The organism is Pseudomonas sp. MYb327 (genome assembly GCF_040438925.1).
Taxonomy (GTDB): Bacteria; Pseudomonadota; Gammaproteobacteria; order Pseudomonadales; family Pseudomonadaceae; genus Aquipseudomonas.
Window position 1 is genome coordinate 3826922 of the sequence record NZ_CP159258.1, and the last position, 57671, is coordinate 3884592.

Consider the following 57671-nt stretch of genomic DNA (forward strand, 5'->3'; position numbering starts at 1 on the left):
ATCGCGCCGAAGCGACCAATCCCGAGCATCCACGACACACCGGTAGCGCGTCCTTGGGTTGGATAGAACCGCGCCGCCAGCGACGGCATCGCCGATTGCGCACCGTTGACGCACATACCGGCCACCAGCACCAGGGTTGCCAGGAGGGTGATGTTGCCCAAACTCTGCCCTACCGCGTAGGCAAACACCCCGGCCAGCAGGTAAAAAATGCCGATGACCTTGTGCGGATTAAACCGGTCCATCGCCCAACCCACACCCACCGCGCTCAGCACACCGCCGAACTGGAACAGCGCACCGATGAACGCCGCTTGCTCCATGCTTGCGCCACTGTCACGCATCAGGGTCGGCAGCCAACTGGTCAGCAGGTAAACAATCACCAGGCCCATGAAGTAGGTCAGCCACAACAGCAACGTGCCGACGCTGTAGGTGCCGGAGAAGATCACCGCAAATACGTTGCGCGCCTTGACGGATTTCTGTTCCGGCACGCTGAAGCTCGATGCCTGGGCCACCACCGTCGGCTCGATCGGCGCCAGCGTCTTGCGTACTTTGTCAGTACCGCGATTACGGACTACAAGGAAACGCGCCGATTCCGGCAGCCAAAACAGCAAGACGACGGCGAGGATCAACGGCAGAATCCCACCGATCAGTAACAGACTGTGCCAGCCGAAGGCTGGGATCAGTTTCGCCGAAATGAATCCGCCACCGGCCATGCCCAGGTTGAAGCCGCAGAACATACTGGTCACCAGCAGCGACTTTTTGCGCTCCGGGGTGTATTCCGACAGCAGAGTCGTCGCGTTCGGCATGCCCGCGCCAAGCCCCAGGCCCGTCAGGAATCGCAGCACCAGCAATTGATCGACGTTGGTGCTGTAAGCGGAGGCCAGGCTGAAGGCGCCGAAAAGAAACACCGCCCCCACCAGTACGACTTTTCGCCCAAAGCGGTCAGCCAACGGACCAGAGCCCAGCGCGCCGAAGACCATGCCGATCAATGCCGCACTCATCACCGGGCCAAGACTGGCGCGATCGATGCCCCAGTCCTGGGACAGCGCAGGCGCGATAAAACCCATGGCCGCGGTGTCGAGGCCATCGAGGAAAACAATCAAGAAACACAAGATCACCACTCGCCATTGGTAGCGCGAAATGGGTTGGGCGTTGATGAAGGACTGCACGTCGAGGCAGTTTCCTACAGCAGACTGGGGCTGATTCATTATTTTTATTCCACGCAAAACGCAGTCGAACAGATGCCAGCCGTGGACCGAGGCTGTCACAAGAAAGGGGATGTCGGGATCAGGCGATCCGGTTCCGGCAGGACAATCGGGGAGAACAGCGACAGTCAGGGAATGTGCGCATGGGGGTGCCTCTTTTCATTGTTATGGGGTCGTCGTCCGGTGCCGGATCGAAATCGACAGCGCCGGATGACGCTGCCGCGACATTAATGAGCCAAGGGAAAGAGCGTCAATTCAGCAAACGCGACTCTGTGCGATTATCGAACACCTTAGGTAAACAGCTGCGTACTCAGATCGCGGCTGGCACTCAAAAGACCGGGCAGGAAGCGCTGCTCCAGTTCATTGCGACTGACCCGTCCGGCGTGGGTGCTGACATTGAGAGCCGCAACAACCTGACCGGAAGCGTCGTACACCGGAACGGCAATCGAGCGTAGTCCTTGCTCCAGCTCCTGATCGACGATGCACCAACCTTGCTGCCGTACTTCTTGCAGGCATTCGAGTAATGCTTGCGGGGTATGAATGGTTCGACTGGTCTTGGCTTGCAGGTCAGCGTGATCCAGATACTCGTGCAATGAAGTGTCATCCAGGGCGGCAAGCAGAATCCTGCCCATCGAGGTGCAGTAGGCGGGCAAGCGTCCTCCCACCGAAAGATCGACCGAAATCAAACGCTGGGTGGTCGCGGAGCGGGCAATGTACAGGATGTCATCCCCTTCCAGCGTGGCCATGTTGCAGGCTTCATGCAGTTGCTCGCTCATGCGGTCCAGATAGGGCTGAGCAGAAACCGCCAGTGGCGTCGAGGACACATACGCATGGCCGAGGGTCAGCACTTTGGGCAGCAATGAATACGTTCGGCCGTCGGTGGTGGCGTAGCCGAGTTTGATCAGCGTGTGCAGGCAACGTCTTACAGCGGCGCGGGGAATTTCCGTGCGGTGGCTGATCTGCGCAATGGTCAGGTGCCGTTTGCGCTCCTGAAACGCTTGCACCACGGCCAGCCCACGCGCCAGCGAGGTCATGAAATCGGGGTCGCCGGTCAGGGCCTGGATCCGCTTGGCTGGCGATGCAACGATCGGCGGTGCGACTGAAGCGAAGGAGTTGCGCAGTTGATCGTTCATATAAGGTCCTTTTCCGACACGGAACAGCGACTATTACAAGCGGCTACCGGTCCGGTACACAAGCCCGAGCCACCGAGATCGGGCGATTATCGAACCGCCGACCGATAATCGCAATCGGTTCCCTCTTGATCCGGGGCGATTCCGACCGATAGCGCTGACTGCCTTATATAGATGCCCAGATTCCGATGTCGGACTTAGAAGGATCGATAGTTATTTCAAGTTATGCGACTTAAGAGCGTCAGAAAAGCATCACGGCGATGTGGCATCATCCCGCCAACCTAGTTAACGGCGAAAAGTTACAGGCAACAAAACAATCTCAACATCAAAATCCACTTTTAATTCTTTGGCGATAGTGTTCTGTCAATCGCTCGCTATAATGCAAATTAGTAGCCACCCGGTTCCTTACTTACCGAATGCGCTACGCGGCGGCGCGATATTCCATCGCGACTGCCTCCAGCAAGCGCCTGAGACTGCCTGCATTGGCATGTCACCGCGCTCGCTGAACAGGAAACTGATGCTGCGTCAGCTGTTTATCTCTGGTGTCGTGGCCGCCCTGCAACATGGAAGTGTCGATCGCACTGCCGAAAAATGAGGCCGTCACCGGTCACGTCCTTTCGACGAGCGTGGTCGATACATGCAGCGCGTTTCACCAGAGTTTATCTCAACTCAATCAGGTAGCACTGTGACGAAAGACGAACTGCGCGTGGAACTTGAGCGCCAGGAACAACGTTACAAGGAAGTTTACGGCGGGGAAGTCACCACCTACGCCGCCCAGCCCGAACCGGAACGCAAACCCTGGCGTAAACGCGCCACCGTTCAGGATCAGGTTTTCAAACAAGAACTGGAAAAAATGGAAAAGGAACTCAAAGCCGAAGAGCCATGACTGCCTCGGCTTGAACCTTCCTGGGGTCTGCGCTGACACCCGTTAAAAACGGGATGTCTGGATGATGCCTTTTGCGCCCGTTACAAGCGGGCAGCGGCCGCCTTGCTCATCTGACAGGGTAAAAGGCTCATATCTGACCTTCCTCTCAGAAATTTCACACAAGTGTTCAAGTCTCTCCTTCGGGCGTGGGAAAAGCTTGTGTAATCTGGCTTTGCAAAGAAATTCAATGACTTGCAAGCCTAGGAAAAACGCAGGGATTGGTGGTATGGCTACAAAATAATTCGTTGAAGAATGTTACCGATGAGCAGCTAGTGCATCGATTGACAGTCTTTTCTGGCATAATCGCGCCCCCTTATGACCGGGTCAGAAAACCTTCATGATCGATTTATTCAGCGGACTGGATGCTTGGGTGCTTGTGAGCCTCTTGCTCGCCCTGGCTTTTGTCCTCGCCTTCGAGTTCATCAATGGATTTCATGACACCGCTAACGCGGTAGCCACTGTTATCTACACCAAAGCGATGCCGCCTCATCTGGCGGTGTTCTTTTCAGGTGTGTTCAATTTCCTCGGCGTGTTGCTGGGCGGCGTTGGCGTGGCGTATGCCATCGTTCACCTGCTGCCGGTGGAACTGTTGATCAATGTGAATACCGGCCATGGTCTGGCAATGGTTTTCTCTTTGCTCGCCGCCGCTATTACCTGGAACCTGGGCACCTGGTACTTCGGTATCCCCGCCTCCAGCTCCCATACACTGATCGGTTCGATCCTCGGTGTAGGTCTGGCCAACGCCCTGATCAACGATATCCCGTTGGCCGACGGGGTGAACTGGCAGAAGGCGATCGATATCGCGGCATCGCTGGTGTTTTCGCCAATGGCCGGTTTCCTGATCGCCGCGCTGATTCTGATCGGCCTTAAATGGTGGCGTCCGCTGTCGAAGATGCACAAGACGCCGGAACAGCGCCGCAAGATCGACGACAAGAAACACCCGCCGTTCTGGAACCGCCTGGTGCTGGTGATCTCGGCGATGGCCGTGAGCTTCGTGCACGGCTCCAACGACGGCCAGAAAGGTATAGGCCTGATCATGCTGGTTTTGATCGGTATCGTGCCGGCGCAGTTCGTTCTGGACCTGAACAGCACGACCTACCAGATCGAGCGGACACGTGACGCGACGCTGCACTTGAGCCAGTTCTACCAGCGCAATTCCGAAACCCTGGGTGAGTTCCTGGCCCTGGGCAAAAGCGTGGAAGGCGACCTGCCGGAGAAATTCCGTTGCAACCCGCAACAGACCGAACCGACCATCACCGCCCTGCTCGGCACCCTCAAGGGTGTAGCCGACTACCACTCGCTGCCGTCGGAAAGCCGCATCGAAGTGCGTCGCTACCTACTCTGCCTGGACGACACGGCGAAGAAAGTCAGCAAGTTGCCAACCCTCGGGGCACGGGAAAAGGCTGACCTGGACAAGCTGCGCAAAGATCTGACCACCACGACCGAATACGCCCCGTTCTGGGTGATTCTGGCCGTTGCACTGGCCCTCGGCCTGGGCACCATGGTTGGCTGGAAACGTGTAGTACTGACTATCGGCGAGAAGATTGGCAAGCAAGGCATGACCTATTCCCAGGGCATGTCGGCACAGATCACCACCGCCAGCCTGATTGGTATGGCCAACATCTTCAGCCTGCCGGTGTCCACCACCCACGTGCTGTCCTCGGGTGTGGCCGGCACCATGGTCGCCAACAAAAGCGGCCTGCAAGGCGGCACGGTCAAAACCATCCTGCTGGCCTGGGTTCTGACCCTGCCAGCGACGGTGGCGCTGTCGGCCGGCCTGTTCTGGCTGGCTTCGAAGGCACTCGGTAGCTGATAGGCAGCCGAACGAAAAAAGGCGCGTTCCGCAAGGACCGCGCCTTTTTTATTGCTGCCAATTCCTGTAATTGTAAAATCATCGGGCAAAAAAAGGGGCAACCGAAGTTGCCCAAAATGCCTTGCGTGCTCATTGCATCCAGAATGACCTGCGGTTATTTCCGCTTGTGCGAATCCTTCCAGATAAAAAATCCGAACCCTGCAAAAAATACAAACATGAGGCTGACAGTCAGCACTCCGGCGATCACCACGTTGTCGAAAAACATGACGCGTCTCCTGTACTTGCCCTGTTGCGATGAAGCTAAGTTAATCAAATGGGCAGGAGAAAATATTGACCGGGATCAATGTCGCCGCAGGATGGGCGAAAGGAAGGGAAATAACTGACCTGCATCAATGGATGCAGGGGGTTTCAACGCTTCTTGGGTTTGTTTTTCGGCTTTTTCTTGGCCTTGCCCAACGGCATGGCTTGTTCAAACGCCTGGCGCACTTCATTCAGGCGCTTGTCGTTAAGGTCGTGGACACGCTTGGCGCGTTCGGCGTTGAGGTCGATCAGCTTGTCGTCTTGGCTCATGGCAGTCAGTGCATCGCTTGAATGGAGATTTCGCTGCCGCTTCGGTCGACAGGATTGCGTCAATAATGCGGTCTGACGACGGCGCTGACCAGTCGCGAACTCAAATCTCGATATCGACCCACAAGCCCTGACGGGGCTGATCTTCCATCAACGGCGCCACCGGCACGGTATTGTCGGCGTTCAGTTCGTCACCGGGAATCGCCAGGTGCGCTTCAGGATCATCATCGGCTTCACGACGGCGACGCTCGCGTTCCTGCTGTTTGCGCTGCTCCTCGCGCAACAGCAAGGTGGCCTCTTCAGGGTCACGATTTTTCAGGTCGATGGTGCTGTCGCTTGAGCTCTCCTGCATCGGCACCACGGGCGCAATGTCCGGCCGTGGGCGGATCGGGTCATGCTGTGAAGTGATCGGCACGGCACTCAGTGGGAGCATCGGTGGCAGCATATTGATTGGTCTCCTGTCAGCAAGCTGTCGGCTGCGCGGATGGCGACTTGAGCCATCGGTCGCAAACTGTGACCCAATTGGCACTTGTTGGTGCCTTCAACCGCGCAACTTGCGTGGCTGAACTAACGTAAAGAAAGAGTTTTTATGAGAGTCTTTTGGCCCTCAAGCCCTCATTCCGTTAAGATAGCCCGCTTTTTCAAGGTGGGAGTCAGGCAGCATGGCGCAGCAGTATCAACCGGGGCAACGCTGGATTAGTGACAGCGAAGCCGAGCTGGGTTTGGGCACCGTTCTGGCACAGGACGGCCGCTTGTTGACCGTGCTCTACCCGGCCACTGGCGAGACTCGCCAGTACTCGCTACGGAATGCGCCCCTGACCCGCGTGCGATTTTCGCCGGGTGACTCCATCACTCACTTCGAGGGCTGGAAACTGACCGTACGGGAAGTCGACGACGTCGACGGCCTGCTGGTCTACCACGGCCTCAACGCGCAGAACGAAGTGGTCACCCTGCCGGAAACCCAACTGTCGAACTTCATCCAGTTCCGCCTCGCCAGCGACCGTCTGTTCGCCGGGCAAATCGACCCGCTGGCCTGGTTCTCCCTGCGTTACCACACCCTCGAACACACCAGCCGCCAATTGCAGTCGTCGCTGTGGGGCCTGGGCGGCGTTCGGGCACAACCGATCGCGCACCAACTGCACATTGCCCGCGAAGTTGCCGATCGAATCGCGCCACGGGTTCTGCTGGCCGACGAAGTGGGTCTGGGTAAAACCATCGAAGCCGGCCTGGTGATCCATCGCCAACTGCTGTCGGGGCGCGCCAATCGCGTGCTGATCCTGGTGCCGGAAAACCTGCAGCACCAATGGCTGGTGGAAATGCGCCGCCGTTTCAACTTGCAAGTCGCGCTGTTCGACGAAGAACGCTTCATCGAGAGCGATGCCTCCAACCCGTTCGAAGACACTCAGCTCGCACTGATGGCACTGGAATGGCTGGTGGACGACGAGAAGGCTCAGGACGCGCTGTTCGCTGCCGGTTGGGACTTGCTGGTGGTCGACGAAGCGCACCATCTGGTGTGGCACGAAGACCAGGTCAGCCCTGAATATTCGCTGGTCGAACAACTCGCCGAAACCATCCCGGGCGTGCTGCTGTTGACTGCAACCCCGGAACAACTGGGCCAGGATAGCCACTTCGCCCGTCTGCGCCTGCTTGACCCTAACCGTTTCCATGACCTGCACGCCTTCCGCGCCGAGAGCGAGAACTATCGCCCTGTGGCGGAGGCCGTTCAGGAGTTGCTGGATCAGGGTCGTCTGTCGCCTGAAGCGCACAAGACCATCCATGGTTTCCTCGGCAACGAAGGCGAAGCCCTGCTGACCGCCGTCAATGATGGCGACACCGAAGCCAGTGCCCGCCTCGTGCGCGAACTGCTGGACCGCCATGGCACCGGCCGCGTGCTGTTCCGAAACACCCGCGCCGCCGTGCAGGGTTTCCCGGAACGCAAACTGCACCCGTACCCGCTGCCATGCCCGGACGAATACCTCGAACTGCCGCTGGGCGATCACGCCGAGCTGTACCCGGAAGTCAGCTTCCAGGCCCAGCCGGACGCCAATGAAGAAGAACGCTGGTGGAAATTCGACCCGCGCGTCGAGTGGCTGATCGATACGCTGAAGATGCTCAAGCGCACCAAAGTACTGGTGATCTGCGCCCACGCCGAAACCGCCATGGACCTGGAAGACGCCCTGCGCGTGCGTTCCGGTATTCCCGCCACGGTGTTCCACGAAGGCATGAACATCCTTGAGCGTGACCGCGCCGCCGCTTACTTCGCCGACGAAGAATTTGGCGCGCAAGTGCTGATCTGCTCGGAAATCGGCAGTGAAGGTCGCAACTTCCAGTTCTCCCACCACCTGGTGCTGTTCGACCTGCCGTCCCACCCGGACCTGCTGGAACAACGTATCGGTCGTCTGGACCGGATCGGCCAGAAACACATCATCGAACTGCACGTGCCGTACCTGGAAACCAGCCCGCAAGAGCGCTTGTTCCAGTGGTACCACGAAGCGCTGAACGCGTTCCTCAACACTTGCCCGACCGGCAACGCCTTGCAACACAAGTTCGGCCCGCGTCTGCTGCCGTTGCTGGAAGAGGCCGATGATGGTGAGTGGCAAGCGCTGATCGACGAAGCCCGCACCGAGCGCGAGCGTCTGGAAGCCGAGTTACACACCGGTCGCGACCGCTTGCTTGAGCTCAACTCCGGTGGTGCTGGCGAAGGTGATGCACTGGTCGAGGACATCCTTGAGCAAGACGATCAATTCACCCTGCCGATCTACATGGAAACCCTGTTCGACGCGTTCGGCATCGACAGTGAAGACCATTCGGAAAATGCCCTGATCCTCAAGCCGAGCGAGAAGATGCTCGACGCCAGTTTCCCGCTGGGCGACGACGAAGGCGTGACCATCACCTACGACCGTAACCAGGCGCTGTCTCGCGAAGACATGCAGTTCATCACCTGGGAACACCCGATGGTTCAGGGCGGCATGGACCTGGTGTTGTCCGGCTCCATGGGCAACACCGCCGTGGCGCTGATCAAGAACAAGGCGCTGAAACCTGGCACCGTGCTGCTGGAACTGCTCTACGTCAGCGAAGTGGTTGCTCCGCGCTCGCTGCAATTGGGCCGTTACCTGCCGCCGGCCGCCCTGCGCTGCCTGCTCGACCCAAACGGGAATGACTTGGCGGCCCGGGTGTCGTTCGAGACCTTGAACGATCAGCTGGAAAGCGTGCCGCGCGCCAGCGCCAACAAGTTCATCCAGGCCCAGCGCGATCAACTGACGCCGCGGATCAACGCTGGCGAAGAGAAAATCGCCCCGCGTCACGTCGAACGCGTGGCCGAAGCGCAACGTCGCCTGGCGGCTGACACCGACGAAGAACTGGCGCGCCTGACCGCCCTGCAAGCGGTCAATCCGACCGTACGCGACAGCGAACTGGTTGCCCTGCGCAAACAACGCGAACAAGGCCTGGCCATGCTCGACAAAGCGGCGCTACGACTGGAAGCGATTCGGGTGTTGGTGGCGGGTTAAGTCCCCCTGCTCCATCGGTAATAAAAAGGCCCGCAGCGATGCGGGCCTTTTTTTGGGGTCGGTCGCGCGCCCCCGTAGGAGCCGGCTTGCTGGCGATGGACGTTAACGATGACGCGTATGGTCTGGTTAAACGCGCCGCATCCAATCGCCAGCAAGCCGGCTCCTACAGGTTTTGCGTGATTGCTACAAAGCCGCTGCCGTTGCAACCTCAGGCCCAACCACTGCCACCAACCCCTCCTTCATCCGCTTGGCATCCCGAACAAAACACCGTGACGCCAATACCAGAAACACCATGGTGAAAAACAGCGCCACCGGGATCAGGTACATCGCGTCATGCAGGCCGACAGCCTTGAATGCCTCAGTCATCTGCTCGGCACCGGCCGAAAGCATGGCCGTGTGAGCAAAGTGATCGGACAAGGCTCCGACCACCACCGGCCCCAATCCACCGCCTAACAAATACAACCCGGCGAAAAACAGCGCCATGGCCGTTGCCCGCAGGCGCGGCTCGACCACGTCCTGAATCGCCGTGTAAACGCAGGTATAAAAGTTATAGGCAAACAACCAGCCCAAGCTGAACACGGCCACGAACACGCCGATTTCTATGCGCCCCGAATGCAACGCCCAGGCAGTGCACAAGGTTGAGATGATCAGGCTGAACGCGGCAAACAGCAGACGACCGTTGGCAACCCGCTGGTGGATCTTGTCCGCCACCCAGCCGCCCAGTGTCAGGCCGAACAAACCGGTCACGCCGACGATCACCCCCGTCGCCACGGCGGCTTCCTGCAACGGCATCAGGAAGTAACGCTGCAGCATCGGCACCAGAAACGAGTTACAGGCATAGGTGGCGAAGTTGAAACACAACCCGGCCATCACCAGCCACAGGAAGGTCGGCACAGCCAGCACGCGGCGGATCGGCCGATCAATTTTCTCCTGCGACACCTGCACGCTTTCCGCCGCACCGCGTTTCGGTTCCTTGATGAAAAACATGAAGATCGCCAGGATCAACCCCGGCACAGCAGCGATGAAGAACGGTGCTCGCCAGCTGTCGAACGCCTTGACCATCGCGCCGATGGTGAAGAATGCCAGCAACAGCCCAAGCGGCAGGCCGAGCATGAAAATACCCATGGCCCGCGCCCGCCGGTGAGCCGGAAACAGGTCGCCGATCAGCGAGTTGGCGGCCGGTGCATAACTGGCTTCACCGATACCCACGCCCATGCGCACGATCAGGAAACTCCAGAAACTGCCCACCATTCCGTTGACCGCCGTCAAACCGCTCCAAACCGCCAGGCCCCAGCCCATCAGCTTGCTGCGCGAGCCGGTATCGGCCATGCGCCCCAGCGGCAGCCCGGCGATTGCGTAGACGATGGTGAACGCCGTGCCGATGATCCCCAGTTGAAAGTCGCTGAGGTGCCATTCCATGCGAATCGGTTCGATGATGATGGCCGGGATGGTGCGGTCAAAAAAGTTGAACAGGTTGGCCAGGAACAGCAGGAACAGAATGCGCCAGGCATTCGCCGCTTGGGTCGAGTTCTGCATGGGTCCGTCTCTTTTATTGTTATGGGGGGCTTCACTGCCACCGGGAACTTGCAATCTAGTCAGGCCCGCCCGGGCTGTCTGTAATTATTCGTAAAGCTGATACCCCACCATGGAAGCCAGCGCTGCCCATGCAACATGTTATTTCCAAACGCTCTAATGGCCATTCCAAAAAGACCAGGGATCAATTAGCCATCACGGCTTGCGTTCAGTGCATGGCTTCTATACTCCAAGGCATTCGCCAGCGCTCATTGCGCCGGCCAGGCAAATTAAGACGGGGCATGCGATGGAGTGGCTTGGTCTGCATTTCATTACCGAGCTGCCAGAGAGTGGGCAGGTCATACTCAATTGCTTACATGACCCTTTTCTGGTGTTGCTGGCTTATCTGGTCGCCTGTGCGGGCAGCTTCGCCACCCTGGATATGGCCGATCGGCTTGTGCACGCTGAGAAACCCGCCTCCCAGCGACTCTGGCGTTGGGTCGGTGCCGGTTGTCTGTCGGGCGGGATCTGGGCCATGCATTTTATCGGCATGCTGGCGTTCGAGGCGCCGATCACTGTCCACTATCAACTTCCCGTCACGCTTGTCTCCCTGGTGATCGCCTTGATTACCGCGTGGTGGGCAATGCGCACCCTCAGCCTGCCTGCCCTTAATTTCATGCACTGCCTCAAGGCCTCGATCTGGATCGGCCTGGGCATTGCCACCATGCATTACGTGGGCATGTCCGCCATGCGCTCGCAAGCGATCATCTATTACCAGCCCGCGTTGTTTGCCCTCTCTGTCGTGATCGCGATGGTTGCCAGCCTGGCGGCGCTGCTGCTGGCGAGCTATTTACGCAAGGGCGCCGGCATGCTCCATCAGCTACTCAAGTACAGTGCCAGCCTGGTGCTTGGGGCAGGCATCGTCAGCATGCATTTCACCGGTATGGCCGCCTTCAACCTGGTGTTGCCCACCGGCAGCCTCCTGACGCTACCGGGGGAAAACAATCACCTGCAACTGGGTCTGACGGTCGCGGTCATGACTCTACTGATTATCGGGAGCAGCATCAGTGCCGCATTGGCGGACAAAAAACTGCAAAAAAAGGAACGCGACCTACAGCGGGTGAACTCGTTGCTCAGTCAGCTGGACCAGGCGCGTCTGTCGCTGCAGCAGGTTGCGCACTACGACGCCTTGACCAACCTGATCAACCGCCGCGGCTTCAATCAAATCTTCGCCGAAAAGCTCGTCGAGAAGTCCCGCGAGGGTGGCATGCTCGCCGTGCTTTTCCTCGACATCGACCATTTCAAACGGATCAACGACAGCCTCGGCCATGACGCCGGCGACGAACTGCTCAAGGTGCTCGCCGACCACATCAAAGACTCCGTACGCAGCGACGAAGACGTGGTGGCGCGTTTCGGTGGCGACGAGTTCTGCCTGCTCATCAACCTGCAAGATCGGGAAGAAGCTCGCCAGTTGGCCCAGCGCATCATGCTGAAAATGAAGGCGCCGATCGAGCTGGCCGGACGGCGCATGGTAATGACCACCAGCATTGGCATCAGCCTGTTTCCGCAAGATGGCAGGACTTGCGAAGAGCTGCTGAAAAACGCCGACCTGGCGCTGTACCAGTCCAAGGGCAACGGCCGTAACGGCCTGAATTTCTTCAGTGCCAATCTCAAGGTCCGAGCCACGCTGGAGCTGCAACTGGAAGAAGAACTGCGCCATGCGTTGCACGAAGACACCGGCCTGATGCTCTTTTACCAACCGATCTACGACCTTAAAACCGGTCAGGTCAGCAAACTTGAGGCATTGATTCGTTGGCAGCACCCGATCCATGGATTTCTGACACCCGACCGTTTCATTGCCATCGCCGAGGCCAACGGCTTGATCGCCGAGTTGGACAACTGGGTGCTGCGAAAAGCTTGTGAAGATCTGGGCGAGCTGTCACGCCAGGGTTGCGAGGAGCTGAAGATTGCCGTGAACTGCTCGCCCCTGAACCTGGCGCGCGAAGATCTGGCCGATGAAATCGAACAAGCGCTGCGCAACGCCGGGGTAGCGCCCGATCGGCTGGAGCTGGAGGTCACCGAAAATGCCCTGATGGGCAATATCGCCGATACGCTGGTGCTGCTGCGGCAGATTCGTGACCTCGGCGTCTCGCTGTCGATCGATGACTTCGGCACCGGCTATTCATCCCTCGCCTACCTCAAGCGCCTGCCGCTCAACACGCTGAAGATCGACCGCTCGTTTATCCAGGAAATCCCCAAATCCACCCAGGACATGGAAATCGTCCAGGCCATTATCGCCATGGCCCACACCCTGCATTTGCAGGTGGTGACCGAAGGTGTCGAAACGTTCGAGCAGTACCAGTTTCTGGAACGCCAGGGTTGCGACTTCGTTCAGGGTTACCTGCTCAGTCGCCCGGTGCCGCTGACTGATTTACATCCGGTCCTGAACGAAATTAACCAGCGCAAGCAGTCGTACACTGTCATGCCGTTGAGTCTGGTCCACGGTACATCTGCACTAATGTAGAAGGGTCTTTTTCCAGGAAACCCTGGCCCCCGTGCAGTCGCATCAGTTGTGCGGCCAGGCCGCTGATCGGTGTTGCCGAACCTTGTTCGCGGGAAAACTTCACCGCGGTGTCCAAGTCCTTGAGCAAGGTTCGCACGTGCCATTTGACCGGTTCGAAACGGCTCTCGGCCATTTGCGGAGCAAGGATCTGCAAGGGTTTTGAATCGGCAAAACCGCCGGCCAGCGCCTCGGCGATCAGGCTTGCATCAACGCCGGAGCGCTCCGCCAGCGCAACCACTTCGGCGATCACCAGTGCATTGCAGGCGACGATCATCTGATTGCACGCCTTGGTCACCTGGCCGGCCCCGACAGGACCCATGTGCGTCACGCGTTGGCCAAGACTGAGCAAAACGGCTTTGACTCGCTCAAGGTCCGACGCAATACCACCGACCATGATTGCCAGGCTTCCCGCCTCGGCGCCGACAACGCCGCCGGAAACCGGCGCATCCAGCCAGCCCATACCGGTTTTGCTGACAAGCGCTGTCGCCATTTCCCGCGTGGCGGTGGGCTCAAGACTGGAAAAGTCCACGAGCAATTGAGCTTTTTTGGCCCCCTCGACAATGCCCGCCTTGCCGAAAACCACCTCGCGTACCACCGCCGTGTCCGCCAGACACAACATCACCACATCAGCGTGTTGGCACAGCTCGGCTGGAGTAGCGACCTGACGCGCACCCGCCTCCACCAGTGGCGCACATTTGTCCGGGTTACGGTTCCACACCGTCAGCGGATAGCCCGCCGCGAGCAAACGCCGGCACATCGGCAACCCCATGAGCCCTATTCCGGCGAACCCCAACGAAGGTAGCGTTGACATCATTTGGCCTCCTTTTGATTAAAGATCGCTGAATATTGGCCGATTCATCATGACTTAGGAAAGGATTCCCCCGAGCGACGTTCAGGCCAAGGCGCTGACGCCCGGGACAAATACGCGCTGCTAAAAGACGCGATTTCTCATTCCGTGACGGTTCGACGACTGCATGTCGGCCAACCAACCAGCCCAGGTACATGGCGAACAATGACTTCCAAAAACAACCCGGCCACAGCAGTATCCGACCTGGCTTTGAGCCCTGCGGCGAACAGCCCTGCCCTGACACCGTCGAAGCCATTGCCGCCGTCACGCCCGCTGGCGACCCAGCAATACCTGTACTTCACCGAAACCAACACCGACCGCATCCTCGATAACCTCGACGGCCTGCGTGACATGGTGTTCCCGCGCCCACCGCACCTCGATGGCGACAACGAACAGCACAACGATCAGGAATTCCCGTCGGTGTGCCTGATCGGTCTGGGCCGATGCGGGTCGAACATTGCGCTGGATGTCGCGGAACTGGTGTACAACGCCCGCAAGTTCTACCTCAACGAATTCAACAACGAAGATCGCCTGTCGCCGGACAAACGCTACGCTGAAAAGGGCTACAGCCCGGCCCAGTGGATACGCAACAACCTGCGGCTGGGGCAGAACAAAGCCACCAAACCGGTGTTTCTGGTCGAGCCTCTGGTGATGCTGGGCGACCTGGACAAAGACATCGCCGGTCGCATCCGCTTTTCACGCAAGGGCGAAAAAAGCGGCTTCCTGCGCGACTACAGCAAAATGAAAATCATGGACTTGTCGGAAGTCCACGCCGGTGGCGCCGGTAACGCGCCGATCCTCGGTCAGTACCTGGCGAAGATCATCCTGAACAAGGACACCCAGCGTTTCTCCAGCCCTGACTGGAAGATGATCCACTCGTACCTGATCGACAGCTGCGGCATCAAGGCCAACCAGTCGCGCCTGTATTTCTCGATCTTCAGTGCTGGCGGCGGTACCGGTTCGGGCATGGCTTCCGAGTTCGGCCTGGCCCAGCAGCACTCGTACATGAACAAAACGTTCGACACCAAGCCAGTGGACGAGCACGACAGCAAAAGCGGTCACTCCTTTGTTTTCGAGCCGATCTTCACCAGCGGAATCTGCGTGCTACCGAACATTTCCGATCACCGCAGTGAAATGTCCGAGGCGCTGCACATCAACGCCGGTCGCCTTCTGTGCAAATACCTGTCGGAGGAATGGGATTTCTCCTACAACTTCGCCAATGAAGACAGCAGCGAAGCCAGCGTCATGGGCCGTATCCGCCCATGGAACGCGATGATGCTGATCTCCAACGACATCATGCGCTACGCCGAAGAGAGCGATGACGGCAACATCCAGAACATTGATGTCAATGCGATGGAGAAGCACGCCAACCAATACATCTCGCAGCAGATCTTCAACATTCTGACGGCGCAAGCGGTCACGACTGACTACGACCAGAACTATTTCCGTCGTGCCGGCATCGACATCGGCGAAACCATTCGCCTGGACGCCAACGACCTGTTCATGAGTCTGGCCGGCCCGGTGGCGATTGCCTACGCCGAGTCCGTCGTACCGGAAACCCCGCCGCCGAGCAGCGACAAATTCAAGGTCTTCGAGAAAGAACCACAGCGCCTGAACATCGACGACCTGTTCTTCCGCTCCATCGACCTGCCGCACTTCAACAAAGTCACCCAGGCCATCGAAGGCATCAGCCTGCTGCCGATCGAGTCCAAGCGCTATCGGGCATCGCTGGAGCAGTACAAGAATTCGGGCTATGACGCGGCCGCCCTGCACGACCTGCACTTCTTCAAAAACTGCTCGTCGGTGGTGTCGATCGTTTCGCTGCCGAAAGACTACAAGCTGTCCTACATGGACCTGAACCGGTTGAAAACGCACCTCAACAACTTGTTCCCCAACACCACGCTCAAACGCTACGCCCTGGTAATCGGCGCCTCGGCCAACCTGTCGCTGACCACCCTGATCGCCAAGAGCCCGTGCCTGTCGGACGACTTCCTGACGCTGATCGTGGCTTTCATCAAGCGTTGCTTCGCGCGCAGTCCGTACCGTTTCGACGAGACGCTGGACAACTCGATGCTGGACTTCATCATCAATGAAGAATTCGACGAAGATCGCATCGATGACTTGCTCAATGAATTCGAGAACCCGGCGAAGATCCTCGATACCAACTGGTACGCGATCAAACCGATGTACGAGAAGAAGTACCGCGAGCTGATCAACGACAAGGACAAATTCGTCTCGATCAACGACATCCGCCTGTCCCGGGATTGCGTGAAGAAAGCAATCAAATACCTGCGCGAGATTTACCGTCATCGCATTGGCAAGACCAAGGTCATTTCGCTGAATAACCATACCGGCAAGACTTTCTCGGTCTGATCCAGTACCGAGTCGCCCCAATCGCTGGCAAGCCAGCTCCTACACGAACTGTGTAATCTCTGTAGGAGCTGGCTTGCCAGCAATGGCGTTATTGCTGCACCGCACCAGTTCCTTACCAACATCCAGAAACAATTAAGCAGCCCTCAAGTTGCTCTCTTAACTGTTCCCGTTACGTTTACGTCACCGTGAGGCTGTAGCCTTTCTCTACGGCAAGGTGCCATCACGCTACTCGGCTACACACTTTCAGTCGGCAAGCACGCGCACCAAAAAGGTGCTCACCATCAAACCTGCGCTCTTTCCTGGATCATAATCCACGGCGAAACGACCACAGCCCACAGTTCCGGATCGCGTTCGAAGAGATCCAGCGCCCGCGTTTCAGACAGCTTGGCGACTTTGTCAGCGGCCAACCAGGCAGCCACTTTCTCGCCGTCATCCGTCGCCATGGCCTCCGCTGCTGCGATCAAATCCAGACCTGGGTCGACCCACAATAGGGCACCCTTGGCGAAGAACGGCTCCAACTCTTTCCAGGTAATAGATGCGGTTTCTCCAAGCAGCTTGGCATAGAGGGTGCTAGGTTCTTGATTCATGGGTTCTGTCCGAAAAGAAATCGACGCAATAATAAACGTTGGTGGTCTGGCAGAAAAACCCGGATGCAATTTGAGTTACCGAATGAAAAGAGCAGGAAAGCCAAGGAATGCACGGAATCTGGCTATAAGCCCGTCAAAGCCCCGCCGCAATTCTGTCTTTTTCTTTCAAAAACGCGACAACCCCAAGTTTTGCCCCCCGGCGTCAGCTTCCCAGGCTGACAATCGGCGCTCTACACTGTACCGGTACAGTTGCCGAGGGGCTTTTCCGGGGATGTCGTCGATATCTGACCCGGTTCTGCTGCCCTGAGGCGCCAGGACTATAAAAACTACAACAGTAAGAGTGGAGCACTATGACTAAGGCTACTAAGCAGATTTCCAAACTGTTTGCCGCTATGGTTCTGGCCGGGGTTGCCAGCCATTCGTTCGCAGCTGACACCATCAAGATCGGCATCGCCGGCCCTAAAACCGGTCCTGTAGCCCAATACGGCGACATGCAGTTCAGCGGCGCCAAAATGGCCATTGAACAGATCAACGCCAAAGGCGGCGTAGACGGCAAGAAACTCGAAGCCGTTGAATACGATGACGCCTGTGATCCAAAACAAGCGGTAGCGGTCGCGAACAAAGTCGTCAACGACGGCGTCAAGTTCGTAGTTGGCCACCTGTGCTCCAGCTCCACTCAACCGGCTTCGGACATCTACGAAGACGAAGGCGTGATCATGATCACCCCGGCTGCCACCAGCCCGGACATCACCGCCCGTGGTTACAAAATGGTGTTCCGCACCATCGGTCTGGACAGCGCCCAGGGCCCTGCCGCCGGTAACTACATTGCCGATCACGTAAAACCGAAAATCGTTGCTGTCCTGCACGACAAACAGCAATACGGTGAAGGCATCGCCACCGCCGTGAAGAAAACCCTGGAAGGCAAAGGCGTGAAAGTCGCCGTGTTCGAAGGCATCAACGCCGGCGACAAAGACTTCTCGTCGATGATTTCCAAGCTCAAGCAAGCCAACGTCGACTTCGTTTACTACGGCGGCTACCACCCGGAGCTGGGTTTGATCCTGCGTCAATCCCAGGAAAAAGGCCTGAAAGCCAAGTTCATGGGTCCGGAAGGCGTGGGTAACGACTCCATTTCGCAGATCGCCAAAGACGCTTCCGAAGGCCTGCTGGTGACCCTGCCGAAATCTTTCGACCAGGATCCGGCTAACGTTGCCCTGGCTGATGCGTTCAAAGCCAAGAAAGAAGATCCAAGTGGTCCGTTCGTGTTCCCGGCCTACTCGGCTGTGACCGTGATCGCCGACGCAATCACCGCTGCCAAGTCCGAAGACACTGCCAAAGTGGCTGCAGAAATCCACAAAGGCACCTTCAAGACCCCAACCGGCGACCTGAGCTTCGACGACAAGGGCGACCTGAAAGACTTCAAATTTGTGGTTTACGAGTGGCACTTCGGCAAACCAAAAACTGAAGCCAAGCCTCAGTAAGGCTTTGCCTGACTGACTGCCAATAAAGCCCACGGCGTGCCGTGGGCTTTGTTTTACGAACGTATTGGGCCGCGCTGGCGTGATCCGCTAGTCTCCCCACCTGAAAATCTCAAAACCGTCATCAGCGGTTCGCTGGCAAACCTCGGATTCGAAGTGGATGCAGATCCACGGGGCTCGAGCGGGAAAATGACTCCACCAGTGAAATGCGTATCAGGTTTTTAGGAGCGCTGTAATGCCTGACATCTATCACTTCTTCCAACAGCTGGTTAATGGTCTGACCATTGGCAGCACGTATGCCCTGATCGCCATCGGCTATACGATGGTTTACGGCATCATTGGAATGATCAACTTCGCCCACGGCGAGGTGTACATGATTGGCTCCTACGTGGCGTTCATCGCCATCGCCGGGCTGGCCATGCTGGGACTCGACAGTGTTCCGCTGTTGATGACTGCCGCTTTCCTCGCGACCATCGTCGTGACCAGTGCCTACGGCTACAGCATCGAACGGATCGCCTACCGCCCCCTGCGCGGCAGCAACCGTCTGATCCCGCTGATCTCCGCCATCGGCATGTCGATCTTCCTGCAGAACACGGTTCTGCTGGCGCAAGACTCCAAGGACAAATCCATCCCCAACCTGATTCCGGGCAACTTTGCATTCGGGCCAGGTGGCGCACAAGAAGTGCTGATTTCCTACATGCAAATCGTGGTGTTCGTGGTGACTCTGGTCGCCATGCTCGGCCTGACGCTGTTCATCTCCCGCTCTCGCTTGGGTCGCGCCTGCCGCGCCTGCGCCGAAGACATCAAGATGGCCAACCTGCTGGGTATCAACACCAACAACATCATCGCCCTGACCTTCGTCATCGGTGCTGCCCTGGCGGCCATCGCGGCCGTGCTGCTGAGCATGCAATACGGCGTGATCAACCCGAACGCCGGTTTCCTTGTCGGCCTCAAGGCCTTCACTGCTGCGGTTCTGGGCGGTATCGGCAGTATTCCGGGCGCCATGCTCGGCGGTCTGGTCCTGGGCGTGGCGGAAGCCTTCGGTGCCGATATCTTCGGCGACCAGTACAAGGACGTCGTGGCCTTCGGTCTCTTGGTTTTGGTGTTGTTGTTCCGGCCAACCGGCCTGCTGGGCCGTCCGGAGGTTGAGAAAGTATGACTAGGAATCTTAAACAGGCGCTGTTCAGTGCCTTGCTGGTGTGGGCGGTTGCCTACCCGGTACTCGGCCTGAAGCTGACCATCGTCGGCATCAACCTCGAAGTCCACGGCACCAGCACCGCCACGTTGATCACCATCGCCGTCTGCTCGGTACTGATGTTCCTGCGCGTGCTGTTCGACCAGCAAATCAGCTCGGCCTGGCGCTCGTCGCCAAGCATGCCGCTGATCCCGGCCAAGGCCAGTAACTTCCTGACCCTGCCGACCACCCAGCGCTGGATCATCATTGCACTGATCGCCGGTGCACTGATCTGGCCGTTCTTCGGTTCTCGCGGCGCGGTCGATATCGCGACGCTGGTGCTGATCTACGTGATGCTCGGCCTCGGCCTGAACATCGTGGTCGGCCTGGCCGGCCTGCTCGACCTCGGTTACGTCGGTTTCTACGCCGTCGGCGCCTACAGCTATGCGCTGTTGTCGCACTACTTCGGTCTGAGCTTCTGGATCTGCCTGCCGATCGCCGGCCTGATGGCGGCCACTTTCGGCTTCCTGCTCGGTTTCCCGGTGTTGCGTCTGCGGGGCGACTACCTGGCGATCGTGACCTTGGGCTTCGGTGAAATCATCCGTCTGTTCCTGCGCAACCTGACCGGCCTCACTGGCGGCCCGAACGGTATCAGCAACATCGAGAAGCCAACGTTCTTCGGCCTGACGTTCGAACGCAAGGCTGCGGAAGGGATGCAAACCTTCCACGAGTATTTCGGCCTGGAATACAACTCGATCAACAAGGTGATTTTCCTCTACCTGGTGGCATTGCTCCTGGCACTGGCGGCGCTGTTTGTCATCAACCGCCTGCTGCGCATGCCGTTGGGCCGCGCCTGGGAAGCCTTGCGTGAAGACGAGATCGCCTGCCGCGCCTTGGGCCTGAATCCGACCATCATCAAACTGTCGGCTTTCACCCTGGGTGCCAGCTTCGCCGGTTTCGCCGGTAGCTTCTTCGCCGCCCGGCAAGGCCTGATCACGCCGGAGTCCTTCACCTTCATCGAGTCGGCGATCATCCTCGCCATCGTCGTGCTGGGTGGCATGGGCTCGCAACTGGGCGTGATCCTCGCTGCCGTGGTGATGATCCTGCTGCCGGAAATGATGCGTGAGTTCAGTGAGTACCGCATGTTGATGTTCGGTGCCTTGATGGTACTGATGATGATCTGGCGCCCTCAGGGTCTGCTGCCCATGCAACGTCCTCACATGGAGCTGCGCAAATGAGCCGCGAAATCCTGAAAGTAGAAAACCTGAGCATGCGCTTCGGCGGCTTGCTGGCGGTCAATGGCGTTGCCTTGAGCGTGAAAGAAAAACAAGTGGTAGCCCTGATCGGTCCCAACGGCGCCGGCAAGACCACCGTGTTCAACTGCCTGACCGGTTTCTACAAGCCGAGCGGCGGTAGCATCCTGCTGGACGGCGAGCCGATCGAAGGCCTGCCGGGCCACAAGATCGCCCTCAAAGGCGTGGTGCGTACCTTCCAGAACGTGCGGTTGTTCAAGGACATGACCGCGGTCGAGAACCTCTTGATCGCCCAGCATCGTCACCTGAACACCAATTTCCTGTCCGGCCTGTTCAAGACTCCGGGGTTTCGCAAGAGCGAACGCGAGGCCATGGAATTCGCCGAATACTGGCTGGAAAAGGTCAACCTGAAAGAGTTCGCCAACCGTCCGGCCGGCACCCTGGCCTACGGTCAGCAACGTCGCCTGGAAATCGCCCGCTGCATGATGACCCGCCCGCGGATCCTCATGCTCGACGAACCGGCCGCCGGCCTGAACCCGAAGGAAACCGAGGACCTGAAAGCGCTGATCAGCGTGTTGCGTGAAGAGCACAACGTCACCGTGCTGCTGATCGAGCACGACATGAAACTGGTCATGAGCATTTCCGACCACATCGTTGTGATCAACCAGGGCACGCCTCTGGCTGACGGTACGCCGGAACAGATCCGCGACAATCCTGAAGTGATCAAAGCCTACCTGGGGGAAGCGTAAATGCTGCAGTTCGAAAACGTTTCCACCTTCTACGGCAAGATCCAGGCGCTGCACAGCGTCAACGTCGAAGTCCGCCAGGGCGAGATCGTGACCCTGATCGGCGCCAACGGTGCCGGCAAGTCCACGCTGCTGATGACCTTGTGCGGTTCACCGCGCGCCCACAGCGGCAGCATTCGCTACATGGGTGAGGAGCTGGTTGGCCAGGACTCCTCGCAGATCATGCGCAAGAGCATCGCCGTGGTGCCGGAAGGTCGTCGGGTGTTTTCCCGCCTGACCGTGGAAGAGAACCTGTCCATGGGCGGATTCTTCACCGCGAAAGGCGATTATCAGGAGCAGATGGACAAGGTTCTCGGACTTTTCCCACGCCTGAAAGAGCGCTTTAGTCAGCGCGGCGGCACCATGTCTGGCGGCGAACAGCAAATGCTTGCGATCGGCCGCGCGCTGATGAGCAAACCCAAGCTGCTGCTGCTCGACGAGCCATCGCTGGGCCTTGCACCGATCATTATCCAGCAGATCTTCGACATCATCGAACAGCTGCGCAAGGACGGTGTGACGGTGTTCCTGGTGGAGCAGAACGCCAATCAGGCGTTGAAAATCGCCGACCGTGCCTACGTGCTGGAAAACGGCCGGGTGGTGATGCAAGGCACCGGTGAATCGCTGCTGACCGACCCGAAAGTGCGCGAAGCGTACCTGGGCGGCTAAGCCTTTGCGGTAGCCAAAAAAAACGGCCTTCGCGGGCCGTTTTTTTATGCCTGCCAGAAACAACGAAACCTCCCTTGTAGGAGCCGGCTTGCTGGCGATGGCGGCGTATCAGTCAACATTTCATTTGAAATTTAAACCGCCATCGCCAGCAAGCCGGCTCCTACAAGGGTCTATAGCCTGTCCAGCACCTCGCCACTGCGCTTGAACCAGCCAATCAAGTAATCCGCCAACACCTGCGTGCGCTTGGGCAATCCGCCTTGATACGGATGCACCAGGTACATCGGCATGCTCCGAGTCTGATAGTCACGCAGGAGCCAGCGCAAACGGCCGTCAGCCAATTCCGTCGGCAACAAGTAAGACGGCAGACGGGCAATGCCGGCACCGGCGAGCGCGGCTTTTTTCAACAGGCTGTAATGGTTGCTGGCAAACGGACCCGAGACCCTCACCCGCAACAGTTCGTGCTGCTGGTGATACAACCACTCTTCGCGACCGCTGTAATGGCTGTTAAGCAAACAGCGATGTTCGGCCAACGCCTGGGGTGTCGAAGGCTCGCCGTACTGGTCCAGATAGGCCGGGCTGGCGCAGGTCATTTCGTGCCACGCCAGCAACGGCCGCGCGACCAGGCGTTCGTCATTGGCCACATCGGAGCGGACCGCCAGATCAAAACCGTCACGGGACAGATCGCGATAGTTGTTGCTGAGGTCCAATTCGATCTGCACCTCGGGGTATTGGCTCGAGAACTCCAGCAACAAGCCATCGAAGAAGGTTTCCCCCAGCGAAACCGGAACGGTCATACGCACCGGACCAGCCATGTCATCCTTCAATCGCGCCAATGCCTGACGCGCCCTTTCGACCTGAACGACCAACGCTTGCGCCTGTGGCAACAACGCAGCGCCCGCAGCCGTCAGGCTCAAGCGCCGCGTGGTGCGTTGCAGAAGGACTACGGAAAACTGTGCTTCGAGAAGGCTGATGCGCTTGGACAATTGCCCCTTGCTGCAACCCAGTTGTTGCGCCGCCAAGGTAAAACTCCCCGCCTCGACCAACACCGCGAACGCCGCCAGATCATCCATTTCACTCATGGATTGTTTCCATTTGAAAACCAAAGGTTGCCTATTAGCTCGCTTATCGGTGGAAAAAACCACTCTAAACTGAAGCTACTTTCAACCCAATGGAGTAACGGCAGCATGAAAATTCTTTTGATTGGCGCAGGCGGCACCATCGGTTCGGCGGTCGACAAGGAACTGTCCCTGCGCCACGAAATCATCCGCATCGGCCGCAACAGCGGTGATTTTCAGGTGGACATCAGCGACAGCGCCTCGATTCGCAAACTGTTCGAGCAGACCGGCAAATTCGATGCGCTGATCTGCGCCGCTGGCAACGTAACCTTCGCGCCGCTGGGGGAAATGACTGACGAGAGTTTTGCCTTGGGTCTGAAGGACAAGCTGATGGGCCAGGTCAATCTACTGTTGATCGGACGCGAGTTCGCCAACGACGGCGCATCGTTCACCTTCACCACTGGCGTGCTCAGCCACGACCCGATTCGCAGCGGCGCCTCGGCGGCGCTGGTCAACGGTGCGCTGGACAGCTTCGTCCGTGCTGCCGCCATCGAACTGCCGCGCGGCCTGCGGGTTAATTCGATCAGCCCGAACGTGCTGGTCGAAGCCATGGGCAAATACGCGCCGTACTTCCGCGGCTTCAAACCGGTTCCGGCGGCGGATGTGGCATTGGCCTACGCCAAAAGTGTCGAAGGCTTGCAGACCGGCCAGACATTTCACGTAGGCTGAACCTGACGCGATCCGTAGGAGCCCGGCTTGCCGGCGATGGCGCCCTCCAGATCGCTATCGCCGGCAAGCCGGGCTCCTACAGATAACAACAATACGACACCGAAACTCACTGGGGTTGTGATGAACGGTCAGGCTGAGTAACGTGGCGGCACTTGTCAGGAGACCCCAAGATGCGTGTTGCCCGTTCCCTAGTCCTCGTTGCCCTGCTTCCGCTGTTCGCCGCTTGCCAGTTATTCGATGGCTCGCGTGAAAGTGCCTCTCATGTGGGCCAGACCCGCATGCAGGGCCAATTGAGTGCAGCCGACGGCAAGCTCTTGTTCCAACCGTGCGGCGACACGCGTCGTTATGTGGTCGACGACACCGGTGGCACCAGCGTCCTGCAACAGGCAGCCACCCTGGCCGATGCCCAGGGCAAGTTGTTTGCCGATGTGCGCGGGCGGATCGTTGGTGACGGCCAACTTGACCTGGAAACGCTCTACCGCGTCGAACGTTCGGGCACCGCATGTGACGATCCCAATTTCAAACTGCTGATCCTGCGCGCTGCCGGCCACGCCCCCGAGTGGAGCGTGAAAGTCAGCGGCAAAGGCATGGTTGTCGAACGCGCCGGCCAACCAGCATTGGCGCTGCCCTACGTTGAAGAACAACTGGGCGATGGCCGTTTCAACCTCAGCACCGAAGCCAACAATCAGCACATCGAACTGTGGGTCGCGCCGCAACGTTGCGTCGACAGCAGCACCGGCAGCATTGCGCACATGAGTGCCGAACTGCGCATCAACGGTCAGGTCCAGCGTGGCTGCGGGTATTTCGGCGGTTCCCGCGACGACTGATCGTTTTTGCCTCACTGGACCGGACTTTGCGGCTTATAATTGCCGGCTTCAAACGCCCTGGCGCAGTTGTGCGCCCCGCGAACCCGGATCCCGTCATGTTACGAATCACTGAACTCAAGCTGCCGATCGACCATCCCGATGAAGACCTGCGCCCTGCCATCGTGCAGCGCCTGGGCATTGCCAGCGATGACTTGCTCGACTTCACCTTGTTCAAGCGCAGCTACGATGCGCGCAAAAAGTCCTCCGAACTGTGCTTCATCTACACCATCGACCTCAATGTTCGCGATGAGGCCTCGGTTCTGCACAAGTTCGCCGATGACCGTAACGTCAAAGTGGCACCGGATGTCAGCTACAAGATGGTCGGCCAGGCGCCCGCCGAACTGAGTGCACGCCCGATCGTCGTCGGCTTCGGCCCGTGCGGGATTTTCGCCGGGCTGTTACTCGCGCGAATGGGCTTCAAGCCGATCATCCTCGAACGCGGTACCGAAGTGCGCCAGCGCACCAAAGACACCTGGGGCCTGTGGCGCAAAAGCGTGCTCAACCCCGAGTCCAACGTGCAATTCGGCGAAGGCGGCGCGGGGACATTCTCCGACGGCAAGCTCTACAGTCAGATCAAGGATCCGAAATTCATCGGTCGCAAAGTCCTCAATGAGTTCGTCAAGGCCGGCGCTCCGGAAGAAATCCTCTACGTCAGCAAGCCGCACATCGGCACGTTCCGTCTAACCGGTGTCGTGGAAAACATGCGTGAGCAGATTCGCGCCATGGGTGGTGAAGTGCGCTTCCAGCAGCGTGTCACCGACGTGTTGATCGAGGACGGCCAACTGGTCGGCGTCGAACTTGATGGCGGCGAGCAGATCCACTCGAAACACGTGATCCTGGCCCTCGGCCACAGTGCCCGGGACACCTTCCGCATGCTTCACGGCCGCGGCGTGTACATGGAAGCCAAGCCGTTCTCGGTGGGCTTCCGCATCGAACACCCGCAGTCGCTGATCGACCGAGCGCGTCTGGGCAAATACGCCGGCCACCCGAAACTCGGCGCCGCCGACTACAAACTGGTGCACCACGCCAAGAACGGCCGTTCGGTCTACAGCTTCTGCATGTGCCCAGGCGGTACGGTGGTTGCCGCCACCTCCGAACCGAATCGCGTCGTCACCAACGGCATGAGCCAATACTCGCGTAACGAACGCAACGCCAACTCCGGGATCGTCGTCGGCATCACTCCGGAAGTCGATTATCCGGGCGGTCCACTGGCCGGTATCGAGTTGCAGGAACGCCTGGAATCCCACGCTTTTGTGCTGGGCGGCAGCAACTACGAAGCACCGGCGCAACTGGTCGGCGACTTTATCGCCGGCAAGCCGTCCACCGAACTGGGCAGCGTTGAACCGTCCTACAAACCGGGGGTTGCCCTGGGTGATTTGGCGCTGGCCTTGCCGGCCTTCGCCATCGAGGCGATTCGCGAGGCTTTGCCAGCCTTCGAGAAGCAGATTCGCGGTTACTCGCTGCACGACGCGGTGTTGACCGGGATCGAGACTCGCACCTCGTCTCCGCTGCGCATTACCCGTAACGAGTCGATGCAGAGCCTGAACGTGAAGGGCCTGTTCCCGGCCGGCGAAGGCGCGGGTTATGCGGGCGGGATTCTGTCGGCAGGTGTCGATGGAATTCGGATTGCCGAGGCAGTCGCCCGGGATATCCTCGGCCTCGAGGCCTGACCGGAACCCTGTAGGAGCTGGCGTGCCAGCGATAGCGGTGGATCAGCCAACATTCATGCTGAATCCGAATCCGTCTCGCCGGCAAGCCAGCTCCTACAGGTAATGGGTGTCAGATGTTGGCGCGCAACACGCTAGCCGGCAGCGGCTCGCCGCGCTCGACCGTCGCCGCAACCGCATCCATCAATCCGCTCAACTCATAACCCTCGGCCTTGAGCCAAGCCTGATCGTAATAAGTCGTGGCATAACGCTCGCCGCCATCGCACAAGATCGCCACAATCGATCCCGTTTCCCCCGCCGCCGCCATCTGTTGCGCGGCCATCAACGCGCCGATCAGGTTGGTGCCGCTCGATCCCCCCACATGTCGCCCCAAGCGTTCGGCCAGGTAATGCATGGCTGCCAGTGACAATGCGTCCGGCACCTTGACCATCGCGTCGATCACCTTGGGCAGGAATGACGCTTCCACCCGAGGCCGGCCAATGCCTTCGATCCGCGAGCCGTGATCCAGGCGCAGGCTGGCATCCCCGCTCTGGTAGAAATCGAAAAACACCGAGCGTTCAGCATCGGCACACAACACGCGGGTGCAGTGCTGGCGATAACGCACGTATCGTCCCAGCGTCGCCGTGGTGCCACCGGTGCCAGGGCTGGAAATCAGCCAGCTCGGCTCCGGATGTTGCTCGAAACGCATCTGCTGGAAAATCGATTCGGCGATGTTGTTGTTCGCCCGCCAGTCGGTGGCGCGCTCGGCGTAGGTGAACTGGTCGATAAAGTGCCCGTCGTGCTCACGGGCCAGACGCTCGGACTCGGCGTAGATCTGCGTCGGATCCTCCACCAAATGACTCTGGCCACCGTAGAACGCGATCTGTGCGATTTTTTCCCGTGAGGTGGTCGCCGGCATCACAGCAATAAAAGGCAAGCCCAACATGCGTGCGAAGTACGCCTCGGAAATCGCTGTCGAGCCGCTGGACGCCTCAATCACCGGCGCGCCGGGCTTGAGCCAGCCGTTACACAACGCATAGAGGAACAACGAACGCGCCAACCGGTGCTTGAGGCTGCCGGTGGGATGGCTCGACTCATCCTTGAAGTACAACTCGATGCCCGGAAAACCCGGTAGCGGCAAGGGGATCAGGTGGGTGTCGGCGCTGCGCTGGAAGTCGGCTTCGATGATCCGGATGGCTTCGCGGGCCCACTGTCGGTTGTCGCTCATGGTGATTTTCTCGTTGGATCGGCCAGGAAACTGCCTCAATCATCAAGCTTAGGAAAAAACCTACATCCAGCACAGGTACAGCTGAGCCTCAATACGCTTGGCAACTGCTAGGCTCAGGTCCGTAGGGGACAATCACGTTGTAACGACATATAACAAAAAAGAATATAACTTTTGTTTTAACAACTAACGGTACGGGTTAGGGTGTCCCACCTTTTGAATTCATCGATGGAGAGCGACCTTGCCTCTGCGTAGCACTTTCACGCGCTTCTTTCAGTTGGAAGCTGCCAGCGGTCTGTTACTGATTGCTGCGGCTGTCCTCGCTTTGGTCATCAACAATTCCTCGCTGTCATGGCTCTACAACGGCTTGCTGGACACCCCGGTGGTCGCCCAGGTCGGCGCCCTGAAAATCGCCAAGCCGTTGCTTCTGTGGATCAACGACGGCCTGATGGCGCTGTTTTTCCTGCTGATAGGCCTGGAGGTGAAGCGCGAAGTCCTCGACGGCCAGTTGTCCAAACCGTCGCAGATCGTGCTGCCGGGTGCGGCCGCCATTGGCGGCATGGTCGTGCCGGCGCTGATCTACTGGTTCCTCAACCGTGACAACCCGGCGGCCCTGAGCGGCTGGGCGATTCCGACCGCTACCGACATCGCCTTTGCGCTGGGGGTACTGGCGCTGCTGGGCAAACGCGTGCCGGTGTCGCTGAAGCTGTTCCTGATGACCCTGGCGATCATCGACGACCTCGGCGCGATCATCATCATTGCGATCTTCTACTCCGGTGCGTTGTCGACGCTGTCCCTGGCATTGGCCGCAGCCTGCATCGCGGCGCTGATCGGGATGAACCGGCTCGGCGTGGTCAAGCTCGGGCCATACATGATCATCGGTTTGATTCTCTGGGTTTGCGTACTTAAGAGCGGCGTGCACGCTACGCTGGCCGGCGTGACATTGGCCTTCTGCATCCCGCTGCGCACGAAAAATGCCGAACCTTCGCCGCTGCTGACGCTGGAGCACGCTCTGCACCCCTGGGTCGCTTACGGCATCTTGCCGCTGTTTGCCTTCGCCAACGCCGGCCTGTCCCTGAGTGGCGTCACCGTCGAGAGCTTCACCCACGATGTGCCGATGGGCATTGCGGTCGGCCTGCTGCTGGGCAAGACCGTCGGCGTGTTTGGCCTGACTTGGCTCGCAGTGAAAATCGGCATCGCCGCCCTGCCCCAAGGCGCCAACTGGGGTCAGGTGCTGGGCGTCGCGATCCTCTGCGGTATCGGTTTCACCATGAGCCTGTTTGTCGGTTCCCTGGCGTTCGAGCCGGGCGCCAATGACTATGCGGGGATGGACCGGATGGGGATTTTGACCGGGTCGATACTGGCGGCATTGATCGGTTATGCGGTGACGGCGATGGCGAGCCGCAAGAACACTGCCCTGTCTTCCTGATCATCAGAGACAATTCTTAGGTTCATCGAAGAACCGTCCTACAGCCACGCTTTGTCCCGTTCGTTAACGTCGCGCAGCCCTTACCCGGGGCTGCCGATGAACGAACACACAAGGACAGTCAGTGGCTAGCAACAAGCACATTCCCCAGGTTAGAAACCCGCCGTCAGGGGACGGGCATCACATCAGCTACCGCGACATGACCGCCACTGAACTGGCAGAACGCGAGGCCCGGCAAAACGCCCATGACGCGATGCTCGCCAGGCAAGCGGCATTCGAACGCAGCCGTCAGATCGCTCCGATCGCACAGGCGCCCGTCCGGGCCGGATGCGTCTTCGCCAAATCCTGCAACCTGCCTGATGCGATCATCGATTACGCCAATCCCTCGGGCATGGTGCCCACCGACAGCCTTGAAGATTACGGCGAGATTGCATGGCTGGGAGCTCGCGAGGTAGATGAAAGCGGTCTGCTGAATCTACAAACGATCAGCGGCACCACCCTATCACTGGGCCTCGGTCAACTGGCCCTTCGCGCGCCGGCTCTCGCCGCTCCCGTCATAGGCGCAGGTGTTGCTCTCGGTACGGCTGCCGCCGCGACATTAACCGGGCTGGTCGCGCTGTTCTGGACGCCCACCCTGGGCGACAGCGCCCTCTACACCGAAGACCAACTGCGCGCCCTCAAACATGCCCGCACGCGTATGCGCCTGCAAATCGAACAGCGGGAGGACGGCAGCCTCAAGGGCTACGCCTTTTACACCGGCAAGAATCGTGATTGGGAAATGGTCGATGTGGTGCAGATCGCTTTGCGCGATAGCCAATACATAGCCGACCTCGGTGCAGGCATCGAACTGATCTGGACCCCGGCATTAGACGCTTCCGACATCCTCGGCATCCCCAAACTGGAAGCCGCCCCGCAAGCCCCGCACATCTGGGTTTATCCGCCGACGAAACTGGCTGACGGGATTATCGTTAATCCGGTTTATCCGCCTGAGTACAAGGATTTCATTCTTGTGTTTCCGGTGGGGTCGGGGGTGAAGCCGGTTTATGTTGTGGTGAGCGTTTCTGGTAGAAAATTACCAAATCCAGATCACGATTATCACTCGGCACCCGAAACGGAAGAAATTACAGGCTTTTCAGGTCTGAAAGAGGCGAAAAGGAAAACCCCAAAACAAGGCGGTGGAGGCCTCCGGGAGAGGTGGACCGATGCCAAAGGTAGAAGGATTTATGAGTGGGACTCACTACATGGAGAACTCGAAGCTTATCGTGCAAGTGATGGAAGCCATCTAGGTTCATTCGACCACAAAACGGGCGAACAAATAGATCTACCAAAGAAAGATCGCAATATTAAAAGATTTTTATGAGGCAGAGATGGGACTGAAAATAAGGTTGGATTGGTTCGATAAGACCACCGAAGTATTAGAGGGAAAGGAATACTCTGCCGATCTCGGCGACGACGGCTCGATCATTGAAGCAATGGGTTTGATGGATGCTAACGAAATATACGATGGTGGATTTAATGTAGTAGATGCCTGGATTGCTAAGCTGCAGCCTCTTTTCAACCATCAAATCGACACCACCACTTTCGATTACCAAATAGCGTTTCGATATCGACAGGCATGGTGAAGGACGGTTTATGTGGTGGTGAGCGCGCCTCACCGCAGATCCAACCAGAAAGGCAGAACCATGAAGCACCGAATTATGCGCGTTAAGAAGGGAGAGGATTTCCCTGTGTATGAAGGGGATATTTCAATCGCTTTAGCAAAACTAACAGTCATTATGGGTTGGATCGAAGATGAAGTCTGTCTGCATGATTACAGACTTACCGAGAGTCAAATCGTGGATATAGAAAAAGCTAGCTCGCTGGATTTGCCTAGAAATCTTGATTTGTATTTGACCTCACAAATTTGAGGTTCAGAAAAAACCCCGACCAGTCACCTGATCGGGGTTTTTGTTTACCCGGCTTTCCGCTTAGTGCGAAACGCGGCTCGTGCCATCAACGGTAGCAATCCGCACACGCTCGCCAACACGGAACACTTCGTTTTCCTGAACCTGTTGCACGTAGGCGCGCATGCTGCCGTCGTCTTCGCGGACGGTGATTTCCACGCCCTGGGTGCGGGTCAGGCCTTCTTCGGCTGCGGAACCGACGAGGCCGCCGGCGACTGCGCCAATGACCGCAGCCACGATACTGCCCTTACCGCCACCGATGGCGCTGCCACCTACGCCACCCACCGCTGCACCGGCGAGGCCGCCGATTGGGGTTTTGGTGCCTTCGATTTTCACCGGACGCAAGGCTTCGATGGTGCCCATGCGAATCGTCTGCACCCGACGCGCTTCGTCACGGGAATAGGAGTCACCGGTCAAGCTCGATTGGCAGCCAGTGAGCAACATCGCCATCGTGGAAAAGGAAGCAACCAGCAGAACAGACTTACGCATAGCATCAACTCCAAAGGACAGGTAATCATTAAACTCCGCAGCTTGACGCCTGTCACGGCATCGCCGGGATAAAAATGGTTTCATTCAGTTCCAGTACAGGCGCTGCCGCAAACTGCCGGGCGAACGCGGCAAATTCAACGATCTGCGCTGCTGACTCAGGATTTTCATGGATTACTTTATCATTGTCGTCACTACTGTTGCCGGACTGTACTTCCACTGGTGGCTATTTGTACGTATCAAACGCTGGATGGACCGCGATCTGGCGTTAGCCCTGGCCGGTCAGGATGAGCAGAAAAAAGCATTCATGCTCGAACGATTGGCGAGCGCGTATGCGCAGAAGATCAAGCGTCGAGATCTGCCGAAGTGGCTGGAGGCCGCTGCGGCAGGGTATCCCGATCGGTAGACTGCTCAGGGTGCCAGACGTTCAAGAATCCAGTCGGCGCCCTGCAAACGATAGTTCAGGCGGTCGTGCAGGCGGCTCGGACGGCCCTGCCAGAACTCGATGCGCTCCGGCAGCAGGCGATAACCACCCCAGTGTTCAGGGCAGTGAGGCTGGGAGTCGCTGAAACGTTGCTCGATGTCCTTGAGCAACGCTTCCAATTCACCGCGATCAGCAATCACCCGGCTCTGAGGCGAAGCCCAGGCACCGAGGCGGCTGCCCAGCGGGCGAACCTGATAGTAAGCGTCGGACTCTTGCGGTGTGACCTTGACCACCCGCCCCTCGATGCGCACCTGGCGCTCCAGGGCGGGCCAGAAAAAGGTCATGGCCGCGAACGGGTTCGCGGCCATGTGTTGGCCCTTGGCGCTGTCGTAATTGGTGAAGAACGTGAAGCCCTGCGCGTCCAGGCCCTTGAGCAGCAGAATGCGGCAATGCGGCCGACCGTCCCGATCGACCGTGGCCAGGGTCATGGCATTGGCCTCCACCGGCGCCTGCTCGGTTTTCACCGCATCAGCGAACCACTGGTGAAACAGCGCGAATGGCTCGGCCGGGGCTTGCGCCTCGGTCAGGCCATCACGGGTGTAGTCGCGGCGCATATCAGCCAAGGCCTTGGTCATGGCGCATTCCTTCTGGTTAACGAATCACTTCTTTGTGGTATCGGCGGCGACTTTCGTCGCATCGGCAGTCGCTTTGGCCGGTGTGGTCTTTTTCGCTGGCGTCGCGGTTTTAGCCGGCGCCTTCTTGGCTGGCGCCTTGGCAGCTTTCTTCGCCGGCGCCTTTTTCGCCACCGGTGCAGCCGCTTTTTTAGCATCGGCCGGCGCTGGCGTCACTGGCTTGGCGACTGGCTTGATGTCCTGGGCGGCAACCATGCGCACCGGTGCCGGGGCCGGCATGTTGTACTTGCTCAGCAACGCGACCATGGTGTTTTGCGGCGTTACCAGCAGCTCCACACGACGGTTCAAGGCGCGACCTTCAACGCTGTCGTTGGCGGCACGCGGTGCTTCGCCGCCCATGCCGCGCAGCATCAGGCGATCACGCTGCAGACCGCTGAGACGGAAGATCGCGGCAACGGCTTGCGCACGTTCCTGACTCAGCTTCACGTTGGCCGGTGCGGCGCCCGAGGTATCGCTGTGACCGAGCACCAGCACGGCAGTTTTAGGATCGACTTCGAGGATCTTCGCGACGCGCGTGAACGGGCCGAGGGTCACCGGCAGCAGCATCGCCGGACGGTCCGGGTTGAACGAGCCTTCGACCGGCGCGGTCACCACCAACACGTTTTCACGGCGTTCGAGTTGCAGGTTGCTGTCCTTGATCGCTGCACGCAGACGCGGCTCGTAGTCATCGAGCCAGGCCTGGGTGACTTTCGGATCCGGCATCGGCACGGCTTTGGCGGTGCTCTGCTCTTTGCCGCCGAACGGCCACCACCAATTGCCACTTTCCTTTGCCTCAGCCTTGGCTACTTCGACTGGCTTGGCTTCAGGTTTTACCTCTGGTTTTGTGTCGAGCACTTCCTCGGTGCCGAACGGCCAGTACCAAGGGCTGGTGCTTTCGGTCTTGGCCACCGGGGCGGTCGCGGCAGGTTTCAAGGGTGCCGGAGCCGGCTCTTTGGCCGCGACTTTGTCGGAGGAACCGAACGGCCACCAGCTACCGCCGTCTGCATCATTTTTAGGAGTCTGTGCGCAACCGGTAATAGCGAAGCACAGTGCCAAAGCGAGGGTGGGTTTGGTTGACATTGGATATCCACAAAAATGAAGTAATAAAAAATCAGGCCGTATCGGCCCGTATAAACAGACGCTTGGAAACTGAAAAGGCTATCGGGTTCCAGCTCCGGAACCCTTGAGCGAGATTTACAGACAAGTGGCCAGTACCCGCACAAGCTTTTGTGCGCGCGGATCCATCAAGACGTACGGCCCCAGCGTATTTGTCACAAAACCGAAGGCCACATCGTGCTCCGGGTCAGCAAAACCGATAGAACCCCCAGCGCCCGGATGACCGAACGCTCGCGGACCCAGGCCGAATGTCGCGTTGGGCACATCCGGTTGATCGAGCATGCAACCCAGGCCGAAACGGGTCCGGGTCAGAAGCGTCTTGTCCTCGCCAAGGCTGTGTTCGCGGGTCAACTCGTCGAGCATTTCGCCTTCCAGCAAACTGCCATCGAGCAAACCGGCGTAGAACCCGGCCAAACTGCGCGCGTTACCGTGGCCGTTAGCCGCCGGTTGCTGCATGCGCCGCCATTCCGGCTTGTTGGTGCTGGTCAAGACCGAGGGCGGGTTGGTGAACGCGCGGGTGGTCATGGCCATGGGTTCGCGCATGGTCACTTGCAGCAGGCGCTGGGCTGCGGCATCGCCGACGTTGCCCTTGCCACGGGCGATGTGCGCCACGCGGTGAAACTCTTCATCCGCCAGGCCGACGTGGAAATCCAGACCCAATGGCTTGGCGACCCGCGCCACAATGGATTCACCCGGACCGCGCCCGTCAGCCCGGCGCAACAACTCGCCGACCAGCCAGCCGTAAGTGATGGCCGCATAACCGTGGCCCTCCCCCGGCGTCCACCACGGTGTTTCGGCGGCCAGGGCGTCGACCATGGTTTGCCAGTCGTAAAGCGCTTCGGGCGCCAGCAACTCGCGCAACGCCGGCAGGCCGGCCTGATGGCAGAGCAGTTGACGCAGGGTCACGGACTCTTTGCCAGCGGCGGCGAATTCAGGCCAGTAACGGGCAACCGGGGCATCCAGTTGCAACTTGCCTTCGGCCACCAATTGCAGTGCGGTGACAGCGGTGAAAGTCTTGGTGCAGGAGAACAGGTTGGCGATCGTGTCGCTGTGCCAGGCTTCGGCCCCGTCCTTGTCGGCGGTGCCGGACCACAGGTCGACGACGGTTTCGCCGCCGATCTGGATGCACAGCGCGGCGCCACGTTCCTGAGGATCGTCGAACAGCGCCGCGAACGCTTCACGCACTGCCTCGAACTTAAGCTCGTAATGACCCTGAATCTGCACCCGCAACTCCCCGCAAAACGTTTTGTAAAGTGGGCCGCATTGTTCCAGCCCCTGAAGGTTTTGGGAACAGGGGCTGGCTGGGCGGTCAATCGCTCGTAGAAATGATCAGAATGATTTGGCGCCTGTTCAGGCGCCATCGCGAGCAGGCTCCCACAGTGGATTGCGTACTTGCTGTGTGATCGAGCCTGCTCGCGAAGAACGATAACGCGGCGTATCAGAACTCAGTGACCCTTGCCGGAGTGTCCCCCAGCGCCCTTGCCCGGGCCTTTGCCGGCTTCGGCCTTGCGCCCGCCTTCGGCGTCGTGGCTGGCTTTGTCGGTCTCGGCGCCGGCCTTCTCGGCCTCTTTACCTAACTGGTCAATCGCCGCCAGATTGCTCTTGCGCACGCTATCGACAAAGCCCTGGAACGGCAGATCGGTAATCCCCACCAGACCAAAGTGACCATTTTCGCCATCCAGCAGGCGCCCGGTTACAGGCTGGTCGAGGTATTGAAACCAGTGCACGCCGACAATCGACGGTTCGCTCAACGCCTGTTTCAGGAAGTTGGCGTAGGCCGGGCCACGGTCCTCCTCCTTCGCCAATTGCGTCACGCCGCCCCAAAACGGGCCGCGATCAGTCGAGCCGAAATTGAACTCAGTGATCAGCACCGGCTTGTCGAGACTGCGCAGTTTGACGAAGTCGTAACCGTCCTGGGGTTGCAGGGTGTACATGTTGAAACTCAGTACATCGCAATACTGGGCACAGGAATCGACGGCTTCCGGAGTGCTGACGGCAAAGCGGCCACCGAGCAACAACTGGTTAGGCGCATGCCACTTGAGCGAATCGGAAATAGTCTTGAAGTAGGTGTCGGCAAAGACTTTCTGGAAGTACTTGAAGTCGGCTTCGATTTCCGGGTGTTCGGCGCTCGGCAGCGGCGGCACGAAACCGGGGTCTTCCATCAATTCCCACGCCGGCAAATCAATGCCCCATGCCTTGGAAAGCCCCGCCTGATTGCGGTATTTGTCGCGTAGTTGCTTGAGGAACGCGCGTTTGGCCGGCACATCGGTGGTCATTTTCAAGGTGCCGTAGGCCAGTGCGTAGCGGTCTTTCGGATCGTCGCCAGGACCGGCCCAGGCCAATTCGTTGTCGGCGAAGTAACCGATCAGCCAGGGATCGTCGCGGTGGTCGCGGGCGGCGATGGCCACAGCACGTTCGGTGGCCATGGCGAAGCGCGGGTCGAACGGATCAGGCATCCCGCCCCACCAATCGCTGCCTGTGCTGATACTGGCGTAATCGCCGACGATCGACAGCGGCAAGGTGTATGGCACGCGTTCAGCGTCACCGAGTGTCGGAGCGCTCCAGTTGCCGAGAGTGTTGAAGCCCCAGGCTTGCAAACGGTCAAGGGTATGACTGGTCCAGCGTTGCTCATCAAAGGTCGCTTTGCACGGTTCGGCAGGTTTCGGCTCGGCAGATGTCGGCTCGGCCGCTTTCGCCAGCGTTGCATCGGCGGCGCCGGTCTTGGCGGCTTCGGCGACACCGGATTCAGTAGCTGATGGAACGACAGGTCGTTCGGCAGCCTTTTCGGCCGTGGCCTCTACCGCGTCGGCCTTGGCCGCTTCCGCAACGCCAGCCTTGGTGTCACTGCCCAAAGAACACGGATTGCCATACAAACGCTGCAGATTGGCGCCATAGAAGTCGTACCACTTCCCGGCATTGAAACCCCGGCCCTGATCGACGCCATTGCCCCCGCGATTGTCCCCTTCACCGAAGTGACTGGCCAGCGGTTCGTCAGCCTTGGGCAGGGATTCGAACATCCATTCCCGACCGGCGATGTAAGTCTGGTTGACGTCCGCCGTGACGGTATTGACCCCCAGCGAATAGAACGGATGACCTTGCGGCGTCACCAGGTACCAGCGACCGTCGCGTTTCTCGGTGCGGAAAAAGCCGCTGGCCTTGAACGTCGGCCCGGTGGTCGAACCGCCGAACTTGTCCAGCGAGGTCTTTTCGCGCTCGGCCAGCCAGGTTTTCAGTTGTTGCTGTTCCTTGGCCTCGGCGCTTTTAAGTTGCTCATCGCTGCTGACCTTCTCCGGCCACTTCGCCCGGGTCGATTGACCATAGGCGTCCACCAACCCGCCGTACACGGCCTGCGTCACGCCCTCGGCGTCTTGCACGCCAAAGCGTTCCAACAGAATGCTCTGGGCCACTTTCGGCTGATCCATCGACAGGCTCACCGAGACTACCTGGCCGCGATCCAGTTCACCCGCGCTGCTGGCCAGCAAAATACGCTGGCCGTCGACCGTCATCGGCATTGGCGGACCCGCCTTCATGCCCTGGCCCAGCGCCGAAGTCGGTTGCAACGGCACCAACAGCGTCTGCGCCGGGCCCGCCGGAAGGTCGACGCGACTGACCAATGTCTTGCCGTCGTTACTCTGGATGGTCACGTAGAGGGTCACGGCCCAGTTCATGGCGCTCTGGATTCTCAGGCTCATGACGCCCGACTGCGACCAGTCCCACGCCCCGTTCTGCGGGGTCAGGCGCAGGGTGGGCCGGGCAACCGGGTTGAACGTCACCCGGCGCAGCACTTCTCCTTCGGCAGTTTGCTCGGCGTTGGATTGCGGCAGGCTGGCGTCCTGGGTCGCCACCTGGACCACGTCGGCGGGGCGCACAAAGTTGAACAGCGTCTGCTGACCTGCGGGAGCGGCCAGCAAGGGCGTTGCGAACAACAGGGCAAAAACAGCGGGCAGCGAACGGCGAATCATGAGAACGAAATTCTCCCTAACGACCTCGGTGGGCCAATGAAAAAGCGATGACAGAGAGATAGACAACGCGGCGGGCAAAACTGCCCACCGGTGTTTCAGGAAATTTCACGACGGAAAGGAGGCAACGCATTGAGAATCGCTTTGCCATAGCGCTGGGTCACCAGGCGCCGATCAAGCAGGGTAATGGTGCCGCGGTCTTCTTCGGTGCGCAGCAAACGACCGCAGGCCTGGACCAGTTTCAGCGAGGCGTCCGGTACGGAGATTTCCATGAACGGGTTGCCGCCACGGGCCTCGATCCATTCGGCCAGCGCCGCCTCGACCGGATCATCCGGCACCGAGAACGGAATCTTCGCGATCACCACGTGCTCGCAATAAGCACCGGGTAAGTCGACACCCTCGGCAAAACTCGCCAGGCCGAACAGCACGCTCGAATCCCCGCCATCGACTCGCGCCTTGTGCTTGTTCAGGGTTTCCTGTTTTGACAGGTTGCCTTGAATGAACACTTGCTTGCGCCAGTCGCGATCCAGCCCGTCGAACACGTCCTGCATCTGTTTGCGCGAAGAGAACAGCACCAAAGTGCCCCGCGAGCCTTCGACCAGGTCAGGCAGATCACGGATGATCGCGGCGGTGTGCGCGGCTGCATCGCGGGGATCGGCGTTGAGGTTCGGCACTCGCAGAACACCGGCATCGGCGTGATGGAACGGGCTCGGGACCACGGCGGTCACGGCTTTTTTCGGCAGGCCCGCACGCATGCGGAAGCGGTCGAACGTGCCAAGGGCAGTCAAGGTCGCCGAGGTGACAAGCGCGCCGTAGGCCACGTTCCACAAATTGCGCCGGAGCATTTCCGCCGCAAGAATCGGGCTTGCGTTGACCTCGATGTCGAACAGCGAGCCGCTTTCGGCCAGGGTCAGCCAGCGGGCCATGGGCGGGTTGTCTTCCGGGTCTTCAGCGGTGAACGCGACCCATAGCTCCCAGTTGCCCGAAGAGCGGGACAACAAGCTGCCGAACAGCGGATACCACTCTTCGGCCTGGTTGCTGGCGATGCCGATGTTGACCTCGCCGTCCATGCCTTCCTTGAGCAATTCAGTCAGTCGAGTGAACAGATCGGTCAGGCGCGCGAAGCCTTTTTTCAGTTCGATGCCCATCTCGCGCATGTGCTCGGGAATCACGCCGCCGACGAAACGGTGACGCGGGCGCTCGCGGCCTTCGACGTCTTCGCCGGGCTTGAAATCGGAAGCCTGTTCGCAAGCGGTGAACATGAACTGCTGTTGGGTCTTGATCTCCCGCGCCAGCTCCGGCACTTGCTCGATCAGCTTGCCCAAATCACCGGGCAACGGATGCTGGGCCAACAGTTTGGTGAGGTTCTTGGCGGTGGTTTCCAGCCAGTCGGCGGTGGAACGCAGGCGCGTGTAATGGGCGAAGTGGCCGATCGCCTTGTCCGGCAAGTGGTGGCCTTCGTCGAACACGTAGATGGTGTCGCGCGGATCGGGCAGCACGGCGCCGCCGCCCAGCGCCAGGTCTGCCAGAACCATGTCATGGTTGGTAACGATCACGTCAACCTTGCCCATGCCTTCGCGGGCCTTATAAAAGGCGCACTGGCCGAAGTTCGGGCAATGTCGGTTGGTGCACTGACTGTGATCGGTGGTCAGCCGCGCCCAGTCGGCGTCTTCCAGGGCGGTGGACCAACTGTCGCGATCGCCGTCCCATTTATTGCCGGCGAGTTTCTCGATCATGCTGGTGAACAGCTTCTGACTGGCCTCATCGACCTCAATCTTGAAGCCTTCTTCTTCGAACAACTGCGCGGTGGCGGTTTGTGCGTGACCTTCCTGGAGCAACATGTCGAGCTTGGACAGGCACATGTAGCGCCCGCGGCCCTTGGCCAGGGCGAAGCTGAAATTGAGCCCGCTGTTGCGCATCAGGTCGGGCAAATCCTTGTAGACGATCTGCTCCTGCAAAGCGACGGTGGCCGTGGCGATCACCAGGCGTTTGCCGGCAGCCTTGGCGGTGGGAATCGCGGCGAGGCTATAGGCCACGGTCTTGCCGGTACCGGTGCCGGCTTCCACCGCGACAATCGCGGGGTCGCCACTGCGCCGACCTTCGTCGTCGGTGTCGATGTCACCGAGGACTTTGGCAATTTCGGCGATCATCAGGCGTTGGCCGTAGCGCGGCTTGAGGCTCTTGGCTTCGAGAAAACGCGAATAGGCGCCCTGGATCGTGGTTTTGAGTTCGGTGCTGATCATGGATTGTCGGGCGCAAAAAACGCTGGATAAATTTTCAGTGGTTTGGTTCGCCGGCTATCATACCCCGCTAATTAATCCCGCGCAGAACGGAGTACTCGAATGACCGCTTTTAGCCTTGTTTATAGCCTGCATGTCCTCGCCGCGCTGGTGTGGGTAGGCGGCATGTTTTTCGCCTGGATGGTCCTGCGCCCCGCGGCGATGAAGGCGCTGGAGGGCCCTGCCCGGCTAAAGCTGTGGGTAGAAGTGTTTCAAGGTTTTTTTCGCTGGGTCTGGGTAGCGGTGGTGCTGTTGCCGATCAGCGGAGTCGGCATGATCCACCTGCAATACGCCGGTTTTGAAACCGCACCGCGTTACGTGCAGGTGATGATGGGGTTGTATGTGGTGATGACTGCGTTGTTCATCCGGATCCAGGCGTTGATGTTGCCGGAACTGCGCACGGCGGTGACGGCCCAGGATTGGCCGGCGGGGGCCGCAGTGCTGGGAAGGATTCGCCGGTTGGTAGGGATCAATTTGATTGTGGGGTTGGTGTTGGTGGCAATGGCGGCGGTGCGACCCATTTTTTGAGGTGGCGCTGGCCTTGCTCCCGCAGGGTCGCGAAGCGGCCCCAAAAGATGGGCCTGCTACGCAGTCCAGCGGGAGCAAGCTCCCTCGCCACAGGGGTTGTTGGTGGTTCTTATAAGCGCTGCACTGTCACAGAGCCCGCCGCTCCCGCAACCCCCGGCTGCCCGTCGACGCCAGGTTTGCCGCTCTTGCCGCCATCGGCCTTGTAGACCAGGCAGCCCTTGGCTTTGCCGCCCGCTCCCGGCTTGCCGCCAGGACCGGCCACGCCACCGGCACCGCCGGCTACCTGCACCTTGATCTGCTCTGCCGGGTAATCGTGCGGCACGGTCAGCCGCACCAAGGCTCCCGGCGCGCCCGCTTGACCGTCACTGCCATCGCTGCCATCGGCGCCACGACCTGCCTGGCCCCAGGCACAACCCGGCGCCTGCCCATTAGCCCCGTCGAGGCCGACAAATCCCGGCGCACCCGCGCCACCGCGAGCATCCACCAGCAGTTGCGGCGCCTTCAGCGTATTGATCTGCAAATTAAGATTGCGCCCGGCGCGGGCAGCCTTCTGATATGTGCCCGGCGCACCGCGCGCGGTGATCTGGCTGCCTTCGGACAAGTCGGCGCGACTGACCTTCAGCTCCAGCGGTTGTTCGCTGGGCACAATGGCGATTCGCGCATCACGGCCCAGGTGCAATTCGCTGACAGTGACTTCGGTCACGTTCGAGGGGATCAGCAAGGTGCCGTAATCAGCCACTTCCAGGCGTTCCAGCTGCAAAGTGCTGGCGGTGTTGGGCAGGCGCATCAGCGAGTTGGTTTCAACGCTGACCACTTGGGCGCAGGCCAATGGGCTGATGAATGCAGCGAGCAGACAGAGTTTACGCATGGGAAGCCTTAGATGCGGTCGGAGCCGGAATGGTTTGCAGGTGGAAAACGCCAAAAAAGAGGACTTTCAAGCGATCACGCCAAGGGTGGGCGCGGCCCCTGAGACTGCGGTAGCAGAACACCGCCTCCAGCAGGTGAAGCCCCGCCAGCAGGCCGCCGGCCAGATTGACCAGCAGGTGCAGCGGATGGATGAAAGGCATGAGCTGATTGACCAGCACCACCAGCCAGAACACCAGGGTCAACAGCTTCCCCAGCCCCCATATCACCTTCATACGCGCCCCCGATGAGAATTATTGTTTGCGCGCACAGTAACGGCTTCCGCGCGGGATTAGCCAGAGGGCAACCGAAAATTCTTCATGAAGATCGCCGAATGGCTGCCGGATCGATGCAATTCTCGACCCGACAGCTCTATTTCGCGGCTCAGCGATTGATGTGCAATTCCACGCGGCGATTTTTCGCCCGTCCTGCATCGGTTTCATTATCGGCAACCGGCTCACTCTCACCCTTGCCTTCGCTGGTGACTTTGTTCGGCGCAACGTGCTGGCTCAGTAAATATTCGGCGACAGTGCTGGCACGTCGTTCCGACAATCCCTGGTTATAGGCATCCGACCCGACGCTGTCGGTATGACCGACCACCTTGATGCTCACGACGCTGGCGTCCTGCAGGGTGCCCATGACCGCATCCAGTTGACTCTGCATGGCAGGGGTCAAGTCAGATTTATTGAACGCAAACAGCACATCCTCGGCATCGCTCAGGGTGATGACTTCGGTTTGAACAGGTTCTGGCTTCACGCTGGCCGGGTATTGCGGCAGCGGGCAACCGTGGTGTTCGACAGGGGTATTGGCGGGAGTATCAGGGCAGCGATCACGGCGGTCGAATACGCCATCGCCATCTTCATCTCCATCCTGGGCATAGCAGATCAAACCACCGGACATGATACCAAGCGCCGCTCCACCGGCCGCCCAACCGGCACTTTCGATAGCGCCCAGGCCGCCGCCGACCAGTCCGCCGATGAGGCTGCAGATTGGCCAGGTACGTTGATTGAGGGGGGCAGTGCCATCGCTATGAGTAGCGCAGCCGGTCAACAGGCTGCCAAGCAGCAGAACCGGCAAGACGGTCCGTGTGAGTTTGGTCATGTTGAAAACTCCTGTGTCACCGGCCCATACCGGTTACACAGGAGTAAAGACCCGCATCCGCGACTGCACAAGCCGCGGATGCGAGGGACCTAGCGGTTGATTTTGATTTCCGTGCGACGGTTTTGCGCACGGCCGTCAGCGGTTTTGTTGTCTGCAACCGGTTGGCTTTCACCGGCACCGGACACCGACACGAAGCTGCTGCGTGGTACACCACTTTCGATCAGATATTCCACCACCGAGTGGGCGCGTTTATCCGACAGTTTCTGGTTGTAGGCATCGCTGCCCACGCTGTCGGTGTGACCGGTTACGGTCAACCGGGCGCTTGCAGCTTCTTGTTTCAGGCGAGTGGCAATGGTGTTGAGCTTGTCTTTGTCGGCGGCTGTCAGCTTGGCCGAGTCGAACTGGAAGTTGACGTCGCGGATGACAATGACTTCTTCCTTGACCACCACGGCCTCTTCAACCACTGGAGCAGGTGCTGGTGGAGGGCAACCATCGGCATCGACCCTCACGCCTTTAGGCGTGCCCGGGCATTTGTCGCGGCTATCCAGCACGCTATCGCCGTCTTCGTCACCATCACCGTGAACCCAGCAATAGGCTGCTGCCGTACCGCCGACAACCAGGGCGCCCCAGCCTGCCCACGACGAGCTCTCGGTCGCGCCGAGACCCGCACCTACGACACCACCGACCGCCGCACAGGTCGGCCAGTCGGTTTTCTGCAAATCTGCGCAACCAGTCAACACACTGGTTAGCAGAACCAGGGGTAATGCTGTCCGAACTATGCTCATCTAGTTTTCTCCTGAAGGATCGGCTTAGAACCGATTCACGGAGTAAAGACCGGACTTTTAATCTCCGCCAGCAATAGGCCATTGCAGTTTTGCCTGGCGTTCACGACTGATCGTCACATTTACGGTAAACCCGCTCTAGGCTCGAACTGGCGGGCAGGCTAGTCTTGGCAGATCTGATTGAGGATCTTCGATGATTGCAGGTATTTCTTCGCGCACGCCGCAACAGGCGCTGGCCGCTTTGCTGGATCGTTACGCCCCGTCGCGCCTGTTGCTGATTGGCGCCAGCGAGTTCCCCGCGCTTGAAGCGTTCAAGCTTGCGCACCCGGACAGCGAGGTAGCGCATGCGGCACCCGGACCATTGCCCGCCGAACTGGCGGCGCGCCGGTTTGACCTGGCGCTGGTGCTCGATTGCCTCGAACACCTGCCCAAACGCGACGGTCTGAACTTGCTAGGCGGCATTCGCAACCTCAATGCCAGCCGTATCGCGGTGCTGGCGGACCTGCCGGCCAGCGGTTGGCAGGAGACCGATTTTTTCTCCCTGGCCCTGCAAGCCAGCGAACGCTTCCAGCGCGACGAACAAGTGCTGACCCTGTTTACCTATGATCTGCTTGACTACAAACAAGTACCTGACTGGCTCAACTCGCGTTTCTGGGCCAATCCGGAAAACTTCGGGAAATATTGGTGGTAACGCAATGAGTACATCCATTTGCCCTTGCGGCAGCGGCACCCTGCTCGACGCCTGCTGCGGTCATTACCATGCTGGCCATCCGGCGCCTTGTGCCGATGCCTTGATGCGTTCGCGCTATAGCGCCTATGTGCTGGGCCTGATCGATTATCTGGTGGCGACCACCCTGCCCGCGCAGCAACCGGGCCTCGATCGTCAATCGATCAGCGACTGGAGTGCGCAAAGTACCTGGCTGGGCCTTGAGGTGGAAAGCTCGGAAGTCCTCGGCGGACAACCGGAGCACGCCTTCGTGACTTTTACCGCGCGTTGGCACGACGGCAGCGGCGAACACAGTCATCGTGAACGCTCGTCGTTCGTGCAGAACGCCGGGCGTTGGTACTTCATCGATCCGACCGTGCAGCTCGACATCGGACGCAACGACGCCTGCCCTTGCGCCAGCGGGCAGAAATTCAAGAAGTGCTGCTCGGGGTATTTCGGCGTCTAGACTGTGGTTCAAGGAGAACCACGACCATGATCACCCGGCGACTCGCACTCTATCTGCTCACGGCGGCCCTGTTCCTGGGCCTCGGCGGCTGTGCGTCATGGTTCAGCAGCGATGAACCGGACCCCGAGGTGCATCTGGTCCGGGTAGAAGTCGTGCGGGCCAAACTGATGGAGCAACGCTTCGTCCTGCATTTTCGCATCGACAATCCCAACGACAGCGAGCTGACCGTGCGCGGCCTGGAATATCGCATCCACCTTGGCGACATCCTCCTGGCCGAAGGCGAGCATGAACACTGGATCACAGTGGACCCCAACAGCAGCCGTCATTACAAAGTGCCGATCCGCACCAACCTGTGGTCCAAGCTCAAAGGCCTGGTGAAACAGCTGAAAAACGCGGAGCAGTCCATTCCCTATCGTCTGGAAGGTGAACTGGAAACCGGTTTATTCATCGCCCACTACGTGCACCTGACGCGTAATGGCGTGATAATCCCCGCCGATCTAATTCCGGAGTAACCCCGATGACCCAGCAACCCCATGTCCATGGCCCTGACTGCAATCACGATCACGACCATCATGATCACGACCATGGCCATGTCCACGGCCCGAACTGCGGCCATGCTCACCAGGAACCGGTGCGCAACGCCCTGAAAGACGTTGGTCGCAACGATCCTTGCCCATGCGGCAACGGCAAGAAATTCAAGAAGTGCCACGGCGCTTGATGGGTTAGCCCCATCCCCTGTAGGAGCCGGCTTGCCGGCGATCAATGCAACGCGGTCTGTCAGACACACCGCTTCGCTGGCGAGCCAGCTCCTACAGGTTTTTATTCGGCCATCAGGATTTGTGCGGTACTGACAACCGTCGCGTACTCCCCATGCAGGTTCTCCAACGACATCCCGCGCACCTATTCATAGAGCGTAAACAGGACGGCTTGGACAAATCCAGAAATAAGTCCATACCCCGCTTGCGCGGCCACTGCCTGCTCACTAACGTAGCGGCTTTATTGCGTCTCTACCCCCGCAGGAGCTTTGCCATGGCCTCGCCAGCCCTTACTGATTTTCTACCCCGGTTCGGCGTTGCCGCAGCAGTCGCGGGGGTTTTGAGCCTGACCGGTTGCCAGAGCTTCAATGCCCAGGACACTGTTCCGCCGGCAATCGGCGTACAGCCGCTCAAGGGCCTGGCGCAAAATGTTTCGGTGCGCCGCAATGCCATGGGCATGCCGTTGATCGAAAGCAGCACGTTCCACGACGCGCTGTTCACCCTCGGCTACGTGCACGCCAGCGACCGCATCACGCAAATGGTCACCCTGCGCTTGCTGGCCCAGGGGCGTTTGGCGGAGATGCAGGGCTCTGACCTGCTGGATGCCGACCGCTACATGCGCGCGGTCAACCTGAAGAAAAGCGCCGCTGAGCTGTACAAGGCTTCTTCGCCGCGCCTGCAGCGTTTCTTCGAAGTCTATGCCCGTGGGGTCAACGCTTACCTGTTCCGCTATCGCGACAAACTGCCGGCCGATCTCGCCGCCAGCGGTTACAAGCCTGAATACTGGAAGCCGGAAGATTCGGCGCTGATTTTCTGCCTGTTGAACTTCAGCCAGTCGGCCAACCTGCCCGAAGAAATTTCCTCGCTGGTGCTGGCCCAAACGGTCACCAGCGACAAACTGCCGTGGCTGACCCCCTCCGCCCCCGACGAAAAACTGCCGCTGGCCGAAAGCGAAAAGCTCCAGGGCATTCAGCTCAACGGGCAAGTCCCGGGGCTGGCGGACATCAGCAAAGCCACGAGTCAGTTGTCTGACCTGAATCTGCTGGGCGCCACGTCATCGAACAACTGGGCCATTGCCCCGCAACGCAGCCGCAGCGGCAAAAGCCTGTTGGCCAGCGACGCCCACGGGCCGATGGGCGTGCCGTCGTTGTACAGCTACGTGCAGATCCGCGCACCCAAGTACCAGGCGTCCGGCGTGACCATTGCCGGGTTGCCGATGGTGCTTGGCGGCTTCAACGGCAAAGTCGCCTGGAGCATGACCACCGTCATGGGTGACAACCAAGACCTGTTCCTGGAAAAAATCAAACGCCAGGGCAACGGCCTGGCCTATGAAGTCGGCGGTAAATGGCAAGCGGCGACCGTGCGCAACGAAACCTATTTCGTCAAAGGCCAGCGGCCGATTCGCGAAGCGGTGTTTGAAACCCGCCACGGCCCGCTGCTCAACAGCGCCCAGGGCCTGGCACAGGGCAGCGGCTACGGCCTGGCCTTGCAAACACCGAATTTTACTGACGACAAAACTCTGGACGCGTTTTTCGACCTGTCCCGCGCGCAGAATGTCGAAAGAGCATCGGACGCCAGCCGCGAGATCCGCGCCATCGCCCTGAATCTGGTGTTTGCCGACGCGAGCAACATCGGCTGGCAAGTCACCGGCCGTTTCCCGAACCGTCGCGAAGGCGAAGGCCTGCTGCCCTCGCCGGGTTGGGACGGTCGTTATGACTGGGACGGATACGCCGACCCGATGCTGCACCCTTACGATCAGGACCCGGCCCAAGGCTGGCTCGGCACCGCCAACCAGCGGGTCATCCCCCATGGCTACGGCATGCAGCTGTCCAATTCCTGGTCGGCCCCGGAGCGTGGCGAACGCCTGGCGGAACTGGCCAGCGTTGGCAAACATGACACCCGCAGCGTGATCGCCATGCAGTACGACCAGACCACCACCTTCGCCGCCAAACTGAAAAAAATGTTCGAGGCACCGGGCATGGCCCAGCCGCTGAAACAGGCGATTCAGGCCTTGCCGGTGGCCGATCAAGGCAAGGCGCGCGAGGCACTGACCCGCTTGATGGCGTTCGACGGCAAGCTCAGCCCGACTTCCGCCGACGCGGCGATCTACGAGTTGTTTCTGCAAGAAAGTACCCAGCAGATTTTCCTCGATGAATTGGGCCCGGAAAGCAGCCCGGCGTGGAAAGCCTTTATCGCCAACGGCAAGTTGTCCTATGCCGCCCAGGCCGATCACCTGCTGGGGCGCGAGGACAGTCCGTTCTGGGATGACGCGCGCACCGCGCAGAAAGAAGACAAACCGGCGATCCTCGCCCGCAGTCTCGCCGCAGCGATCAGTGCTGGCGACAGCCAGTTGGGCGGCGATCACAAGGCCTGGCAGTGGGGCAAATTGCACCGCTACGAATGGAAGAACAGCAGTGGCCAGACCGTGCGCGGTCCGCTGGCGGCCGGTGGCGATCACACCACGCTCAACACTGCTGCATTCGCCTGGGGCCAGGACTTCAACACCACGTTGGCACCGGCCATGCGCTTCATTGTCGACTTCGGCCAGGCCGAACCGCTAATGGGCCAGAACGCCACCGGCCAGTCCGGCAACCCCGCCAGCCCGAACTACCTGAACAGCATCGACGCGTGGCTGAAGGGCCAATACATCAGCCTGCCGATGCAAACGCAGAACTACGACAAGATGTACGGAACCAAGCGCTTGACCCTGACACCAGGGAAATAAACCTATCTCTTGTAGGAGCAAGCTTGCTCGCGATGGCGGTGTGTCAGTCACCTCAATGGCGGCTGATATGGCCTAATCGCGAGCAAGCTTGCTCCTACCGGTTGCATGGTGCTCGCCCCTACATCCCGATAGAACTTCTCGCCACGCGCCCACCTCATAGCTAACAAGTCCCTCCATTCCGGCAACGACATGGATCTTGTTATCGCACGTCCCGAAGGCTTGTACTGCCCCGCCGGCGATTTCTACATCGACCCGTGGCGGCCGGTCGAGCGTTCGGTCATCACCCACGCCCACGGCGACCATGCCCGCACCGGTAATGAACATTATCTGGCGGCGTCCCCCGGTGAAGGGATTCTGCGCGCCAGATTGGGCCAGGACATCAACTTGCAAACCCTGGCCTATGGCGAGCGGTTGCTGCATCACGGCGTCACCTTGAGTTTTCACCCCGCCGGTCACGTACTCGGCTCGGCGCAGGTGCGCCTCGAATACGGCGGCGAAGTCTGGGTCGCTTCCGGTGACTACAAAATCGAACCCGACGGCACCTGCGCACCGTTCGAACCGGTGCGCTGCCATACCTTCATCACCGAATCGACCTTCGGCCTGCCGATCTATCGCTGGCAACCGCAGGCAGAGGTGTTTGCCGAGATCAATCAGTGGTGGCAAGCCAATGCCGCCGAGGACAAGGCCAGCGTGCTGTTCTGCTATTCCTTCGGCAAGGCTCAACGCATTCTCCACGGTATCGACGCCAGCCTCGGCCCCATCCTGGCGCATGGCGCGGTTGAGCCGTTGAACCGTGTTTATCGCGAAAGCGGCGTCTACCTGCCGCCAACGATTTATGCCGGGGAACTGAAAAAAAGCGACCCGATGATACGCAAAGCCCTGGTCATCGCCCCGCCTTCGGCCAGCGGCAGCACCTGGATGAGTCGTTTCGGCGACTACAGCGACGGCTTCGCCAGCGGCTGGATGCGCCTGCGCGGCACGCGTCGGCGTCGCGGTGTGGATCGCGGCTTCGTCTTGTCCGATCACGCCGATTGGCCTGGCCTGCTCTGGGCCATCGAACAGACCGGCGCCGAACGGGTGATGGTCACCCATGGTTCTGTCGCCGTGCTGGTGCGTTACTTGCGCGAGCAAGGCCTCGATGCACAGGGCTTCACCACCGAATACGGGGACGATGAAGAGGAGCCTTCACCCACCGCGCCCGAGCTCGTCGAGGCGCAGCCATGAAAGCGTTCGCCGAGTTGTACAGCGAGCTCGACGCCACGACCTCAAGCAACGCCAAACTGGCCGCGATGCAACGCTACTTCGCGCAGGCAGCACCTGAAGATGCCGCGTGGGCGGTGTACTTTTTGTCCGGCGGGCGTCCCCGGCAACTGGTGCCAGTGCGCGTCCTGCGGGAATTGGCAGTAGCGTATTCCGGGCTGTCGACATGGTTGTTCGAAGAGAGCTATCAGGCGGTGGGCGATCTGGCAGAGACCATTTCACTGGTTCTGCCGGAATCGATGCATAGCTCCAGCGACGGGCTGGCGGTGTGGATCGAAGACAAATTGCTGCCCTTGCGCGGCGAATCCCCCGTCGTGCTCGCCGAACGACTACCCGAACTCTGGAAGCAACTGGACCGCTCCAGCCTGATGTTGTGCATCAAATTGATCACCGGCAGTTTTCGCGTAGGCGTTTCCAAGTTACTGGTGACCCGAGCCCTGGCGTCCATGGCTCATCTGGACAGCAAACGCGTGGCTCAGCGTTTGGTGGGCTATACCGACTTGTCCAACCGCCCGAGCGCGGCCAATTACTTGAAATTGATCGCCGCCGAATCGGCGGATGAACATGCCCAACGCGGCGGTCAGCCCTATCCGTTTTTCCTCGCCCACGCGCTGTCGCAACCGGTCGAACAATTCGAAGCGCTGCTCGGCCCGGCCAGCCAATGGCAAGTCGAGTGGAAGTGGGATGGCATTCGTGCCCAAGTGGTGAAACGCGACGGTCGACTGTGGGTCTGGTCGCGGGGTGAAGAACTGGTCACAGAACGTTTTCCCGAGTTCGAAAGCCTGGTTCATTGCCTGCCCGACGGCACGGTGATCGACGGGGAAATTGTTGTGTGGAAGCACCAGCCACCCGACACCGAAGATGCCTTCAACCCACAATCGCCAGCGTCGCCCTCCGTCCAGCCGTTCGCCCTGCTGCAACAGCGGATCGGCCGAAAAACCCTGAGCAAGAAAATTCTCACTGACGTCCCCGTGGTCGTGCTCGCTTACGACTTGCTGGAATGGCAGGGCGAAGACTGGCGCAACCACCCGCAAGCCCGGCGTCGCGCACAACTGGAACAAGTCATCGCCCACGCCAACAACCCGGTGCTACTCGCCTCGCCATTGTTGACCGGTGCGGACTGGTTCGATCTCGCCCGGCAGCGGGAAGCGTCTCGCAGCCTCGGCGTCGAAGGCATGATGCTCAAGGCGCGGGAGGCGCTGTACGGCGTTGGTCGCACCAAGGACATCGGAGTGTGGTGGAAATGGAAAGTCGACCCGTTCAGCGTCGACGCGGTGCTCATTTATGCGCAACGCGGGCATGGCCGTCGGGCCAGTCTCTACAGCGATTACACCTTCGCCGTCTGGGACGGGCCACCCGATGCCAGCGAACGCACGCTCGTGCCGTTCGCCAAGGCCTACTCGGGGCTGACCGATGAAGAAATGCGTCAGGTAGACAACATCGTGCGTAAAACCACGGTGGAAAAGTTCGGTCCGGTGATCAGCGTGAAACCCAGCCTGGTGTTTGAGCTGGGGTTTGAAGGCATTGCCCTGTCCAAGCGGCACAAGAGCGGGATCGCGGTGCGTTTTCCGCGGATGTTGCGCTGGCGGCAGGACAAGACGGTCGAAGAGGCTGATCATCTCGCGACGTTGCAGGATTTGCTTGCCTGAACGTATTCATCTGTAGGAGCCGGCTTGCTGGCGATGCCGGTGTGTCAGCTGCCATCCATGTGAATGATGCGGCGGTATCGCCAGCAAGCCGGCTCCTACAAAAATCAGATGTTTCCAGCCCCCGCCACAATGATCAGGATCCAAAACGGTGCAGGCTTCCCACGCCGCCCATTTTCGTGCACTAATCCTCTCCGGCAATTTCCCGAGCGCCTTTTAAACGCTTGTTCGCCACTCTGGTTCGGAAATTGCTACTTTCATTAGGTCTTACGCTTACCAGTAACAATAATTCTGCGCCACAAGCGCTCATATTGGTTCTTAGGGATTGAATAATGAAAAAAGCATTGCTGACCCTTTCTGCACTGGCATTGTGCGTAGCTGCTGGCTCTGCGCTGGCAAAGGAATACAAGGAATTGCGTTTTGGCGTTGACCCTTCTTACGCACCGTTCGAGTCGAAAGCGGCCGACGGCAACCTGGTGGGTTTCGACATCGATCTGGGCAACGCAATCTGTGCCGAGCTGAAGGTCAAGTGCAAATGGGTCGAAAGCGATTTCGACGGCATGATTCCTGGCCTGAAGGCCAATAAATTCGACGGCGTGATCTCCTCGATGACCGTCACCCCGGCCCGCGAAAAAGTCATCGACTTCTCCAGCGAGCTGTTCTCCGGCCCAACCGCTTACGTTTCCAAGAAAGGTTCGGGCATCACCGCAGACGTCGCTTCGCTGAAGGGCAAAACCGTAGGCTACGAGCAAGGCACCATCCAGGAAGCCTACGCCAAAGCCGTTCTGGACAAGGCTGGCGTCAAAACCCAGGCCTATCAGAACCAGGACCAGGTGTATTCCGACCTGACTTCCGGTCGTCTCGACGCCGGTATCCAGGACATGTTGCAAGCCGAACTGGGCTTCCTGAAGTCGCCAAACGGTGCCGATTACGAAATCAGTAAGCCGGTCGACAGCGAACTGCTGCCAGCCAAGACGGCGGTCGGTATTAAGAAAGGTAACACCGAGCTGAAAGCACTTTTGGATAAAGGTATCAAAGCGTTACACGATGATGGCACCTACGCCACCATTCAGAAAAAACACTTTGGCGATCTGAATCTGTACAGCGGCAAATAATGCCCGGCGCCCATCTCGCGATGGGCGCTTTTTTTACCCATCAGGTTGCTGATTTATGTTCGAAAACCTCCTGCAACATCTGGGGCTCTCAGCCTTCAGCCTCAAGGGCTTCGGTCCTTTGCTGATGGAAGGCACCTGGATGACCATCAAATTATCGGCGATGTCGCTGCTGGTGGCCGTATTGCTCGGCCTGCTCGGCGCCAGCGCCAAACTGTCAAAAGTCAAACTGCTGCGCCTGGTTGCCCAGTGCTACACCACGCTGATTCGCGGGGTGCCGGACCTGGTGCTGATGCTGCTGATCTTCTACAGCCTGCAAACCTGGCTGACGTCGCTCACCGACTACATGGAATGGGAATACATCGAGATCAACCCGTTCAGTGCCGGGGTACTGACCCTGGGCTTCATTTACGGCGCGTACTTCACCGAAACCTTCCGCGGCGCGATCCTTGCCGTGCCTCGCGGTCAGGTCGAAGCGGCCACCGCTTACGGCCTCAGCCGCGGCCAGCGTTTTCGCATCGTGGTGTTTCCGCAGATGATGCGCTACGCCCTGCCGGGTATCGGCAACAACTGGATGGTGATGCTCAAGGCCACTGCGCTGGTGTCGATCATTGGTCTCGCCGATCTGGTCAAGGCTGCCCAGGATGCGGGTAAAAGCAGCTATCAGCTGTTCTACTTCCTGGTTCTCGCGGCACTGATCTATCTGCTGATCACCAGTGCCTCCAACTTCATTCTGCGCTGGCTCGAACGCCGCTACGCCGCAGGGACCCGGGAGGCCGTGCGATGATCGAACTCCTGCAGGAATACTGGAAAGCCTTCCTCTACACCGACGGCCAGAACATCACCGGTCTGGCCATGACCATGTGGTTGCTCAGCGCGTCGATTTTCATCGGTTTCATCGTATCGATCCCGCTATCCATCGCCCAGGTTTCGCCGCACTTCTACATTCGCTGGCCGGTGCAGTTCTACACCTATCTGTTCCGTGGCACGCCGCTCTACATCCAGCTGCTGATTTGCTACACCGGGATCTACAGCCTGGCCGCCGTACGCGCGCAACCGTTGCTCGACAGCTTCTTCCGCGATGCGATGAACTGCACCATCCTCGCCTTCGCCCTGAACACCTGCGCCTACACCACGGAGATTTTCGCCGGGGCGATTCGCAGCATGAACCACGGCGAAGTCGAAGCGGCCAAGGCTTACGGCCTGACCGGCTGGAAGCTGTATGCCTACGTGATCATGCCTTCGGCCCTGCGCCGTTCGTTGCCGTATTACAGCAACGAAGTGATCCTGATGCTGCACTCGACCACCGTGGCGTTCACCGCGACCATCCCGGACATCCTGAAAGTCGCTCGGGACGCCAACTCGGCGACCTTCCTGACCTTCCAGTCGTTCGGCATTGCCGCGCTGATCTACCTGACCGTCACCTTTGCGCTGGTCGGCCTGTTCCGCCTCGCCGAACGTCGATGGCTGGCCTTCCTCGGGCCGACCCACTAGGACCCGCTTCGGGATATAAGAAAAATGCGCCACCAGATTCATGACCTGCTCGCCCCACTGCCGGGGACCGCACGACAGATCCACAGTTTTCATTACGGGCCGACCTCGGCCCAAGGCAAAATCTACATCCAGTCGTCCCTGCACGCCGATGAAATACCCGGCATGCTGGTGGCCTGGCATCTCAAGCAGCGCCTGGCGGAGCTGGAAGCCGCCGGTCGCCTGCGCAGCGAAATCGTGCTGGTGCCGGTGGCCAACCCGGTCGGCCTGGAACAAGTGCTGATGGATGTACCGCTGGGCCGTTACGAACTGGAAAGCGGGCAAAATTTCAACCGCTGGTTCGTCGATTTGAGCGAAGAGGTCGGCAACGAAATCGAAGGCCAACTCACCAGAGACTCGCAGCGTAACCTCGAACTGATCCGCAACAGCCTGCGCAGTGCACTGGCTCGGCAGACCGCCAGCACCCAGCTGCAATCCCAGCGCCTGACCCTGCAACGGCTGGCTTGCGATGCCGACATGGTGCTGGACCTGCATTGCGATTTCGAAGCCGTCGCGCACCTGTACACCACGCCCGAGGCCTGGCCGCAGGTCGAGCCGCTGGCCCGTTACATCGGTGCCGAAGCCAGCCTGCTGGCCACCGATTCCGGCGGCCAGTCGTTCGACGAATGCTTCACCCTGCTCTGGTGGCAATTGAAAGAACGCTTCGGCGAGCAATTCGACATTCCGCCGGGCAGTTTCTCGGTCACTGTCGAACTGCGTGGCCAGGGCGACGTCAATCACCCATTGGCCAGTCTCGACAGCCAGGCGCTGATTGATTACCTGATTCACTTCGGTGCAATCGCCGGTGAACCGGCGCCACTGCCCAAGTTGCCCTACCCCGCCACACCGCTGGCGGGTGTCGAGCCGGTGGCAACGCCTGTCGGCGGGCTGCTGGTGTTCACCGCGCTCCCGGGGGAATACCTGGAAGCCGGGCAGCTTATCGCCGAAATCATTGATCCGATCTCAGACCGTGTCACGCCTGTCCATTGCACCGCCGCCGGGTTGATGTACGCCCGTTCGCTGCGCCGCATGGCCACGGCCGGCATGGTGATCGCCCACGTCGCGGGCGCCGAAGCCTATCGCAGCGGCTACCTACTTTCGCCTTGAGGATGCATGCTCCATGTACAAACTGACCATTGAAGGCCTGCATAAAAGCTATGGCGATCATGAGGTGCTCAAAGGCGTTTCGCTCAAGGCCAACACCGGCGACGTCATCAGCCTGATCGGCGCCAGCGGCTCGGGCAAAAGTACCTTCCTGCGTTGCATCAACTTTCTCGAACAACCCAACGACGGGGCAATGAGCCTCGACGGCCAGGCGATCCGCATGGTCAAGGATCGCCACGGCATGCACGTGGCCGACCCCGATGAACTGCAACGCATCCGCACCCGACTGGCCATGGTGTTCCAGCACTTCAACCTGTGGAGCCACATGACCGTGCTGGAAAACATCACCATGGCTCCGCGCCGGGTGCTGGGTTGCAGCAAGCAGGAAGCCGAAGACCGCGCCCGACGCTACCTCGACAAGGTCGGCCTGCCGGCGCGAGTCGCCGATCAGTACCCGGCGTTCCTCTCCGGCGGCCAGCAACAGCGCGTAGCCATTGCCCGTGCCCTCGCCATGGAACCGGAAGTCATGTTGTTCGACGAACCGACCTCGGCGCTGGACCCGGAGCTGGTCGGGGAAGTACTTCGTGTGATTCAGGGCCTGGCCGAAGAAGGCCGGACCATGATCATGGTGACCCACGAAATGAGCTTTGCCCGCAAGGTATCGAGCCAGGTGCTGTTTCTGCACCAGGGCCTGGTTGAGGAAGAAGGCGCGCCGGAAGACGTGCTGGGCAATCCGAAGAGCGAGCGGTTGAGGCAGTTCCTCAGCGGCAACCTCAAGTAACCTCGCCCTGTAGGAGCTGCCGCAGGCTGCGATATTTTGATTTCGCTTCTACAAATCAAGATCAAAAGATCGCAGCCTGCGGCAACTCCTAAAGGACCGCGTTAAACCTTTGGTAGTGCGTCGTGGTCACTGGAAGAACACTTCCAGAGCGCACAACGCCGGCATGGGAACAACCACCGACTTCGCCAAACGCTGGTTCGCTACTCGCGACTGGAAGCCATTCACCTTTCAGCAACAGGTGTGGTCGGCGGTCAAACAAGGGCAGTCCGGGCTGTTGCACGCCAGCACCGGCGCCGGCAAAACTTACGCAGTCTGGTTCGGCGCACTCAATCGCTTCGCCCACTCTTCACCTGCGGTGCAAACACCCCGTAAACGCAAAGCCGTGGCCGAACCCTTGACCGTGTTGTGGATAACCCCAATGCGCGCCTTGGCCGCCGACACCGCCCGCGCACTGGAAGCGCCGCTGCACGACTTGCAAATTCCGTGGAGCATCGGCCTGCGTACCGGCGACACCAGCAGCAGCGAACGCGCTCGCCAGAGCCGGCGTCTGCCGACCACGCTTATCACTACGCCGGAAAGCCTGACCCTGATGCTCGCCCGTGCCGACGCACAAACCGCACTCGCGACCTTGCGCATGGTAGTGGTTGATGAATGGCATGAACTACTCGGCAACAAACGTGGTGTGCAATTGCAACTGGCCCTCGCTCGCTTGCGCCGCTGGCATCCCGAACTGATCGTCTGGGGCGTTTCCGCGACGCTGGGTAATCAATCTCACGCCGAGCGGGTACTCATCCCACAAGGTGGCGGCATCAGTGTTCAGGTGCAAATCACCAAAGAGCTACGGGTCGATACGCTGCTTCCGCCCACCATCGAACGTTTTCCCTGGGCCGGGCACATCGGCCTGAAGATGTTGCCGCAGGTCGTCCTGGAGATTGAGTCCAGCGCCAGCAGCCTGGTGTTCACCAACACCCGCGCGCAATCGGAAATCTGGTATCAGGCCCTGCTCGAGGCCCGTCCGGACTGGGCCGGGTTGATCGCGCTGCATCACAGTTCGTTGTCCCGCGACACCCGTGACTGGGTCGAACGCGCGCTCAAGGAAGGCCAACTCAAAGCGGTGGTCTGCACCTCCAGCCTGGACCTGGGCGTGGACTTCCTGCCAGTGGAACGGGTGCTGCAAATCGGCTCGGCCAAAGGCGTAGCGCGGCTGATGCAACGCGCGGGCCGCTCCGGTCATGCACCGGGGCGTGTGTCACGAGTGACACTGGTGCCGACCCACAGCCTTGAATTGATCGAAGCCGCAGCGGCACAGGACGCGGTGGCGCAACGTCGCATCGAACCCCGGGAGTCTCCCCACAAGCCACTCGATGTGCTGGTGCAACACGTGGTCAGCATGGCGCTGGGTGGTGGATTTCAGCCTGATGAACTGTACGAAGAAGTGCGCGGAGCCTGGGCCTATCGCGACCTTGGCCCGGCGGAATGGGTTTGGGCGCTGGCTTTCGTACGCCACGGTGGGCTTTCTCTGACTGCCTATCCGGATTATCGGCGTGTCGAACCCGATGAAACCGGCGTGTGGCGCGTACCGGATGCGCGCCTGGCCCGTCGGCATCGCATGAGCATCGGCACCATCGTCAGCGACGCGAGCATCCAGTTGAAGTTCTGGAGCAAGGGCGGTGGCGGCAAACAACTGGGCAGCGTCGAAGAAGGCTTTATCGCGCGCCTCAAACCGGGTGATGGCTTCCTGTTCGCCGGCCGCTTGCTGGAATTGGTACGGGTGGAAAACATGACCGCCTACGTAAAGCGCAGCACCGTGAAAAAAGCTGCGGTACCACGCTGGAATGGCGGGCGCATGCCACTGTCCAGCGAGCTGGCCAATGCCGTGGTCGCGCGGTTCAGTGCGGCGGCCCGAGGCCAGTTCATGGGGCCGGAAATGCAGGCGTTGCGGCCGCTGCTGGAGCTGCAGCAAAAGTGGTCGGGCCTGCCAACCGAAAACAGTCTGCTGGCCGAAACGCTGAAATCCCGCGAAGGCTGGCACCTCTTCCTCTATCCCTTTGCCGGACGTCAGGTGC

Annotated in this window: 52 protein-coding genes (2 of these 52 running past the window's edge); 32 read left to right on the forward strand and 20 right to left on the reverse strand. The window is 59.6% G+C overall.

The window, feature by feature from the left end; all coding sequences use genetic code 11:
- Positions 1-1205 carry the 5' portion of an MFS transporter gene (locus tag ABVN21_RS17295; RefSeq protein WP_339554076.1) on the reverse strand. Its footprint begins 142 nt before the window's first position, so only the first 1205 of its 1347 coding nucleotides appear in the window; the start codon lies at positions 1203-1205; the stop codon falls past the left edge of the window.
- Positions 1206-1492: 287 nt separating this feature from the next.
- On the reverse strand, positions 1493-2335 hold the full coding sequence (pcaR, locus tag ABVN21_RS17300; protein WP_339554075.1) for a pca regulon transcriptional regulator PcaR: 843 nt from the start codon (positions 2333-2335) through the stop codon (positions 1493-1495).
- 682 nt (positions 2336-3017) lie between these two features.
- Between pcaR and ABVN21_RS17305 the strand changes: the two genes are divergently transcribed.
- The gene (locus tag ABVN21_RS17305) at positions 3018-3218 is read left to right on the forward strand and encodes a hypothetical protein (RefSeq protein WP_034146736.1); all 201 of its coding nucleotides are present in this window, start codon (positions 3018-3020) and stop codon (positions 3216-3218) included.
- 376 nt (positions 3219-3594) lie between these two features.
- The gene (locus ABVN21_RS17310) at positions 3595-5070 is read left to right on the forward strand and encodes an inorganic phosphate transporter (RefSeq protein ID WP_339554074.1); all 1476 of its coding nucleotides are present in this window, start codon (positions 3595-3597) and stop codon (positions 5068-5070) included.
- Positions 5071-5224: 154 nt separating this feature from the next.
- On the opposite strand, the gene ccoM is transcribed toward ABVN21_RS17310, so the two are convergent.
- The 3 genes from ccoM to ABVN21_RS17325 all read right to left on the reverse strand — a co-directional run bounded on the left by ccoM (position 5225) and on the right by ABVN21_RS17325 (position 6082).
- Complete coding sequence (gene ccoM / locus ABVN21_RS17315; RefSeq protein WP_034146738.1) at positions 5225-5335, reverse strand: cytochrome c oxidase subunit CcoM; 111 nt, start codon at positions 5333-5335, stop codon at positions 5225-5227.
- Between the two features lie 143 nt (positions 5336-5478).
- Positions 5479-5640, reverse strand: coding sequence for a hypothetical protein (locus tag ABVN21_RS17320; RefSeq protein WP_008016476.1), 162 nt, complete (start codon positions 5638-5640; stop codon positions 5479-5481).
- Positions 5641-5740: 100 nt separating this feature from the next.
- Entirely contained in the window at positions 5741-6082 is a 342-nt protein-coding gene (locus ABVN21_RS17325; RefSeq protein WP_034146740.1) for a hypothetical protein, read from the reverse strand.
- A gap of 217 nt (positions 6083-6299) precedes the next feature.
- On the opposite strand from ABVN21_RS17325, the gene rapA reads away from it, so the two are divergent.
- Positions 6300-9146 (forward strand): RNA polymerase-associated protein RapA, encoded by a 2847-nt coding sequence (gene rapA, locus ABVN21_RS17330; RefSeq protein WP_339554073.1) that lies wholly within the window; start codon positions 6300-6302, stop codon positions 9144-9146.
- A gap of 183 nt (positions 9147-9329) precedes the next feature.
- Here rapA and ABVN21_RS17335 read toward each other — a convergent pair whose 3' ends face one another.
- Positions 9330-10682 carry an MFS transporter gene (locus ABVN21_RS17335; protein ID WP_339554072.1) on the reverse strand — a complete coding sequence of 451 codons (1353 nt, stop codon included), beginning with the start codon at positions 10680-10682 and terminating at the stop codon, positions 9330-9332.
- Positions 10683-10965: 283 nt separating this feature from the next.
- Here ABVN21_RS17335 and ABVN21_RS17340 point away from each other — a divergent pair, with 283 nt between their 5' ends.
- Positions 10966-13182, forward strand: coding sequence for a bifunctional diguanylate cyclase/phosphodiesterase (locus ABVN21_RS17340; RefSeq protein ID WP_339554071.1), 2217 nt, complete (start codon positions 10966-10968; stop codon positions 13180-13182).
- Here ABVN21_RS17340 and ABVN21_RS17345 read toward each other — a convergent pair.
- Complete coding sequence (locus tag ABVN21_RS17345) at positions 13139-14035, reverse strand: NAD(P)-dependent oxidoreductase (RefSeq protein ID WP_339554070.1); 897 nt, start codon at positions 14033-14035, stop codon at positions 13139-13141. The two genes, ABVN21_RS17340 and ABVN21_RS17345, sit on opposite strands and share 44 nt — an antisense overlap.
- 198 nt (positions 14036-14233) lie before the next feature.
- On the opposite strand from ABVN21_RS17345, the gene ABVN21_RS17350 reads away from it, so the two are divergent.
- Positions 14234-16441: a hypothetical protein gene (locus ABVN21_RS17350; RefSeq protein ID WP_339554069.1), complete on the forward strand. Its 2208-nt coding sequence runs from the start codon at positions 14234-14236 to the stop codon at positions 16439-16441.
- A 281-nt stretch (positions 16442-16722) separates the two neighbouring features.
- On the opposite strand, the gene ABVN21_RS17355 is transcribed toward ABVN21_RS17350, so the two are convergent.
- The gene (locus ABVN21_RS17355) at positions 16723-17028 is read right to left on the reverse strand and encodes a DUF2288 domain-containing protein (protein ID WP_339554068.1); all 306 of its coding nucleotides are present in this window, start codon (positions 17026-17028) and stop codon (positions 16723-16725) included.
- 350 nt (positions 17029-17378) lie between these two features.
- Between ABVN21_RS17355 and ABVN21_RS17360 the strand changes: the two genes are divergently transcribed.
- From ABVN21_RS17360 to ABVN21_RS17380, 5 genes are all read left to right on the forward strand, one after another.
- A complete protein-coding gene (locus tag ABVN21_RS17360) occupies positions 17379-18506 on the forward strand; it encodes a branched-chain amino acid ABC transporter substrate-binding protein (RefSeq protein ID WP_339554067.1) in 1128 nt (375 codons plus the stop codon).
- 232 nt (positions 18507-18738) lie between these two features.
- Positions 18739-19662, forward strand: a complete 924-nt coding sequence (gene livH, locus ABVN21_RS17365; protein WP_339554066.1) for a high-affinity branched-chain amino acid ABC transporter permease LivH — start codon at positions 18739-18741, stop codon at positions 19660-19662.
- A complete protein-coding gene (locus ABVN21_RS17370) occupies positions 19659-20915 on the forward strand; it encodes a high-affinity branched-chain amino acid ABC transporter permease LivM (protein WP_339554065.1) in 1257 nt (418 codons plus the stop codon). The genes livH and ABVN21_RS17370 overlap by 4 nt, the downstream gene beginning before the upstream one ends.
- On the forward strand, positions 20912-21679 hold the full coding sequence (livG, locus tag ABVN21_RS17375; RefSeq protein ID WP_339554064.1) for a high-affinity branched-chain amino acid ABC transporter ATP-binding protein LivG: 768 nt from the start codon (positions 20912-20914) through the stop codon (positions 21677-21679). Before ABVN21_RS17370 ends, livG begins: the two co-directional genes overlap by 4 nt.
- Positions 21680-22381: an ABC transporter ATP-binding protein gene (locus tag ABVN21_RS17380; RefSeq protein ID WP_075946837.1), complete on the forward strand. Its 702-nt coding sequence runs from the start codon at positions 21680-21682 to the stop codon at positions 22379-22381. It abuts the gene before it with no gap.
- A 170-nt stretch (positions 22382-22551) separates the two neighbouring features.
- Here the strand turns inward: ABVN21_RS17380 and ABVN21_RS17385 are convergent, their stop codons facing one another.
- Complete coding sequence (locus tag ABVN21_RS17385) at positions 22552-23460, reverse strand: LysR family transcriptional regulator (RefSeq protein ID WP_339554063.1); 909 nt, start codon at positions 23458-23460, stop codon at positions 22552-22554.
- A gap of 105 nt (positions 23461-23565) precedes the next feature.
- On the opposite strand from ABVN21_RS17385, the gene ABVN21_RS17390 reads away from it, so the two are divergent.
- The 3 genes from ABVN21_RS17390 (at position 23566) to ABVN21_RS17400 (ending at position 26701) form a co-directional block, all read left to right on the forward strand.
- On the forward strand, positions 23566-24165 hold the full coding sequence (locus ABVN21_RS17390) for a short chain dehydrogenase (protein ID WP_339554062.1): 600 nt from the start codon (positions 23566-23568) through the stop codon (positions 24163-24165).
- Between the two features lie 170 nt (positions 24166-24335).
- A complete protein-coding gene (locus ABVN21_RS17395; RefSeq protein WP_339555033.1) occupies positions 24336-24992 on the forward strand; it encodes a hypothetical protein in 657 nt (218 codons plus the stop codon).
- A gap of 95 nt (positions 24993-25087) precedes the next feature.
- Positions 25088-26701 (forward strand): NAD(P)/FAD-dependent oxidoreductase, encoded by a 1614-nt coding sequence (locus ABVN21_RS17400; protein WP_339555032.1) that lies wholly within the window; start codon positions 25088-25090, stop codon positions 26699-26701.
- Positions 26702-26810: 109 nt separating this feature from the next.
- Here the strand turns inward: ABVN21_RS17400 and ABVN21_RS17405 are convergent, their stop codons facing one another.
- Positions 26811-27905, reverse strand: coding sequence for a PLP-dependent cysteine synthase family protein (locus ABVN21_RS17405; protein ID WP_339555031.1), 1095 nt, complete (start codon positions 27903-27905; stop codon positions 26811-26813).
- A gap of 238 nt (positions 27906-28143) precedes the next feature.
- Here ABVN21_RS17405 and nhaA point away from each other — a divergent pair, with 238 nt between their 5' ends.
- The 4 genes from nhaA to ABVN21_RS17425 all read left to right on the forward strand — a co-directional run bounded on the left by nhaA (position 28144) and on the right by ABVN21_RS17425 (position 31235).
- Positions 28144-29331 carry a Na+/H+ antiporter NhaA gene (gene nhaA, locus ABVN21_RS17410; protein ID WP_339555030.1) on the forward strand — a complete coding sequence of 396 codons (1188 nt, stop codon included), beginning with the start codon at positions 28144-28146 and terminating at the stop codon, positions 29329-29331.
- Between the two features lie 121 nt (positions 29332-29452).
- The gene (locus ABVN21_RS17415; protein ID WP_339555029.1) at positions 29453-30688 is read left to right on the forward strand and encodes a colicin E3/pyocin S6 family cytotoxin; all 1236 of its coding nucleotides are present in this window, start codon (positions 29453-29455) and stop codon (positions 30686-30688) included.
- Between the two features lie 7 nt (positions 30689-30695).
- Positions 30696-30950, forward strand: coding sequence for a colicin E3-like toxin immunity protein (locus tag ABVN21_RS17420; protein WP_339555028.1), 255 nt, complete (start codon positions 30696-30698; stop codon positions 30948-30950).
- Positions 30951-31010: 60 nt separating this feature from the next.
- On the forward strand, positions 31011-31235 hold the full coding sequence (locus tag ABVN21_RS17425; RefSeq protein WP_339555027.1) for a hypothetical protein: 225 nt from the start codon (positions 31011-31013) through the stop codon (positions 31233-31235).
- Positions 31236-31295: 60 nt separating this feature from the next.
- Here ABVN21_RS17425 and ABVN21_RS17430 read toward each other — a convergent pair whose 3' ends face one another.
- Positions 31296-31760, reverse strand: coding sequence for a glycine zipper 2TM domain-containing protein (locus tag ABVN21_RS17430; RefSeq protein WP_034146759.1), 465 nt, complete (start codon positions 31758-31760; stop codon positions 31296-31298).
- A 166-nt stretch (positions 31761-31926) separates the two neighbouring features.
- Between ABVN21_RS17430 and ABVN21_RS17435 the strand changes: the two genes are divergently transcribed.
- Positions 31927-32163, forward strand: coding sequence for a hypothetical protein (locus ABVN21_RS17435; RefSeq protein WP_339555026.1), 237 nt, complete (start codon positions 31927-31929; stop codon positions 32161-32163).
- A gap of 5 nt (positions 32164-32168) precedes the next feature.
- On the opposite strand, the gene pdxH is transcribed toward ABVN21_RS17435, so the two are convergent.
- From pdxH to dinG, 5 genes are all read right to left on the reverse strand, one after another.
- Entirely contained in the window at positions 32169-32816 is a 648-nt protein-coding gene (gene pdxH / locus ABVN21_RS17440) for a pyridoxamine 5'-phosphate oxidase (protein WP_339555025.1), read from the reverse strand.
- 24 nt (positions 32817-32840) lie between these two features.
- Positions 32841-33932, reverse strand: coding sequence for an OmpA family protein (locus ABVN21_RS17445; RefSeq protein ID WP_339555024.1), 1092 nt, complete (start codon positions 33930-33932; stop codon positions 32841-32843).
- A gap of 114 nt (positions 33933-34046) precedes the next feature.
- Positions 34047-35192: a serine hydrolase domain-containing protein gene (locus tag ABVN21_RS17450; protein ID WP_339555023.1), complete on the reverse strand. Its 1146-nt coding sequence runs from the start codon at positions 35190-35192 to the stop codon at positions 34047-34049.
- Positions 35193-35413: 221 nt separating this feature from the next.
- Positions 35414-37930: a beta-galactosidase gene (locus ABVN21_RS17455; RefSeq protein WP_339555022.1), complete on the reverse strand. Its 2517-nt coding sequence runs from the start codon at positions 37928-37930 to the stop codon at positions 35414-35416.
- A gap of 95 nt (positions 37931-38025) precedes the next feature.
- Positions 38026-40170, reverse strand: coding sequence for an ATP-dependent DNA helicase DinG (gene dinG, locus ABVN21_RS17460; protein WP_339555021.1), 2145 nt, complete (start codon positions 40168-40170; stop codon positions 38026-38028).
- Positions 40171-40269: 99 nt separating this feature from the next.
- Between dinG and ABVN21_RS17465 the strand changes: the two genes are divergently transcribed.
- The gene (locus tag ABVN21_RS17465) at positions 40270-40734 is read left to right on the forward strand and encodes a CopD family protein (RefSeq protein WP_339555020.1); all 465 of its coding nucleotides are present in this window, start codon (positions 40270-40272) and stop codon (positions 40732-40734) included.
- A 109-nt stretch (positions 40735-40843) separates the two neighbouring features.
- Here the strand turns inward: ABVN21_RS17465 and ABVN21_RS17470 are convergent, their stop codons facing one another.
- The 4 genes from ABVN21_RS17470 to ABVN21_RS17485 all read right to left on the reverse strand — a co-directional run bounded on the left by ABVN21_RS17470 (position 40844) and on the right by ABVN21_RS17485 (position 43523).
- Entirely contained in the window at positions 40844-41602 is a 759-nt protein-coding gene (locus ABVN21_RS17470) for a collagen-like protein (protein WP_339555019.1), read from the reverse strand.
- Positions 41595-41873, reverse strand: a complete 279-nt coding sequence (locus ABVN21_RS17475; RefSeq protein WP_339555018.1) for a DUF1145 domain-containing protein — start codon at positions 41871-41873, stop codon at positions 41595-41597. Before ABVN21_RS17475 ends, ABVN21_RS17470 begins: the two co-directional genes overlap by 8 nt.
- Positions 41874-42021: 148 nt before the next feature.
- Positions 42022-42738 carry an OmpA family protein gene (locus ABVN21_RS17480; protein ID WP_339555017.1) on the reverse strand — a complete coding sequence of 239 codons (717 nt, stop codon included), beginning with the start codon at positions 42736-42738 and terminating at the stop codon, positions 42022-42024.
- 89 nt (positions 42739-42827) lie between these two features.
- Complete coding sequence (locus ABVN21_RS17485; protein WP_339555016.1) at positions 42828-43523, reverse strand: OmpA family protein; 696 nt, start codon at positions 43521-43523, stop codon at positions 42828-42830.
- A 190-nt stretch (positions 43524-43713) separates the two neighbouring features.
- On the opposite strand from ABVN21_RS17485, the gene ABVN21_RS17490 reads away from it, so the two are divergent.
- From ABVN21_RS17490 to ABVN21_RS17550, 13 genes are all read left to right on the forward strand, one after another.
- A complete protein-coding gene (locus ABVN21_RS17490; protein ID WP_034146771.1) occupies positions 43714-44211 on the forward strand; it encodes a DUF6231 family protein in 498 nt (165 codons plus the stop codon).
- Positions 44212-44215: 4 nt separating this feature from the next.
- A complete protein-coding gene (locus ABVN21_RS17495; protein WP_339555015.1) occupies positions 44216-44692 on the forward strand; it encodes a YchJ family protein in 477 nt (158 codons plus the stop codon).
- 26 nt (positions 44693-44718) lie between these two features.
- On the forward strand, positions 44719-45204 hold the full coding sequence (locus tag ABVN21_RS17500) for an LEA type 2 family protein (protein ID WP_339555014.1): 486 nt from the start codon (positions 44719-44721) through the stop codon (positions 45202-45204).
- Positions 45205-45209: 5 nt separating this feature from the next.
- On the forward strand, positions 45210-45410 hold the full coding sequence (locus ABVN21_RS17505; RefSeq protein ID WP_034146774.1) for an SEC-C metal-binding domain-containing protein: 201 nt from the start codon (positions 45210-45212) through the stop codon (positions 45408-45410).
- A 311-nt stretch (positions 45411-45721) separates the two neighbouring features.
- Positions 45722-48172, forward strand: a complete 2451-nt coding sequence (locus ABVN21_RS17510) for a penicillin acylase family protein (RefSeq protein ID WP_339555013.1) — start codon at positions 45722-45724, stop codon at positions 48170-48172.
- A gap of 189 nt (positions 48173-48361) precedes the next feature.
- Positions 48362-49396 (forward strand): ligase-associated DNA damage response exonuclease, encoded by a 1035-nt coding sequence (locus ABVN21_RS17515; RefSeq protein ID WP_339555012.1) that lies wholly within the window; start codon positions 48362-48364, stop codon positions 49394-49396.
- The gene (locus ABVN21_RS17520) at positions 49393-51081 is read left to right on the forward strand and encodes an ATP-dependent DNA ligase (RefSeq protein WP_339555011.1); all 1689 of its coding nucleotides are present in this window, start codon (positions 49393-49395) and stop codon (positions 51079-51081) included. The genes ABVN21_RS17515 and ABVN21_RS17520 overlap by 4 nt, the downstream gene beginning before the upstream one ends.
- A 329-nt stretch (positions 51082-51410) precedes the next feature.
- Positions 51411-52193, forward strand: coding sequence for a transporter substrate-binding domain-containing protein (locus tag ABVN21_RS17525; protein ID WP_339555010.1), 783 nt, complete (start codon positions 51411-51413; stop codon positions 52191-52193).
- A 55-nt stretch (positions 52194-52248) separates the two neighbouring features.
- Positions 52249-52977 carry an ABC transporter permease gene (locus ABVN21_RS17530; protein ID WP_339555009.1) on the forward strand — a complete coding sequence of 243 codons (729 nt, stop codon included), beginning with the start codon at positions 52249-52251 and terminating at the stop codon, positions 52975-52977.
- Entirely contained in the window at positions 52974-53684 is a 711-nt protein-coding gene (locus ABVN21_RS17535; protein ID WP_339555008.1) for an ABC transporter permease, read from the forward strand. The genes ABVN21_RS17530 and ABVN21_RS17535 overlap by 4 nt, the downstream gene beginning before the upstream one ends.
- Positions 53685-53708: 24 nt before the next feature.
- The gene (locus tag ABVN21_RS17540) at positions 53709-54827 is read left to right on the forward strand and encodes a succinylglutamate desuccinylase/aspartoacylase family protein (protein WP_339555007.1); all 1119 of its coding nucleotides are present in this window, start codon (positions 53709-53711) and stop codon (positions 54825-54827) included.
- Between the two features lie 13 nt (positions 54828-54840).
- Positions 54841-55605 (forward strand): ATP-binding cassette domain-containing protein, encoded by a 765-nt coding sequence (locus ABVN21_RS17545; protein ID WP_339555006.1) that lies wholly within the window; start codon positions 54841-54843, stop codon positions 55603-55605.
- Positions 55606-55768: 163 nt separating this feature from the next.
- Positions 55769-57671 carry the 5' portion of a ligase-associated DNA damage response DEXH box helicase gene (locus ABVN21_RS17550; protein ID WP_339555108.1) on the forward strand. 587 nt of this gene lie beyond the right edge of the window, so only the first 1903 of its 2490 coding nucleotides appear in the window; the start codon lies at positions 55769-55771; the stop codon falls past the right edge of the window.

Bases quoted from the DNA above. Each gene is read 5' to 3' on its own strand.
- ABVN21_RS17335 (WP_339554072.1), bottom strand. From the start codon at position 10,682: ATGCAGAACTCGACCCAAGCGGCGAATGCCTGGCGCATTCTGTTCCTG.
- ABVN21_RS17520 (WP_339555011.1), top strand. From the start codon at position 49,393: ATGAAAGCGTTCGCCGAGTTGTACAGCGAGCTCGACGCCACGACCTCA.
- pdxH (WP_339555025.1), bottom strand. From the start codon at position 32,816: ATGACCAAGGCCTTGGCTGATATGCGCCGCGACTACACCCGTGATGGC.
- ABVN21_RS17535 (WP_339555008.1), top strand. From the start codon at position 52,974: ATGATCGAACTCCTGCAGGAATACTGGAAAGCCTTCCTCTACACCGAC.
- ABVN21_RS17480 (WP_339555017.1), bottom strand. From the start codon at position 42,738: ATGACCAAACTCACACGGACCGTCTTGCCGGTTCTGCTGCTTGGCAGC.
- ABVN21_RS17380 (WP_075946837.1), top strand. From the start codon at position 21,680: ATGCTGCAGTTCGAAAACGTTTCCACCTTCTACGGCAAGATCCAGGCG.
- ABVN21_RS17350 (WP_339554069.1), top strand. From the start codon at position 14,234: ATGACTTCCAAAAACAACCCGGCCACAGCAGTATCCGACCTGGCTTTG.
- ABVN21_RS17325 (WP_034146740.1), bottom strand. From the start codon at position 6,082: ATGCTGCCACCGATGCTCCCACTGAGTGCCGTGCCGATCACTTCACAG.
- ABVN21_RS17510 (WP_339555013.1), top strand. From the start codon at position 45,722: ATGGCCTCGCCAGCCCTTACTGATTTTCTACCCCGGTTCGGCGTTGCC.
- ABVN21_RS17310 (WP_339554074.1), top strand. From the start codon at position 3,595: ATGATCGATTTATTCAGCGGACTGGATGCTTGGGTGCTTGTGAGCCTC.
- livG (WP_339554064.1), top strand. From the start codon at position 20,912: ATGAGCCGCGAAATCCTGAAAGTAGAAAACCTGAGCATGCGCTTCGGC.
- ABVN21_RS17320 (WP_008016476.1), bottom strand. From the start codon at position 5,640: ATGAGCCAAGACGACAAGCTGATCGACCTCAACGCCGAACGCGCCAAG.
- dinG (WP_339555021.1), bottom strand. From the start codon at position 40,170: ATGATCAGCACCGAACTCAAAACCACGATCCAGGGCGCCTATTCGCGT.
- ccoM (WP_034146738.1), bottom strand. From the start codon at position 5,335: ATGTTTTTCGACAACGTGGTGATCGCCGGAGTGCTGACTGTCAGCCTC.
- ABVN21_RS17485 (WP_339555016.1), bottom strand. From the start codon at position 43,523: ATGAGCATAGTTCGGACAGCATTACCCCTGGTTCTGCTAACCAGTGTG.
- ABVN21_RS17545 (WP_339555006.1), top strand. From the start codon at position 54,841: ATGTACAAACTGACCATTGAAGGCCTGCATAAAAGCTATGGCGATCAT.
- livH (WP_339554066.1), top strand. From the start codon at position 18,739: ATGCCTGACATCTATCACTTCTTCCAACAGCTGGTTAATGGTCTGACC.
- ABVN21_RS17465 (WP_339555020.1), top strand. From the start codon at position 40,270: ATGACCGCTTTTAGCCTTGTTTATAGCCTGCATGTCCTCGCCGCGCTG.
- pcaR (WP_339554075.1), bottom strand. From the start codon at position 2,335: ATGAACGATCAACTGCGCAACTCCTTCGCTTCAGTCGCACCGCCGATC.
- ABVN21_RS17400 (WP_339555032.1), top strand. From the start codon at position 25,088: ATGTTACGAATCACTGAACTCAAGCTGCCGATCGACCATCCCGATGAA.
- ABVN21_RS17540 (WP_339555007.1), top strand. From the start codon at position 53,709: ATGCGCCACCAGATTCATGACCTGCTCGCCCCACTGCCGGGGACCGCA.
- ABVN21_RS17530 (WP_339555009.1), top strand. From the start codon at position 52,249: ATGTTCGAAAACCTCCTGCAACATCTGGGGCTCTCAGCCTTCAGCCTC.
- ABVN21_RS17490 (WP_034146771.1), top strand. From the start codon at position 43,714: ATGATTGCAGGTATTTCTTCGCGCACGCCGCAACAGGCGCTGGCCGCT.
- ABVN21_RS17505 (WP_034146774.1), top strand. From the start codon at position 45,210: ATGACCCAGCAACCCCATGTCCATGGCCCTGACTGCAATCACGATCAC.
- ABVN21_RS17475 (WP_339555018.1), bottom strand. From the start codon at position 41,873: ATGAAGGTGATATGGGGGCTGGGGAAGCTGTTGACCCTGGTGTTCTGG.
- ABVN21_RS17390 (WP_339554062.1), top strand. From the start codon at position 23,566: ATGAAAATTCTTTTGATTGGCGCAGGCGGCACCATCGGTTCGGCGGTC.
- ABVN21_RS17495 (WP_339555015.1), top strand. From the start codon at position 44,216: ATGAGTACATCCATTTGCCCTTGCGGCAGCGGCACCCTGCTCGACGCC.
- ABVN21_RS17405 (WP_339555031.1), bottom strand. From the start codon at position 27,905: ATGAGCGACAACCGACAGTGGGCCCGCGAAGCCATCCGGATCATCGAA.
- ABVN21_RS17395 (WP_339555033.1), top strand. From the start codon at position 24,336: ATGCGTGTTGCCCGTTCCCTAGTCCTCGTTGCCCTGCTTCCGCTGTTC.
- ABVN21_RS17345 (WP_339554070.1), bottom strand. From the start codon at position 14,035: ATGATGTCAACGCTACCTTCGTTGGGGTTCGCCGGAATAGGGCTCATG.
- ABVN21_RS17445 (WP_339555024.1), bottom strand. From the start codon at position 33,932: ATGTCAACCAAACCCACCCTCGCTTTGGCACTGTGCTTCGCTATTACC.
- ABVN21_RS17355 (WP_339554068.1), bottom strand. From the start codon at position 17,028: ATGAATCAAGAACCTAGCACCCTCTATGCCAAGCTGCTTGGAGAAACC.
- ABVN21_RS17340 (WP_339554071.1), top strand. From the start codon at position 10,966: ATGGAGTGGCTTGGTCTGCATTTCATTACCGAGCTGCCAGAGAGTGGG.
- ABVN21_RS17515 (WP_339555012.1), top strand. From the start codon at position 48,362: ATGGATCTTGTTATCGCACGTCCCGAAGGCTTGTACTGCCCCGCCGGC.
- ABVN21_RS17525 (WP_339555010.1), top strand. From the start codon at position 51,411: ATGAAAAAAGCATTGCTGACCCTTTCTGCACTGGCATTGTGCGTAGCT.
- ABVN21_RS17360 (WP_339554067.1), top strand. From the start codon at position 17,379: ATGACTAAGGCTACTAAGCAGATTTCCAAACTGTTTGCCGCTATGGTT.
- rapA (WP_339554073.1), top strand. From the start codon at position 6,300: ATGGCGCAGCAGTATCAACCGGGGCAACGCTGGATTAGTGACAGCGAA.
- ABVN21_RS17430 (WP_034146759.1), bottom strand. From the start codon at position 31,760: ATGCGTAAGTCTGTTCTGCTGGTTGCTTCCTTTTCCACGATGGCGATG.
- ABVN21_RS17470 (WP_339555019.1), bottom strand. From the start codon at position 41,602: ATGCGTAAACTCTGTCTGCTCGCTGCATTCATCAGCCCATTGGCCTGC.
- ABVN21_RS17385 (WP_339554063.1), bottom strand. From the start codon at position 23,460: ATGAGTGAAATGGATGATCTGGCGGCGTTCGCGGTGTTGGTCGAGGCG.
- ABVN21_RS17435 (WP_339555026.1), top strand. From the start codon at position 31,927: ATGGATTACTTTATCATTGTCGTCACTACTGTTGCCGGACTGTACTTC.
- ABVN21_RS17425 (WP_339555027.1), top strand. From the start codon at position 31,011: ATGAAGCACCGAATTATGCGCGTTAAGAAGGGAGAGGATTTCCCTGTG.
- ABVN21_RS17500 (WP_339555014.1), top strand. From the start codon at position 44,719: ATGATCACCCGGCGACTCGCACTCTATCTGCTCACGGCGGCCCTGTTC.
- ABVN21_RS17370 (WP_339554065.1), top strand. From the start codon at position 19,659: ATGACTAGGAATCTTAAACAGGCGCTGTTCAGTGCCTTGCTGGTGTGG.
- ABVN21_RS17420 (WP_339555028.1), top strand. From the start codon at position 30,696: ATGGGACTGAAAATAAGGTTGGATTGGTTCGATAAGACCACCGAAGTA.
- ABVN21_RS17455 (WP_339555022.1), bottom strand. From the start codon at position 37,930: ATGATTCGCCGTTCGCTGCCCGCTGTTTTTGCCCTGTTGTTCGCAACG.